This window comes from Rickettsiales endosymbiont of Trichoplax sp. H2, assembly GCF_009690945.1.
GTDB lineage: Bacteria > Pseudomonadota > Alphaproteobacteria > Rickettsiales > Midichloriaceae > Aquirickettsia > Aquirickettsia rohweri.
Genome location: NZ_NPHZ01000003.1, coordinates 185,968 through 243,638 on the forward strand (window position 1 = coordinate 185,968; position 57,671 = coordinate 243,638).

55 protein-coding genes, 2 tRNA genes and 1 pseudogene (2 of these 58 only partly in view) are annotated in these 57,671 nt (G+C 28.4%); 23 read left to right on the forward strand and 35 right to left on the reverse strand.

The features are described from left to right. A protein-coding gene (locus h2es_RS04580; protein ID WP_154511815.1) for a hypothetical protein crosses the window boundary here: on the reverse strand, positions 1 to 127 show its 5' portion. Its footprint begins 857 nt before the window's first position; only the first 127 of its 984 coding nucleotides appear in the window; its start codon is at positions 125 to 127; its stop codon lies beyond the left edge, outside the window. Positions 128 to 781: 654 nt separating this feature from the next. After that, a complete protein-coding gene (locus h2es_RS04585; RefSeq protein WP_154511817.1) occupies positions 782 to 4,054 on the reverse strand; it encodes an FAD-dependent oxidoreductase in 3,273 nt (1,090 codons plus the stop codon). Positions 4,055 to 4,170: 116 nt separating this feature from the next. On the opposite strand from h2es_RS04585, the gene h2es_RS04590 reads away from it, so the two are divergent. From h2es_RS04590 to h2es_RS04630, 9 genes are all read left to right on the forward strand, one after another. Further along, a complete protein-coding gene (locus tag h2es_RS04590; protein WP_154511819.1) occupies positions 4,171 to 5,262 on the forward strand; it encodes a flagellar basal body P-ring protein FlgI in 1,092 nt (363 codons plus the stop codon). Positions 5,263 to 5,273: 11 nt separating this feature from the next. Further along, positions 5,274 to 5,597, forward strand: a complete 324-nt coding sequence (locus h2es_RS04595; RefSeq protein ID WP_126044981.1) for a hypothetical protein — start codon at positions 5,274 to 5,276, stop codon at positions 5,595 to 5,597. Continuing rightward, positions 5,587 to 6,069, forward strand: coding sequence for a hypothetical protein (locus h2es_RS04600; RefSeq protein WP_126044982.1), 483 nt, complete (start codon positions 5,587 to 5,589; stop codon positions 6,067 to 6,069). Before h2es_RS04595 ends, h2es_RS04600 begins: the two co-directional genes overlap by 11 nt. A 4-nt stretch (positions 6,070 to 6,073) precedes the next feature. Continuing rightward, positions 6,074 to 6,460, forward strand: a complete 387-nt coding sequence (locus h2es_RS04605; protein ID WP_154511821.1) for a hypothetical protein — start codon at positions 6,074 to 6,076, stop codon at positions 6,458 to 6,460. Further along, on the forward strand, positions 6,406 to 8,007 hold the full coding sequence (locus tag h2es_RS04610) for a FlgK family flagellar hook-associated protein (RefSeq protein ID WP_410528609.1): 1,602 nt from the start codon (positions 6,406 to 6,408) through the stop codon (positions 8,005 to 8,007). The genes h2es_RS04605 and h2es_RS04610 overlap by 55 nt, the downstream gene beginning before the upstream one ends. A gap of 12 nt (positions 8,008 to 8,019) precedes the next feature. Next, a complete protein-coding gene (locus h2es_RS04615) occupies positions 8,020 to 8,919 on the forward strand; it encodes a hypothetical protein (RefSeq protein WP_154511825.1) in 900 nt (299 codons plus the stop codon). A gap of 7 nt (positions 8,920 to 8,926) precedes the next feature. Then, positions 8,927 to 9,385 (forward strand): flagellar assembly protein FliW, encoded by a 459-nt coding sequence (fliW, locus tag h2es_RS04620; protein ID WP_154511827.1) that lies wholly within the window; start codon positions 8,927 to 8,929, stop codon positions 9,383 to 9,385. 80 nt (positions 9,386 to 9,465) lie between these two features. Then, positions 9,466 to 10,062 (forward strand): BON domain-containing protein, encoded by a 597-nt coding sequence (locus h2es_RS04625; protein WP_126044620.1) that lies wholly within the window; start codon positions 9,466 to 9,468, stop codon positions 10,060 to 10,062. A gap of 289 nt (positions 10,063 to 10,351) precedes the next feature. After that, positions 10,352 to 10,729 carry a DUF2335 domain-containing protein gene (locus h2es_RS04630; protein WP_154511829.1) on the forward strand — a complete coding sequence of 126 codons (378 nt, stop codon included), beginning with the start codon at positions 10,352 to 10,354 and terminating at the stop codon, positions 10,727 to 10,729. Between the two features lie 149 nt (positions 10,730 to 10,878). Here the strand turns inward: h2es_RS04630 and h2es_RS07700 are convergent, their stop codons facing one another. The 19 genes from h2es_RS07700 to h2es_RS04720 form a co-directional block, all read right to left on the reverse strand. Further along, positions 10,879 to 11,043 (reverse strand): hypothetical protein, encoded by a 165-nt coding sequence (locus h2es_RS07700; protein WP_230204261.1) that lies wholly within the window; start codon positions 11,041 to 11,043, stop codon positions 10,879 to 10,881. A 148-nt stretch (positions 11,044 to 11,191) separates the two neighbouring features. Further along, complete coding sequence (locus h2es_RS07925) at positions 11,192 to 11,410, reverse strand: DDE-type integrase/transposase/recombinase (protein WP_369122802.1); 219 nt, start codon at positions 11,408 to 11,410, stop codon at positions 11,192 to 11,194. A gap of 388 nt (positions 11,411 to 11,798) precedes the next feature. Then, a complete protein-coding gene (locus h2es_RS04640) occupies positions 11,799 to 11,990 on the reverse strand; it encodes a hypothetical protein (protein ID WP_154511831.1) in 192 nt (63 codons plus the stop codon). Positions 11,991 to 12,038: 48 nt separating this feature from the next. Beyond that, positions 12,039 to 12,755 (reverse strand): hypothetical protein, encoded by a 717-nt coding sequence (locus h2es_RS04645; protein WP_230204262.1) that lies wholly within the window; start codon positions 12,753 to 12,755, stop codon positions 12,039 to 12,041. Positions 12,756 to 12,837: 82 nt separating this feature from the next. Continuing rightward, a complete protein-coding gene (locus h2es_RS04650; protein WP_230204263.1) occupies positions 12,838 to 14,178 on the reverse strand; it encodes a hypothetical protein in 1,341 nt (446 codons plus the stop codon). Then, a tRNA-Ile gene (locus h2es_RS04655) sits at positions 14,152 to 14,228 on the reverse strand. The genes h2es_RS04650 and h2es_RS04655 overlap by 27 nt, the downstream gene beginning before the upstream one ends. A 10-nt stretch (positions 14,229 to 14,238) precedes the next feature. Continuing rightward, complete coding sequence (gene rpmA / locus h2es_RS04660; protein WP_154511835.1) at positions 14,239 to 14,487, reverse strand: 50S ribosomal protein L27; 249 nt, start codon at positions 14,485 to 14,487, stop codon at positions 14,239 to 14,241. Position 14,488: 1 nt separating this feature from the next. Then, positions 14,489 to 14,812 carry a 50S ribosomal protein L21 gene (gene rplU, locus h2es_RS04665; protein WP_126045010.1) on the reverse strand — a complete coding sequence of 108 codons (324 nt, stop codon included), beginning with the start codon at positions 14,810 to 14,812 and terminating at the stop codon, positions 14,489 to 14,491. A gap of 103 nt (positions 14,813 to 14,915) precedes the next feature. After that, positions 14,916 to 15,296, reverse strand: a complete 381-nt coding sequence (locus h2es_RS04670; RefSeq protein WP_126045011.1) for a hypothetical protein — start codon at positions 15,294 to 15,296, stop codon at positions 14,916 to 14,918. 6 nt (positions 15,297 to 15,302) lie between these two features. After that, the gene (gene atpD, locus h2es_RS04675) at positions 15,303 to 16,721 is read right to left on the reverse strand and encodes a F0F1 ATP synthase subunit beta (protein ID WP_326845010.1); all 1,419 of its coding nucleotides are present in this window, start codon (positions 16,719 to 16,721) and stop codon (positions 15,303 to 15,305) included. A gap of 21 nt (positions 16,722 to 16,742) precedes the next feature. Continuing rightward, a complete protein-coding gene (gene atpG / locus h2es_RS04680; RefSeq protein ID WP_154511837.1) occupies positions 16,743 to 17,624 on the reverse strand; it encodes an ATP synthase F1 subunit gamma in 882 nt (293 codons plus the stop codon). A gap of 2 nt (positions 17,625 to 17,626) precedes the next feature. Beyond that, a complete protein-coding gene (atpA, locus tag h2es_RS04685) occupies positions 17,627 to 19,150 on the reverse strand; it encodes a F0F1 ATP synthase subunit alpha (protein WP_154511839.1) in 1,524 nt (507 codons plus the stop codon). A gap of 21 nt (positions 19,151 to 19,171) precedes the next feature. Next, on the reverse strand, positions 19,172 to 19,720 hold the full coding sequence (gene atpH, locus h2es_RS04690; protein ID WP_154511841.1) for an ATP synthase F1 subunit delta: 549 nt from the start codon (positions 19,718 to 19,720) through the stop codon (positions 19,172 to 19,174). Between the two features lie 391 nt (positions 19,721 to 20,111). Then, on the reverse strand, positions 20,112 to 20,858 hold the full coding sequence (locus h2es_RS04695) for a hypothetical protein (RefSeq protein WP_154511843.1): 747 nt from the start codon (positions 20,856 to 20,858) through the stop codon (positions 20,112 to 20,114). A 16-nt stretch (positions 20,859 to 20,874) separates the two neighbouring features. Beyond that, positions 20,875 to 21,417 (reverse strand): outer membrane lipoprotein, encoded by a 543-nt coding sequence (locus h2es_RS04700; protein WP_154511845.1) that lies wholly within the window; start codon positions 21,415 to 21,417, stop codon positions 20,875 to 20,877. A gap of 50 nt (positions 21,418 to 21,467) precedes the next feature. Next, positions 21,468 to 22,706, reverse strand: a complete 1,239-nt coding sequence (gene tyrS / locus h2es_RS04705) for a tyrosine--tRNA ligase (protein ID WP_154511847.1) — start codon at positions 22,704 to 22,706, stop codon at positions 21,468 to 21,470. Between the two features lie 9 nt (positions 22,707 to 22,715). Further along, on the reverse strand, positions 22,716 to 23,957 hold the full coding sequence (locus h2es_RS04710) for a lipoprotein-releasing ABC transporter permease subunit (RefSeq protein WP_154511849.1): 1,242 nt from the start codon (positions 23,955 to 23,957) through the stop codon (positions 22,716 to 22,718). A 13-nt stretch (positions 23,958 to 23,970) separates the two neighbouring features. Beyond that, positions 23,971 to 25,134, reverse strand: coding sequence for a Na+/H+ antiporter NhaA (gene nhaA / locus h2es_RS04715; protein WP_154511851.1), 1,164 nt, complete (start codon positions 25,132 to 25,134; stop codon positions 23,971 to 23,973). Between the two features lie 20 nt (positions 25,135 to 25,154). Then, the gene (locus h2es_RS04720; protein WP_154511853.1) at positions 25,155 to 26,858 is read right to left on the reverse strand and encodes a cation:proton antiporter domain-containing protein; all 1,704 of its coding nucleotides are present in this window, start codon (positions 26,856 to 26,858) and stop codon (positions 25,155 to 25,157) included. An 83-nt stretch (positions 26,859 to 26,941) separates the two neighbouring features. Here h2es_RS04720 and h2es_RS04725 point away from each other — a divergent pair, with 83 nt between their 5' ends. Continuing rightward, the gene (locus h2es_RS04725) at positions 26,942 to 27,661 is read left to right on the forward strand and encodes an SDR family oxidoreductase (protein WP_154511855.1); all 720 of its coding nucleotides are present in this window, start codon (positions 26,942 to 26,944) and stop codon (positions 27,659 to 27,661) included. 11 nt (positions 27,662 to 27,672) lie between these two features. After that, positions 27,673 to 28,263, forward strand: a complete 591-nt coding sequence (gene recR / locus h2es_RS04730) for a recombination mediator RecR (protein WP_126044581.1) — start codon at positions 27,673 to 27,675, stop codon at positions 28,261 to 28,263. Positions 28,264 to 28,342: 79 nt separating this feature from the next. On the opposite strand, the gene h2es_RS04735 is transcribed toward recR, so the two are convergent. Then, on the reverse strand, positions 28,343 to 28,864 hold the full coding sequence (locus h2es_RS04735) for a DUF3576 domain-containing protein (RefSeq protein WP_154511857.1): 522 nt from the start codon (positions 28,862 to 28,864) through the stop codon (positions 28,343 to 28,345). A 62-nt stretch (positions 28,865 to 28,926) separates the two neighbouring features. Continuing rightward, positions 28,927 to 29,394 (reverse strand): hypothetical protein, encoded by a 468-nt coding sequence (locus h2es_RS04740; RefSeq protein WP_154511859.1) that lies wholly within the window; start codon positions 29,392 to 29,394, stop codon positions 28,927 to 28,929. A 164-nt stretch (positions 29,395 to 29,558) separates the two neighbouring features. Between h2es_RS04740 and secE the strand changes: the two genes are divergently transcribed. From secE to h2es_RS04790, 10 genes are all read left to right on the forward strand, one after another. Further along, the gene (gene secE / locus h2es_RS04745; protein ID WP_195909978.1) at positions 29,559 to 29,756 is read left to right on the forward strand and encodes a preprotein translocase subunit SecE; all 198 of its coding nucleotides are present in this window, start codon (positions 29,559 to 29,561) and stop codon (positions 29,754 to 29,756) included. A gap of 3 nt (positions 29,757 to 29,759) precedes the next feature. Further along, entirely contained in the window at positions 29,760 to 30,293 is a 534-nt protein-coding gene (gene nusG, locus h2es_RS04750) for a transcription termination/antitermination protein NusG (protein WP_154511863.1), read from the forward strand. A gap of 17 nt (positions 30,294 to 30,310) precedes the next feature. Next, positions 30,311 to 30,736 (forward strand): 50S ribosomal protein L11, encoded by a 426-nt coding sequence (gene rplK, locus h2es_RS04755; protein ID WP_326845004.1) that lies wholly within the window; start codon positions 30,311 to 30,313, stop codon positions 30,734 to 30,736. 20 nt (positions 30,737 to 30,756) lie between these two features. Then, positions 30,757 to 31,455 (forward strand): 50S ribosomal protein L1, encoded by a 699-nt coding sequence (gene rplA / locus h2es_RS04760; protein ID WP_154511865.1) that lies wholly within the window; start codon positions 30,757 to 30,759, stop codon positions 31,453 to 31,455. Positions 31,456 to 31,496: 41 nt separating this feature from the next. Next, positions 31,497 to 32,006, forward strand: a complete 510-nt coding sequence (rplJ, locus tag h2es_RS04765; RefSeq protein WP_154511867.1) for a 50S ribosomal protein L10 — start codon at positions 31,497 to 31,499, stop codon at positions 32,004 to 32,006. Positions 32,007 to 32,024: 18 nt separating this feature from the next. Next, entirely contained in the window at positions 32,025 to 32,402 is a 378-nt protein-coding gene (gene rplL, locus h2es_RS04770; protein WP_154511869.1) for a 50S ribosomal protein L7/L12, read from the forward strand. A 53-nt stretch (positions 32,403 to 32,455) separates the two neighbouring features. Continuing rightward, positions 32,456 to 36,601, forward strand: coding sequence for a DNA-directed RNA polymerase subunit beta (gene rpoB / locus h2es_RS04775; RefSeq protein ID WP_326845005.1), 4,146 nt, complete (start codon positions 32,456 to 32,458; stop codon positions 36,599 to 36,601). A gap of 27 nt (positions 36,602 to 36,628) precedes the next feature. Further along, entirely contained in the window at positions 36,629 to 40,741 is a 4,113-nt protein-coding gene (rpoC, locus tag h2es_RS04780; RefSeq protein WP_326845006.1) for a DNA-directed RNA polymerase subunit beta', read from the forward strand. 84 nt (positions 40,742 to 40,825) lie between these two features. Then, positions 40,826 to 40,902 (forward strand) — tRNA-Arg (locus h2es_RS04785). A 15-nt stretch (positions 40,903 to 40,917) separates the two neighbouring features. Then, on the forward strand, positions 40,918 to 42,045 hold the full coding sequence (locus h2es_RS04790; RefSeq protein ID WP_126045260.1) for an LptF/LptG family permease: 1,128 nt from the start codon (positions 40,918 to 40,920) through the stop codon (positions 42,043 to 42,045). Between the two features lie 108 nt (positions 42,046 to 42,153). Here h2es_RS04790 and tolB read toward each other — a convergent pair whose 3' ends face one another. From tolB to h2es_RS04840, 10 genes and pseudogenes are all read right to left on the reverse strand, one after another. After that, entirely contained in the window at positions 42,154 to 43,476 is a 1,323-nt protein-coding gene (gene tolB, locus h2es_RS04795) for a Tol-Pal system beta propeller repeat protein TolB (RefSeq protein WP_154511931.1), read from the reverse strand. A gap of 7 nt (positions 43,477 to 43,483) precedes the next feature. Further along, the gene (gyrA, locus tag h2es_RS04800; protein WP_268258911.1) at positions 43,484 to 46,159 is read right to left on the reverse strand and encodes a DNA gyrase subunit A; all 2,676 of its coding nucleotides are present in this window, start codon (positions 46,157 to 46,159) and stop codon (positions 43,484 to 43,486) included. 98 nt (positions 46,160 to 46,257) lie between these two features. Continuing rightward, complete coding sequence (locus tag h2es_RS04805) at positions 46,258 to 46,974, reverse strand: Bax inhibitor-1/YccA family protein (protein WP_154511871.1); 717 nt, start codon at positions 46,972 to 46,974, stop codon at positions 46,258 to 46,260. 101 nt (positions 46,975 to 47,075) lie between these two features. Next, the gene (locus tag h2es_RS04810; protein ID WP_154511874.1) at positions 47,076 to 48,278 is read right to left on the reverse strand and encodes a cytochrome b; all 1,203 of its coding nucleotides are present in this window, start codon (positions 48,276 to 48,278) and stop codon (positions 47,076 to 47,078) included. A gap of 144 nt (positions 48,279 to 48,422) precedes the next feature. Continuing rightward, complete coding sequence (gene blaOXA / locus h2es_RS04815; protein ID WP_154511876.1) at positions 48,423 to 49,220, reverse strand: class D beta-lactamase; 798 nt, start codon at positions 49,218 to 49,220, stop codon at positions 48,423 to 48,425. Between the two features lie 10 nt (positions 49,221 to 49,230). Then, positions 49,231 to 49,791, reverse strand: coding sequence for a ubiquinol-cytochrome c reductase iron-sulfur subunit (gene petA, locus h2es_RS04820; RefSeq protein WP_154511878.1), 561 nt, complete (start codon positions 49,789 to 49,791; stop codon positions 49,231 to 49,233). Positions 49,792 to 49,794: 3 nt separating this feature from the next. Continuing rightward, positions 49,795 to 50,628 (reverse strand): polyprenyl synthetase family protein, encoded by an 834-nt coding sequence (locus tag h2es_RS04825; protein ID WP_154511880.1) that lies wholly within the window; start codon positions 50,626 to 50,628, stop codon positions 49,795 to 49,797. Next, positions 50,621 to 52,669: an NAD-dependent DNA ligase LigA gene (gene ligA, locus h2es_RS04830; RefSeq protein ID WP_154511882.1), complete on the reverse strand. Its 2,049-nt coding sequence runs from the start codon at positions 52,667 to 52,669 to the stop codon at positions 50,621 to 50,623. Before ligA ends, h2es_RS04825 begins: the two co-directional genes overlap by 8 nt. Positions 52,670 to 52,794: 125 nt before the next feature. Further along, positions 52,795 to 54,303, reverse strand: coding sequence for a CDP-diacylglycerol--serine O-phosphatidyltransferase (gene pssA / locus h2es_RS04835; protein ID WP_154511884.1), 1,509 nt, complete (start codon positions 54,301 to 54,303; stop codon positions 52,795 to 52,797). 153 nt (positions 54,304 to 54,456) lie between these two features. Then, positions 54,457 to 55,134 (reverse strand): annotated as a pseudogene (locus h2es_RS04840) (phosphatidylserine decarboxylase); the annotation flags it as partial. A gap of 139 nt (positions 55,135 to 55,273) precedes the next feature. Between h2es_RS04840 and h2es_RS04845 the strand changes: the two are divergent. After that, positions 55,274 to 56,362, forward strand: a complete 1,089-nt coding sequence (locus h2es_RS04845; RefSeq protein ID WP_154511888.1) for an MFS transporter — start codon at positions 55,274 to 55,276, stop codon at positions 56,360 to 56,362. 192 nt (positions 56,363 to 56,554) lie between these two features. Then, positions 56,555 to 57,259, forward strand: a complete 705-nt coding sequence (locus h2es_RS04850; protein WP_326845007.1) for an IS6 family transposase — start codon at positions 56,555 to 56,557, stop codon at positions 57,257 to 57,259. Between the two features lie 111 nt (positions 57,260 to 57,370). Here h2es_RS04850 and fliQ read toward each other — a convergent pair whose 3' ends face one another. Together fliQ and secB are read right to left on the reverse strand one after the other, a co-directional pair. Further along, entirely contained in the window at positions 57,371 to 57,637 is a 267-nt protein-coding gene (fliQ, locus tag h2es_RS04855; RefSeq protein ID WP_154511892.1) for a flagellar biosynthesis protein FliQ, read from the reverse strand. Positions 57,638 to 57,639: 2 nt separating this feature from the next. Further along, positions 57,640 to 57,671 carry the end of a protein-export chaperone SecB gene (secB, locus tag h2es_RS04860; protein ID WP_154511893.1) on the reverse strand. Its footprint extends 424 nt past the window's final position, so only the last 32 of its 456 coding nucleotides appear in the window; its start codon lies off the right edge, out of view — the gene reads right to left on this strand; it ends in the stop codon at positions 57,640 to 57,642.

Consider the following 57,671-nt stretch of genomic DNA (forward strand, 5'->3'; position numbering starts at 1 on the left):
CTGGCTCTTCTTTTGGAATATAATGTGAAGTGGAAAGCTTATTGGTTATGGTCGAAGATTCTTGTAGAATCTTGTCTATTGCTTTTTGTACTGCCATCGAATTAGGCTCAGTGGCTTTTGATGTCATTGTGTACTCAATATATTATTAGGTAGGAATTATACATTACATTTAACTAAACTGCAAAAAATTTAGATAATTCTTAGGCTAAATCTATGTTTCTTTTATACATTAAAATAAATCCATATTTTTAACTCGAACTGCAGTTAAGAAATAAGAAATTTATAATAAATCTTATCATCATGAAGTGGAGTGTATATCTGGATTGCCACGGATGCCTATCATCATCCTCGCAATGACGTTTTATTTTTGTCATCACGAGGTTGCATAGCAACCGTGGTGATCCAGAATTGTTGCAATTCACACCAGAACTAGTCATCACGAGCCACGTTAGTGGCGTGGTGATCCAGAATTATTACCTTAATTACATTTGTTAATAACTTTCCTGTCCTGGATTGCCGCGAGCATTAAAATGCTCTCTCAATGACTATATTGATAACAAAATTGTATTCAAGTGTTTGCATATAATACTTCTTTTGCCTCTTACAAAGCAATTCTTATCTGCAGCTCAGGTTATTTTTAGCATATTAATCTATTGATATATATTTGTTTTGATGGAAAAAAAGCTAACAAACAATAGCATCTTATGTTAAAATTTTTAGCCAAATATAGACCATGTATTGACAATGTTATTTTCCTTAAGTTACAAAAAAGAAATTGTTATTATTTTACTAAACTTGTAATTTTTTCCAATAAACTATTTTGCTTTAAACGACATGAGAGATGATTAAAATCTACATGTTTTAGATTCTGATCTTGATTAAAACAACTATAAACATAATTAACTTCATTTGTTACAGGATCTGTATGTTTTTGCAAACATTGTGCACAGATTTCCTTCATCATGCATTGCATAGGAGAATTAATAGATGCAAAAGCCTTGATGTTTTGGTTAAACAAATCTTTTAAATCCTTCTTAACAGCAAAGGATACTGCTTTCATCATTGAATCTGATCCTATCACTATCATCCTATCAAATTCTTTTAATTTTAGCTTTTTGCTTAGTTTATTATCATAATTTTTCAACGCCTCAACCATATTTCCATGAAAAGATTTATTATTTGAAAAATCCAATTTAGATTCATCACAACACCATATAACTTCACTTGCAGCTTTCTCAATTTCATTAATTTTAAATAAATCTTCTTGTTTTTTATATCCAGCAAAATATAAAACATAGCACCCTCTTTCTAGTAAGGCTTTTCCAATAGAAAACAAAACTGCATTACCTAAACCACCACCTATTAATATTACATTTTCATCTTTTGGTATATAAGTTGGAGCTCCAGTTGGTCCCATTAAACTTATATTTTCATTTGGTTTTAAATCTTTGCAAAAATCTGAAGAACCACCCATCTCAAGTACTATTAATGAAATTATACCTTTTTCTTTATCTACACTAGCACCAGTAAGAGCAAGAGGCTCAATGACGTTTAGATATCCATTTTTAACTTTTGCAGTTGTTTCATAATTTTGCAATCTATAAAACTGTCCTGGCTTAAACTTACTGACAGCTATAGGAGATTTAACCAAAATTTCTACAACATTCTTAGTTAGTCTATTAACTTTTATAACGCTTGAAGTTAACTGATCATTTAATTTATTAAAAAATACATTATATGGAATATTATTTTTTATATTATGCTTTAATATATAGTTTGTAATTAATGGGTAACTATGCTTAGCACTAGCCATTGCCTTTACTACACTGCCTGAATATTTAGGATGTGAATCGCCTAATACACTAACACTAAAATCTTCACTTGTTTTAGTAAAAAACTCAACATCTTCTTCTGACTTAATTAATGAAAAATATCTTCCACTTAATTTAAAATGCTCATTATCCTCTCTTGCTAAAGTTGTGTTAGGATTTGTACCAGTTGCAATTATTACAGTCTTAGCTTTTAAAGTTTTATTATTACAAACAATCTCTTTGCAATGATTATATTGATCAACATTAATTCTAATAGGATTCGTATTTTCAACAAATTCAATTCCTTCTTCTAATGCCTTTTCAACTTCTTCATGATTTAATTTATAAGCTGGAGATTCTTCAAATTGTTTTCTATATATGATTTTAACTCCACCCCATTCTTTTAATAATCTTAATTTATTATTTGTATTTTTTCTTAGTAGTTTAGCATGAAATATGTACTCTTTAGCTATCTCAATTTGTTCATCACTTAGTTTATTAAAAAATCTATCTCCTAATTTTTCAAACTGTACTAAAAATTTCTCAATCATTATAGGATAGTATGCTAAACTTTCAGTTGCAGCATCTATAGAAGTAAGGCCGCCACCTATTACCACTATTGGTAACCTAATTTGTAAATTGGTTAAGCTATTTTTTCTAGCTGGTCCAAGTGTTTGTAATGCCATTAAAAAATCTGAAGCAGTTTTTATACCCTTACAGAGAATATTTTCAACATCTATAATGTTAGGCTTACCTGCCCCTATAGCTAATGCTACATGACTAAACCCTAAATTTTTTGCAGAATCATAAGTAATAGTGCTTCCAAATCTAATACTTCCAAATAATCTAAAATTTGTTCTTCTTTCAAGAATTAATCTTAAAATAGTCAGATAATTTTTATTCCATCTTACAGTAATTCCATATTCAGAAACCCCACCAAATCCATATGCCTTTCTTTCACTTAATTCTTCCATTATCTCTGAAATATCTTTAATTGGCTTAAAATTAGTTCTATTACCACCTGAATCAATACCAGACATATTACTTGACATAGGCTCAATTTTTAATCCATCAATCCCTACAACTGTAAAACCTTCATTTATCAAATAATGAGCAAGAGTAAAACCTGCAGGTCCCATTCCAACGATAAGAACCTTATTATTATTAATATTATTAGGAAGATATTTTTCAGATTTCAACGGATTCCATTTTGTAAGTAAACTATATATCTCAAACCCGTAATCAAGTTTTAAAACATCATCTAAAATTTTGCTTTCTACTAAAGGTATATCAACTGGTTCTTGATTTTGATAAATACAAGATTTCATACAATCATTACAAATTCGATTGCCAGTTGCAGCTATCATTGGATTATCTATAATTGCAGTTGCCAAAGCGCCAATAACTATACCTTCTTTTTTAAGAAAATTTATTTCTGAAATTTTTTGCTTAAGAGGACAACCTTTTAAAGGTATATCTAAAGGATTAGATTTAACTTCATCTGCAGTTTTATTAATTAAACCTTTTGAACAAGAATCCTTATTTTGTTTGTGGCAATATAAACAATAATTCGCATTTACGATAGCTTTAGGTTGTGTAAGTGTTTTATCACTAAGATTAAATCCATCTCTTGATCTAATTTTTTTATCTTTAAAAAATTTCACTCCATCGTCTGATTCAGAGCAATCAATTAATTTATTAAAATCTAATTTTTTAGGTATTTTAAACAATACCCCATTTTTATATTTATCCCTTCCTTCATTAGAATATAAAACCCATGCAGCATATACTTTAGCTGCTTCCAAAAGCTTTTCATCTCCTTTTTCAAGCCAATTTAAAATATTTGTGGCAATAGATAATTCATCATCAAGATCTACATTATTCTCAGTGATTAAACTTATAGCATCCTTTAATTTTGCTGGATTAAAATCTTCACGTTTAACTTTTCTTTGAATAAATCTCTTCCTAGACTGAAATAAAGAAGAAGTCTTTTTATGATAACTCCTAATTTTATCTTGATCATACGAAATATTAAATAAATCTATAATAAATTCCTCTATATATGGGCTTAATTTAATGATAAATTCAGAAGAAATTTTATTATTCTTTCTATGTGCTATTAACTCACTTAAAATTTCAGTATTTCTTTCACTCAAAAACTCTAAAAATTTTTGATCAATTTTTTCTAACCCACCTACCGAGTACAAATCTTTAAACTTAATACCAAAGCTAAACTCAACCATTTTACAAATTATTAACTAATAAAATTAAACATATATATATATTTTTAAATAAATTTTCTTGATACTTACTTTTACTAATGCTTAAATTATCCAAATTGGATGTGTTCTGAAATTTAATGCAATATAAATTAATTAAATTACTTTCTATAATTTTTTGGATTCTACTACTTTTTCCTATAAAATCAAACTCTGACTCAAGAATTAAAGATATTGTTAATTTTGAAGGCATAAGGGATAATGTTTTGGTAGGATATGGTTTAGTAACAGGATTAGATGGAACAGGAGATAATTTAAAAAATTCAAATTTTACCCACAAGGGGCTAGTAAATTTATTAGAAAAATTAGGAATAAATACAAGAGGCGAAAATTTAAAAACAAAAAATGTTGCTGCAGTTATGGTAACAGCTAATCTTCCTGGATTTTCAAGAACTGGTAACAGAATATCTATAAATCTTAGTACATTAGGAGATGCTAAAAGTTTAAAAGGTGGGACCTTATTAGCTACTCCACTTATGGGAATTGATGGAAAAATTTATGCCGTTGCTCAAGGTCAAGTTGGAATAGGAAAGCTATCCGATAGTAGACAAGATACTTTTAAACCAATTTTAACCTCTGGCTATATTATAAATGGAGCATCTGTTGAAAGAGAAATTGATTTTGATTTAAATTTATTACAGCACGTTAATATTTCATTAAATAATCCAGATCTTACAACAGCTCGTGCCATAGCAAATGCTATCAATTCTTATTTAAGCTCTAATTTAGCAATATCACTAGACCCTGGCACAGTTACTTTACAGATCCCAAATGAATATAAAAGTAATGTAGTTGGTTTATTAGCAGATATAGAAAATATAGTGATATCACCTGATACTACAGCTAAAATAATAATTGATGAAGCAACAGGTACAATAGTAATTGGCAAGCATGTAAAAATTTCTAAAGTGGCTATTGCTCAGAAAAATTTAATTGTTAAGGTATCTCCAATTAAAGAATTTGAATTGGAATCTAATATTTTATCTAATAAAAATGACCCTGAAGAACAATCAGAACCTGGAACTGCTTTAAAGATTCTTAAACCAACTGCAAACTTAGCAGATTTAGTATCTGGATTAAATTCATTAGGAGTAAAAACACAAGATTTAATAACAATATTAAAATCCATTCAAGAAGCAGGAGCATTACAAGGAGAGATATCAATAAAATAGGTTAAAAAAGTATGAGTGGACAAAAAATAGGTATACACATTCAACAACTGCAAGAATCTAAATATAATGTAACTAAAAGTCATGAATCCAATCTACAACAAAAAAAATTCAAGGAATCGTTAGATGAATTAAATGCAACATTATTAACAAAGTTACTAGAACCTATTTATGAAACAATTGAGCCTGACCCACTAACAGGAGGAGGATTTGCTGAAAAAACTTTAAATTATTTTTTAATTAATGAATACTCTAAAAAAATTACTGAAAATGGCAAATATCAAGTTGATCCTAATCTAAATAACCAACTAATGAAAAAATACAATAATGAAAAATGATAAAAAAATAGAGTCAGAAACGAAAAGCAAAAAAATAGATGATAAAAAAGCTCAATTTGATCATGAATTAATTATAAGTGCTTTAACTAGATTAAAAGATTTAATTAAAAGAGAAGAAAATTTAATTGAAAAAAAACAATATTCAGATGCAGAGAAATTAATTCCAGATACATTAGAACTTGTTAATTTTTTTGCAAGAAATAAAGATGATATTCTTAACAGTTATGATCTCACAAAAGAAGAAGATAAACAAAAAAGAGAGGAGATAAAAAATTTGGTACAAAATTTGCTGAATAATTCTAATAAAAATATTAACAAAATTAAGAAAGCACAATATATAGGTTCTAAGGTCATGGAAATAATAAAAGAATCAGTACACAAGAATCAGATGAAAAATAAAAATTACAATATAAGTGGGAAATCAGAAGCTAAGTATAAAAATAAAAATATTATGTTAGATAAGGAGGTATAGTTTTATGAGCCAAGTATTACATACAACTGAATCTGCAATTCATAATCATGAACAGTTAATCAGGTTAGCACAGCAAAATATTGTTAATGCAAATAACCCTAATTATATAAAACAAGAAGCAACTGTAGTTTCTAATCCAAATTTAGGCGCAGTAATTAAGGATATTCGTTTGGCAATTACAGATGGGTTACTAGAAGAACAATATACCAGGAATTCTGAATTTAGCGCAAGTTCAAAAACTTTAGAACTATTAAAAGGAACATTAAAAACACTATATAATTTAAAGCTGGATGGAAAAGACAGTGTGCCAGGAACGTTAGGAAATTTTTTGCAAGCATTAATAAATTACAAGGCTCCAGCAATGATTCAACAGAGATGGATAACACTATAACCTCAATAATAAAATTTGCTGATACTGTCTCTAAGCAGTCTCAAGAATTTGAAAAACAAAGGACCAAAATTGATAAACAAATTGCTGATTCAGTTGAAAAATTAAATGCACACATAATTTCAGCAAGAGAGCTAGGCGCTTCTTTACCTTTATTAAAAAGCAATACTCGGGGAGGCAGCGATATGAAATATAACGATGCAAAAACCAAGCTTGATAATGAATTACGCGAGATATCTAAAATTATTGATATTAATCAACGTTTTGATAAAGAAGGTGCATTAATTGTAGAAACAACAACAGGAATTCCTTTAATAAAAGGAAATATAAAATATAAAGTTGAATTTTCACATACAGATAATTTAAAAGATTATTTAGATAAAAGTTTTAAATTTCCTGCACTTTCAGTGATTGATGAAAATTTACATGATGATTCACCTGCACTTAGAAATGATATAGTTACAAGCGAAGTTACTGATGAAATCACACATCATTTAAGAGGTGGAGAGTTGCGAGCATTTTTTGACTTAAGAGATAAAATTATACCAGATATAATGAATAGATTGGATATTTACACTAATACTCTTGTTAAGCAGGTCAATTCAGCTTATGCAGATGCCTTACCTTCTTCTGGATTTGAATCAGTCACAGGCAATATGAAATTTAGTAGTAATGAATCTATATACGTAAATGGAAAATTTAAAATAGCTTTTTTAAACCCAAATGATGGAACTCAAGCAAAAGATTCTAGCGGATCACTTGGCATGATTGAAATAGATTTAGACTCTATTAGAGATTCTAATTACCAAATTACTATTAACAGATTAATATCCGAAATAAATACAAAAACTTCTGGAAAAGCAATCGTTGAATTAGTTGATAATGATAGCAATGTAATAACTTCTGGCCAAGGATACTTAAGATTAAGATCTGCCGATGGTACTAGTTTTAATATTGCAATCGTAGATGACAATAGTAATCTTTCTACTGATTACGCAAACTTTATCAGCACAAACAGCGATCAAAAGCCTTTTGGAGTTAATAAATTCTTTGGATTTAATCATATATTTAGTTACAGTACAGATAAATATTATACTCCTGGTTCTTTTGATAATAGTGCAATATCACTTAAAGTATCTGATAAGATAACACAAAATAGAAAAATTGATACTGCTAAGGTTCATGTTGATGGCTCAAATTATAGTATTGGAAGAAATAATCAAAATATATTAAGTGAATTATTTGAATTAAAAGAGAAGCAATTTAATTTTCCATCATATAAAGCAATCTCTAGTGCTACTTCTTCACTTGCAGGATATGGAAATGGAATAGTTAGCACTGTAAATGTAAAGCATCATTATGCTGAAAAAAGATTTAATGATGAAAAAATAAAACTAGAAGCAATAAACGAAGAAATATCTTCAAAATCAGGAGTTAATGCAGACCAAGAATTATTAAATATAACACAATATGAAAGACTATACTTAAATTCACTAAAAGTATTTCAAACTTTTAAGGAATATTGGCAACAATTTTTAGCTCAAGTTTAAAAGAGGTATATTATGACAGTAAATTCTATAGGAACAGCTCTTGCTAATCAAAATTTAAGAACTTCCATTGAGAGTAGATTAGCAAAGATGGACGATATTGAAAAACAAGTTCAATCACAAAGAAAACACGAAAAAATTTATCAATTTTCTCCACAACAAGCCAATGAAGTAATTAACATTAGCCAATCTATCTTCGATCAACAGTCAAATCTTGAAGTATTAGAAAAAGGTTTAAGAAAAGCAAACGAAATGTCTAATGAATTAAAAGATCTTAGAATATATTTACAGCAACAATTAAAAAGCTGGCAAGAACAAGATCGCGCTTCAAACAATCCTAGCAAAAATTTTTCAGGTCAACAAAAAGAAAAATTTGCTTCAGATCTACTCAGTGGATTAGAAAATTTTTTAAATAAAAAATCAATGTATGATGGAACATTTTTATTTGCAGGGGAAAGCGTAAATACAAAACCTATTAGCACTACAAGTAGCAGTACAGATGCAGATAATTATTATAATGGAAGCACACAAAATACTGTATTTAATTATAACAGCAAACAAATTGAATTAGAATTTAATGCAGGTGATAAATCAATAAAAGATTTAGTGACTTTATTTGCAGATATAAAAAGAAATGGAGATAGTGCTGGTGGCAGCGTCATAGCAGATTTTGAAAAATGTATATATGATTTAACTGATGCAAAAAAGAGAATAGATTTGACATCAAGAGATTTATTACAATTACGAGATATTGAAAAATCTAACTTAGATGAAAGTCAAAAAAGTTACAGTGACCTAACATTTAAAGCACAATTTGAAGCTATCACTGAGCTAGAACAAGTCAGTCAACAATTAACTGGTATTTATACAAGCATTAGATATTACTCATCAAAGCTATTAGATTTTTTAAGGTAACCTCATAATGTTAAAAGAAAAATTTATTGATCAGCCAAACTTATTCTATATTCAAAATAAATTTGGTTCGGTAGAAATAAATTTAAAATTTAAAGTATTTTTCCCCAAAGGTCTCATAGGTTTTTCTGATTCTAAAAATTTTTGTTTTTCCCGTTCAACAAAAAACAATTATAAACATTTTAAATTATTACAATCATTAGATAACGAACAATTATGCTTTTTAACTTTACCAATATTACTAAAAAATAAATTTATTAAAGACGAAGACTTGAACAATGCAATAAAAAATTTAGAATTAAGCAAAAGTAATATAGCTATAGTACTATTATGTTCTACAAAAGAAATAGATGGCAAATTAAAATTAGTTGTTAATTCAAGAGCACCTGTTTTTATTGATATTGTTACTCAAAGTGCATTTCAATACGTATTACATAATTCAAATTATAGTTTAACACATTTATTATAAATTTCTTAGTTTTACAGTTTTAAACTTTCATTTTTTCAATTATTAAATATAATAGCCTTATATTTATTTTTTTATTTTACATGAATAAAATTACAAACTATATTTTTATCACTATTTTATTATTAACTACAAGTAATTGTGCTATTATTGGAGTTGCAACTACTGCTACAACTGGAGCAATGATTGCTGATGAAAGGTCTGTCGGCAATATAATAGATGATAAAGTGATTGCTACAAAAATTAGACATGAATATATAAAAAATAGTATAAATAATTCTTTAAAAGGTATTTCCCTAGAGGTATATGAAGGACGTGTATTACTTGTTGGCTACGTAATTGATAATGAATATAAAGAAGAAGCTGAAAAATTGGCTTGGCTTGTAAGAGGCGTAAAAGAAGTTATTAATAATATTACCATATCAAATGAAGATCCAGCAAGCTTTACTAGAGATATTTGGATATCAACTAAAGTAAAAACAAAATTCTTAGCAAACAAAGAGTTGCATTCTATAAATTATAAAATTATGGTATATAATCGTGTTATATATCTTTTAGGTATAGCAGAAACTCAAAAAGAATTAGATACTGCATTAAAAGTTTCTAGTGAAGTTTCTGGAGTCTCTTTAGTAAAAAATTATATTTTAGTGAAAAATGATTCTCGAAGAAAAGCTAATTAGTTTCATTTTGGAAAAATTTTTTAAAAATATTGTATAAAAAATTTTTAGTGCTAAAATCAATCTGTTAGTTTTAAAAAGTTATTAAATTATTTTCATGCTTATTAGATGAATAAAACAAACAAAAATTATACTTTAAAAAATTTCCTTAAAGGATTTGTTTCTTTTGGAAATCTTTCTTTTATTAACCATAAAAATAATCAAATAAGTAAATTTAATAATATTGATTATAATTTTAATAATGTAGCATCCATTATTAGTAAAAATTTTAATAAACTGTTAAAAAATAAAAATGAGGAAAAAAAACGTAAATTTCGGAACAAGAAATAGAAAAAGTAGAATAACAAACACTCCCAATAAATTTTTATCATTCCCTTCTCCAGCAATACTGGAAAGTTATGAGGAAATATATCCAGGTTTTACAGAAAAATTACTTGAATTAACTAAAATTGAGCAAAATCAACGAGAAAATTATAATAAAAATTTAATAAAATCTATGAACTTTACTATAAGAATCAGCCAAGTTCTAAGCTTTATATTTAGTATTTTAGTATTATATACATCTGTTAATTTTTTAAAAAATGGCTTAGTATCTTTAGGAGCAGTTTTATTTATAACATGGTTTGTATTTCTTTTAATTTTGAATATAAAATATAAAAAAACAGCATAAAATTATAAGCACTAACTTTAAAAGAAAGATAATTTCTTAATTAAAACCTAATTAAAAACCTTGTGAAATAAATTTAACCTAAGTTATATATGAACAAATAAGGTTATCAGGCACCGTCAAGTTAAGGGATAAAGGGCATAGAGTATCCTCTAATATTGAATTTTGGCAGCAAGCAATTTTTGTAATGCATCGTCCCAAATAGATTTAGCCTTTTTAAATGCAATCCTTTGCATAATAGCGTTATTGATGTATCTTCCTACATCTACAGCAAATATATTTCTAGCTTTCCCCATTAGTGATAACGTTTGCTGCATACCACAGGGTTACTTAAATTTTATCAAACATTTTTCTTTTCTAAGTGTGGGTTAATGTGCATTTTCTACACGGTTATTCAATCCTTTGTGACATCTATGCCCTGTAGAAGTGCACATTTATTTTATTGGTTTTATATAGATTCGTAATTTATCGGTGACAATTACTCTGGGTACAGGATGTGACCTCAGTAACCTTGATAAAAAGCGTATTGCTGATTTTTTTATTGCAACGCTTTTGCATGAGCACATCTAGTTCATATCCTTGGGAATCTACTGCTCTCCATAGTATAAAATATTTACCATTAATTCTTATTGTCATTTCATCTAGATTCCACTTATCTGTTATTTTGCGTTGCTTCTTTTTGATTACATCTTCAAAATGACTAGAAAACTTATAGCACCAATTCCTCTATACAATAGCTGTTCTTTTACATCTCTATAGCTATGGTTAAACCTGTGGTATAACCATACTACATGACTTATAACTGATACTGGAAATCTGTAACCTTTCGGTCCTTTTCTAATACTCATATTTTTTTCATTTTATCATTCATCATATTTCTTACATTACTTTATTCAATATTTTTTTACTTTACCACTACTCTTCATTAACTTGACGATGCATTATCTATATATTCTTTTGCTTCATTATGGTTTTGTTGTTCCTCTAAAGCTAATAAATAAAAGATATAACCTTTTCTTTCCGTAATATCTTCATTCAAATGATCTCTTTCTATACAGCTAATTATTCCATTTTAGCTTAATAAATCTCTTGCGTATTTTTCAACTTTTTCAAAACTATTATTCATCAAATGAAAGTTCAAAAGATGACCATAAATTTCCATACCAGTTCCATCATCAATTAATATATTGAACTTATTATAAATGATTGTTATTTTTTCTATTGCCTCTTCAGCATTATTAATTAAAAAGCATATATTTACCAATGCATTAATTTATTATTTTATCAAAGCTTCTCACGATTTTAAATATATTCATATTCCAAATTTTTGTTTGATAGTTGCTGTTAATTGCTCATACGCCTTATTAATTAAAGGTTCACCATGGGCACTAAAAAGATGGTGAAATGAAAGGAGTTTTAATTTTAAAAAATCCTGAGCTTGTACATTACATGTTTGTTGCCATATTTCTGATATCGTAGCAGAGCCAAAAAACCCAAGATCTTCATATAATTTTGCCGTTTGTTTACTGAAAAACTCATCACTATAAGTCCAATTTTTAATGCTGTCACACGTAATAAGTATACCACCTTCTCGATTTATATGTAATATTCCTTCAGGATGTGCTGACGTTTCAAAAACGAACAATGAACAACCTGGAAATGGCATTTTCCCATTAGGAGTAAGATCTATATCTGTTTTTTTATTATTTTCATCCTGCATTCCTTTTAAAGCCCATAATTTTGCTGAATATCTATTAACATAAAATGCGTCATGTTTACCATGAAATGCACCTATCCTAACTATATTAGTAACTTTTCCTAAATTATCAAGCATAGCAAGACCTTTATCACTTAACCTAATCGTATTTATGAGTGTTAGCTTATTACCACTCTTCACTATCACCATATTACAACTATGTTGTAGCTTTACACCTTCATGAATAGTAACATTTGTTCCCATCACAAAAAATATATCAGAAAAAATTTCTTTAAGTTCACCATGTGCCAATATAGGAGAGTCCTTAATCACTAATATACCTTATAATATTTTAGATACATATAAACTATGATACCATTTTAAAAGTCAAAAAATTATAAATTTAATCAAATAATTAATTTTTTACTTTGTTTGAAGATTTATTACCTTCAAGAGATGATTCATTAATATTGGATAACCCTATAATAAACTCAGCTAAATTTACTTTTCCTACTTTTTGTTTTTCAAAATTAAAGAAATTTAATAAATCTAAATCTACATCAATTAAAATTTGTTTGTCATCATAACTATTGGCAATACTTTTGAAGTATTTAATATATGATACTATCATAGTATCATAAACTAACAGAAAACTATCTATATCAGATTTGTTAAGCTTTTTTTCTCCTTTTTTTATATTTAAACTTTCGACATAACTGTCTTTAAAAGATTCAAGCATTTTAGAATAATCAATAACCTGCAGCTTATTTTTACTACTTTCAGGTAAAACGTTTTTACTATCAATATTAAATCCAAAAGCATCATTTTTATAGTCTAAATTCACATCAACTGTTTCAAAATCATAGTAATCTAAACCGTTAGTCTTGCTTAAATCAACTTCTGATTTAATTTTAAATGTTGTATTAATATAAAATCCTAATTCATTATTAATATACTTCTTTAGAAAAATTTCCTCGTATGGATTTAAATTTTTACCTTTTAGCTTAGTAAAATCTATATCAAATTTAATTTGAAGATTTCCTTTTAGTTTATATTTACCCTCTCCTAAATTTTCATATAAGCATGTAGAATCATCATATCTAGCAGAGAAATATTTTTCAAAATTTGAACTAATATTACTATCTTTAGTAGTATTATTTTTATAATAGCACTGAAAACTATTCCCTACATAATTAATTTTATACTCTTTTCCAAATAAATTATTTAGATCTAAATCTTTTAAATCTGAAAAACCAATGCCTTTTTTCCATTGATACGAAATATAATGCTCTATTTCCTTATCCAATTTACACTTGGCATCAATTTCTTTACTCTTAATTTCCTTTGAATTACTTTTAATATAAAATGTTCTATTAATGATATTACTAGATACTTGCAAGTTAGAGTAATTTGTTTGGTAACCAATCATCCACATCTCCCCAAAATTATCTACAATCTTTGGATTTAAATTATTTAACGGCCCTGCTTTCAAACCATTAATCTTAAAAGATATATCAAAAGGAGTATTTTTAATGATTTCATAATCATCAAAAGTGTATTCAATTGGTAAAACACTAAATATTACAGATTTTTTATCTAAAAAATTCGTAATTAATTTATAGTGGACATACCATACCACACCTATACACATTGCTACTAACAAAATAAATATAGGAATTATAATTTTAAAATATCTACTCATTTTTAATCTTAAAAACATTTGATCTAATGGTGGGTCTGGGTGGATTCGAACCACCGACCTCACGCTTATCAGGCGTGCACTCTAACCAGCTGAGCTACAAACCCATTAATAAATTTAAATAACTGAAATATATGTTCTATTTTTTTTCCCAGATGAAAAATTAACCTTACCATCAATAAGAGCAAAAATAGTGTGGTCTCTACCTATCCCTACATTATTCCCTGGATAAAACTTTGTACCACGTTGGCGAACTATTATATTTCCTGGAATTACTGATTCACCACCAAATTTTTTAACTCCTAGCCTCTTACTATGAGAATCTCTACCATTCTTCGAACTACCACCAGCTTTTTTCGTTGCCATATTATTTTTCCTCTATATTAGTTACTCTTAAGATTGTGATATTTTGTCTATGACCTTTTTTTCTTCTATAGTTTTGACGTCTTTTCTTCTTGAAGACAATAATTTTCTTATCTTTACCTTGTTTTAAAATTTCTGCTTTAACATTTGCAGATTTTACAAATGGTTCTCCAATTTTTATCTCATTTCCTTTATCATTGTTATATAAAGCAACGATATTAGTAAAATTTACTTTATCACCAAGCTTGCCATCTAAGCTATCTACTTTAATGACATCACCAGGCTTAACGTGGTATTGTTTACCACCTGTTTCTATTACAGCTAACATTCATTAATGATCTTAAGTTAAAGTCATATTTTTAACTTCATATAACTTAAAAGTCAATCAAAATTACTGCTTAATCTGCCTTTAATTTTATGAAATATTGATATTATTGCAATAAGTATTGAGAAATAAATTTATAAAAAGACTTCTCATCTTCATATTGAGAGTTTGAGATTATTTCATTTATATGATCGTTCTCTAATTTTTCTACCTCTAAAATATCAATTGCATAATCACTAACAATTTCACAAGCATTTAAACTATTATCAAATCTCAAAAATGATTTTGAAATAATAAAATATGGTATAAAACTTCCATTCTTGTAAATTGATACAACCCCTTCTTTTAGTAAACTAATATAATTTTCATGATCAGGAAGTAACTCAAAATCACCTAATTCAGCATGCAGAGATATTTTAAATTCTTGAGTATCATTTACAATACCTTCAGGTGTTATAATTTTTAAACTTATTTTTTTCTTATTCATAAGCTATTAAATTAAGCTAATTTTTTTTGCTTTTTCCAACGCCTCTTCTATACTTCCCACCATATAGAATGCAGCTTCAGGAATATCATCATATTTTCCATCAACTATATCTTTAAAACCCTTTATAGTATCTTGAAGAGCTACAAATTTACCAGGTGACCCGGTAAAAACTTCTGCAACATGAAACGGTTGAGATAAAAATCTTTGTATTTTTCTAGCTCTAGATACAATTAATCTATCACTTTCAGAAAGCTCATCCATACCTAAAATTGCAATTATATCTTGTAATGATTTATAAGTTTGCAATGTCTTTTGCACTTCTCTTGCAACTTTATAGTGTTTTTCTCCTATAATATCAGCAGATAAAGCCTGCGATGTACTATCTAAAGGATCTATAGCAGGATATATACCTTGCTCAGCAATTTGCCTACTTAGAACAGTTGTAGCATCTAAATGAGCAAATGAAGTAGCTGGAGCAGGGTCTGTTAAATCATCTGCAGGAACATAAATCGCCTGTACTGACGTAATTGAACCAGTTTTTGTTGAAGTAATTCTTTCTTGCAAATTTGCCATCTCTGTTGCAAGTGTAGATTGATACCCTACAGCTGAAGGTATTCTGCCCAACAAAGCAGAAACTTCAGCACCAGCTTGGGTAAATCTAAAAATATTATCTACAAAAAATAATACATCTTGCTGCTCTTGATCTCTAAAGTATTCGGCAATTGTAAGACCTGTAAGAGCAACTCTCGCTCTAGCGCCAGGAGGCTCATTCATTTGTCCATATACTAAACTCACTTTAGAATTTGAAATATTTTTTTCATCTATAACCTTTGAATCTATCATTTCATGATATAAATCATTACCTTCTCTCGTTCTTTCTCCTACTCCTGCAAAAACTGAATAACCTCCATGAGCTTTAGCAATATTATTAATTAATTCCATTATAAGAACTGTTTTTCCAACACCAGCTCCACCAAACAACCCTATTTTACCACCTTTTACATATGGAGCTAATAGATCAATAACCTTTATTCCTGTAACTAAAATTTCTGTTTCTGTTGATAAAGATTCTAACTGAGGAGATTTATTATGAATTGGTGCAAAATTTTCACTCCCAATTTCACCTTTTTCGTCTATCGGATTGCCAATAACATCCATTATCCTACCTAGTGTTTCTCTACCTACAGGTACTGTAATTGGACTTCCAATATCACTAACTTCATCTCCTCTTTTTAACCCATCGGTCAAATCCATTGCAATAGCCCTAACCACACCTTCTCCTATATGCTGTATAACTTCAAAAATTATTTCCCTATTTTTATCTTTATATTTTAAAGCACTTAAAATTTCAGGCATATCATTATCAAATTTAATATCAACTACAGCACCAAAAATTTGTAATATTTTTCCTTTATTCATATTTATTACCATGCAAATTTGTTATATTCATTTCGTTGCCTCTGCTCCAGAAATAATTTCTATTAATTCTTTTGTGATTATCGCTTGTCTACTTCTATTATAAAGTAAATTAAGATCCTTAAGCATTTTTTTTGAATTTTGTGTAGCATTCTCCATTGCAAGCATTCTTGCTGAATGCTCACAAGCTAAACTGTGACAATATATATTAAAAATTACAGCATTTAAATACTTACTCAGCAATTTATCTAATATAGATCCTAAATCTCCATCAAACTCAAAATCTTGATTATATGAATTTGTAATATTTAATTTTTTCTCTATTTCACAAATATTAATAGGCAATAAATTTATTACTTCAATATTCTGATTCATTACTGAGCTAAATCTAGTATAAATAACCTTACATTTACCAAATTTTCTATTATTAAATAATTTTTCAATTTTATTTACAAGATTCGCTGATTGTTTAAGATTAACTTTCTTACTTTTAGTACAAAAAAAAGGAATATAATATTCAACATATTCTTCAAAATGCCCACTCATGTATTGAGAAATTTTATTACCAACACATAATATTTTTATACCTTTATTAATCTCTGATATAACTTTGTTAATTACTCTAGAATTAAATGCACCACATAACCCTTTATCAGAACTAAATGTAACTAATAATGTATCTGTTACTGAGTCATTATTATAATTTTGTATAACATCATTAAATAGTTCTTTATCTTTGTAATAAGCACTAACTAAAATTTTCTCTATTACATGCAAATGCTCTCTTGAATTAATAATATTATCTTCAGCATTTTTTAAACTCGATGCTGAAACAATTTTCATAGCTTGAGTAATTTTTTTTGTAGAAGTTACTCCTTTTATTCTATTTTTTATGTGTTTTAATGATGGCATTTTTAGGAATATAACTCTACAAATTTATTTAAATATTCTGTAAGCTCTTTATTAATATCTTCAGTAAATTTCTTCTCCTTTCTAATTTTATCTAATAATTCACTTTTATCTTCTTTAATTTGAAAGAGTAATTTTTTTTCAAAATCACTTATATTATCTACTTTAATTTCTTTTAAAAATCCTTTAACAGCCGCAAAAATAGAAATAACTTGTTCCTCTACTTGCATAGGAGCATATAATGACTGCTTTAATAACTCTGTTAATTTATCTCCTCTTTCAAGTAAACTTTTTGTTGCAATATCTAGATCAGATGAAAATTGAGAGAAAGCTTGCATCTCTCTATATTGAGCCAAATCAAGCTTCATTGTACCAGCAACTTTTTTCATTGCATTGATCTGCGCAGAGGAACCTATTCGACTTACTGAAAGCCCTACATTGATAGCTGGTTTAATTCCCTTATAAAACAACTCTGTCTCAAGAAAAATTTGACCATCAGTAATTGATATTACATTTGTAGGTATATATGCAGAAACATCTCCTGCTTGCGTTTCTATTATTGGCAATGCTGTTAAAGATCCAGATCCCATGTCATCAGAAAGTTTAGCCGCTCTTTCTAAAAGTCTTGAATGAACATAAAAAATATCACCTGGATATGCTTCTCTACCAGGAGGCCTTCTTAATAAAAGCGACATTTGACGATATGCAATAGCATGTTTACTTAAATCATCATATATAACAAGCGAATGCATGCCATTATCTCTAAAAAACTCTCCCATTGTACATCCCACATATGGAGCATAAAATTGCAATGGGGTTGGGTCTGATGCAGAAGCAACGACAACTATAGAGTATTCTAAAGCTCCAGTTTCTTCTAGTTTTTTAACAATTTTAGCTATAGAAGATTTTTTTTGGCCAACTGCTACATAAATACAATATAATTTTTCACTTTCATTATCAGACTTATTAATTTCTTTTTGGTTTAAAATGGTATCTATAGCTATAGCTGTCTTACCAACTTGCCGATCTCCAATAATAAGCTCACGCTGGCCCCTTCCAATTGGAATTAAGCTATCTATTGCTTTTATACCTGTTTGTACCGGCTCATGAACTGATTTTCTAGCAATAATACCAGGAGCTTTAACATCAACTTTTTTATAAACTACATCTTTTATCTCACCTTTGTTATCTAGTGGATTCCCAAAAGCATCAACTACTCTACCCAGTAAATTTTTTCCTGTTGGAACTCTAAAAAATTCTTTAGTCCTTTTTACTATTTCACCTTCCTTTATATCTTTATCATCTCCAAGTATAACTATACCAACGTTATCGTCTTCAATATTAAAAACTATACCTTGTATATCATTATTAAATTTTACAATCTCATTAAACTCAACATTATCTAATCCAAAAGCAATTGCTATTCCATCAAAAACTTTAACAACTTGTCCAACTTCTTCAAAATCAATTTTTTTATCTAAATTTGAAATCTCATCTTTTAAAACACTAACTATTTCTGAAGCCTTCATATATTATCCTAGCATGTTTGTTTATATTTTTTTTACTATTGATTCTATCTTTTTTAACTTTGCTAAAAGAGATAAATCTAACATTTGTGAGCCTTTTTCAATAAGCATCCCACCTAATATACTTTTATCATAAATAAAATCAAATTTAATTTTCTTATATCCTAAACATTTATATAATTTTTCTTTAATTTTATCAGCACTATCTTGATCTAGTTCGTTTGCTAATTTTATTTTTAATTTGATTATACCATTATGATTATCAATCATGTCTTTTAAGCATTTTTCAATTTTACTTAAAAGATATAATCTTTTCCTTTGTATTAAAATCACTATAAAATTCTTCAATAAATCAGAAACTTTAATTTCATTGAGTATAGTATTAAAAAACACAGATTTAACCTTTTTAGGAACATATTTATTAAATAATAATTTTTGCACCGATTTATTCTGCTTGATCTTAGAATTTAAATTATTAAGTTCTGCAAAAACATTATTTGTAATACTTAACTGCTCTGTACTATTGAATAATGCTAAAGCATACTTTTTAACAATAATTCCATCTGTAATCATAAAATATTTAAGCCTCTAAAATATTACTTTTACATTCTTATTATAAAATATTTTTATACATATATTTAAAAATTGTAAATATAAAATTAAGTTAACAGGCAATTTTTCAAGGTTAAATAAATATTGATAAAAATAATATATCAACACTTAAGTACAGTTTAGGTTAGCAGTATAATCATTGCAAAAAAGGGTTACAACCATAGCACAGCAATCAGAAGTACATTTGTAAAACTTAGGCAATATAATTGGATTTACACTCCACTATTGTGGCTAATGATTATAATATTAAGCATAAATTTCTAATTCCTTATTTAGAATTTGTGTTATTAATAGCAAATACTCATATCAAATTGTATATAAAATATCTATTTAATGAATTAGCAAAATATTATTATTTTTCACATTTATAACAAAATGGCTTAAGTACTTTTTTCAAAAGTGTATTAATATTTTTGTTATCTATCTTGTCTTGCTTAGCCTTATTGCTGCTGCTAGAAGTGAACAATCCATCAGCTTCTAAGGCAGTATTAGACCATAATAATTTACCATTTTTTGCATCAATAATACCAATTAGCATATTTGATGCAGCAGAAGGACCACCTGAATAAACTCCAGTTACCATTCCCGTAACAAAGCTTAAGGCAACAGATCCACTAGTCCTAGCATATCCAGAAAAATCAACTATAGCTATGACATCAGCATCAATGATTTTACCAACATCTGTTGCATATTTTCCTAAATTTATATTGACAGAAGAGGCATCTTTTTCATTAAACTTAGGGTCATGAAGTATTTTCATTTCATCATTATATTTTCTTCTTAATTGCAAAACTTCATTATAAATTCCTTTATCGTGCGCATCTTTCCTACTTAAAAATGAAACATCAAAACCTCTAGATCTCATTTCAGGAATAACATTATTTTTAACTAAAGTTTCTAAATGATACTCATAATCATAAAATCTTTTTTCCTTACCTGAAGCATCTATAGATTTCATTTCTACTTCAACTGGCAACAACACCATTGTTTTATAATTAGCTAATACAGTTTTATAGTTAGGTGCTTGCCTAATTGTAATAGGCGCACATCCAACTAATATAAAAATAAATAAATATATTAACTTATTTTTTAATGACATATGTTATCTTAATGAATTATTGTGCAGGAATTACTCTCGTACGATTATCAGAGAAAACTACAAAAACTTTTTGCCCTTTGTGAAGTGGGTCTTTTTCAGATTGTACAATTGTCAACAATCCATTAATCCTTGCAGCAGCAATAACATTTCTAAGTGCTGCATTTCCTTCATAATATGTATCTTTAATATTAGAAATATCAACTTTAACAGTATATTCTAATCCCTTACTTGTACTAAGTGAATCTTGCATTGCAGCACCAACTAATCCACCTAAAACAGCGCCACCTACAGCACCAGCTACTCTTCCAGAACCACCACCAACATTACTACCAGCAACTCCACCTACTAATGCACCTGTAGCCAATCTAGTTGTGTTACCCTGCAATCTATCTGAATCTCTTATTGTGACAGGACGAACAGAGATAATTTTTCCTTCCAAAGTAAAGTTTGTTGTAGAATCACTTACATACATACTATTTGATAAATCTCTAGCACAACCTGCTAAAAAAGATAAAACAAAAAGACATAAAAAAAATTTTGGAAATAAATTTTTACTCATATAAACAAAGTTATTATTTTTTTCATTAGTAATTTTTTTTTTTTAATAAGTCAAGTTGTTAATTTAATTAGCATATGTTTTTTCTTCCCAACTGATAATTTTAGATTACTATTATTAAAATCCTTAATTTTGATTATATAATTTATATCATTTACCACATTATTATTTACCCTAACACCATTTCCCTGTATGAGTTTCCTTGCAGCACTATTCGATTCAGCTAAACCACTAGATACTAGTAATTTAAAAAGAGACATTCTTGATTCTATTTCAATAGATGAAATTTCATATTTTGGCAAATTATCATCTACATTATTAGCCTCAAATGTTTGTTTAGATGTAGTTTTTGCAGCATTTGCAGCTTTAATTCCATGACATAACTTTGTAGCTTCATCTGCTAAGATGATTTTAGCATCATTTATTTTCTTTCCAGATAATTTTGATAATTCATCAATATATTCTAAAGGTAATTCTGTAAATAATTTCAAAAATTTAACTACATCAGCATCCTCAGTATTTCTCCAAAATTGCCAATATTCATAAGGTGAAAGCAGCTCTTCATTTAGCCAAACAGCACCATTTGCTGTTTTTCCCATTTTAGCACCACTGCTTGTAGTTAAAAGAGGTGAAGTTAATCCAAAAACTTCTTTTCCTAATTTCTTTCTAATTAATTCAACACCATTGACAATATTTCCCCATTGATCAGATCCGCCCATTTGTAAAACACATTTCTCTTTATTATACAAATGATAAAAATCAAAAGCCTGAAGAAGCATGTAGTTAAACTCTAAAAAACTAAGCGACTGTTCTCTGTCCAATCTAAGTTTAACACTTTCAAAATTTATCATTCTGTTAATTGAAAAGTACTTTCCAAAATCTCTTAAGAAATCAATATAATTTATATCTTTTAACCACTCATCATTATCTAAGACGATAGCTTTGTTATCAGAATCAAAATTTAAAAATTTAGCAAAAACCTCTTTTATTGAATTTTTATTTTCTTCTATATCATTAAAATTCAACACCTGTCTTGTTTCATCTTTCCCTGAAGGGTCTCCAATTTTAGTAGTACCACCTCCAAGTAAAATGATTGGTTGATGGCCAAATTTTTGCAACCACCTCAACATCATTATCTGTATTAAACTTCCAACATGAAGTGACTTAGCTGTACAATCAAATCCTATATAAGCTTTGATTTTATTAGATTCAATACTCTTCTTTAGATCAACTAGATTTGTAGATTGATATATAAATTCCCTAGTTTGTAATTCATTAACAAAATTATTCATAGTAAAAACTCATTCATATCTTAAAGCCTCTGATGGCATCATATTTGCAGCTTTCCAAGCAGGATATATAGTTGCAAGCAAAGATATTATCATAGCTGTAAAAACTATACTAATAATTTCATTAAAATCTGGTTCAGATGGCAAAGATGTTAAAAAATAAATCATTGGATCAAATAATGTTACCCCAGTCAAAGACTCTAATATCTCTTTGATATTATCTATATTAACAACAAATAACATACCTAGTATTGCACCAGTTAAAATTCCAATAAATCCTAAAAAAGAACCAACTAAAACAAATATTTTTATTATTGATGTCCTAGATACTCCAATTGCTCTAAGAATAGCAATACTCTTGTATTTTTCTTTAACTAACATTGTAAGGCCAGATATTATATTAAATGCAGCAATCATTACGATAAAAATTAAGATTAAAAACATTGTATTTCTTTCAACTCTAAGTGCAGATATAAGAGATTGATTAGCCGCTCCCCAATCAGTTATTAAAATACTTGGATTTGCTATATTTTTTAAAATGCTTTCTTTTACTTTCTCAATATTTTTTATATTATTCACTATCACCTCTATCTCAGTGATTGAATTTTTAATATCAAACATTAGTTGAGCAGTATTAATAGGCATAAAAACTGTACTGGCATTATATTCATACATTCCAACATCAAATATTCCTGCTACATAAAAAGTTTTAATTTTAGGCATTGTACCCAATATTGTTTCATCAAATTTAGGAACTATTAACCTAACTTTGTCCCCCAAATGTAGTCTTAAATTTTTTGCAAGAGCATTCCCTATATAAATCTCATCTGTATCAAATTTTGTTTGATTATTTTTAAAAATAAATGCATCTTTCATTATAGGTTTTTGCTTCAAGGATTTAAAATCCATACCTCTAACTAACACTCCTGTTGAATTATCTTTTCCTTCAGCTAATGCTTGGCCTGTCACTACGGGAGCAACAAATTTAACATTCTGATTAGCTTTGATTTTATCAATATAATCAATATAATTAGTTATTTTACCATTATACGCACTTATAGAGATGTGGCCATTAATTCCTAAAATCTTTTTTATCAACTCTACCTCATAACCATTCATTACAGACATAACTATTATCAATATCATAACTCCTAAAGCAATGCCTATAGTTGCTAAATAACTTACCAAGGAAATAAAATGATTATTATATCCCACATATCTCTTAGCAATTTTCCATTCAAAACTTTTAATCATTCATTCTAAACAATCATTTAAAAATTTTCATTAATATTATTGCAAAAAACGTAGAAATTAATGATCCAAGTATTATGCCTATTTTTGCAAGTTCTAAATAAGTGGCATTATGTTCAAATGCTATTAATCCTATAAATAAACTCATTGTAAAACCAATACCACAGAGTATTGAAATATAATAATAATGCCTCATCTCCACGTTCTCTGGCAAATTAATTATTTTCAAAGCCTTTAAAATATGTACAGCAAAAGAAATTCCTATTGTTTTACCAATAACCAATCCACAAGTTATTCCAATTACAACTGGATGCAATAAAGAATCAAAGTTAATTGATTTAAAACAAATTCCACTATTTGAAAATGCAAATAATGGCAACACCATATACTCAACATATGGAGCTAGTATTTTCTCTAATCTTTTTAGAGGGAAATTATTTTCAGATAACTTTAATGGAATAAAAATACCTAAAATCACACCTGAAATAGTAGAGTGAATGCCTGATTTCAAGAAAAAATACCACATAAACAAACCAACAATCAAATAAGGTCCTAAAGCAGAAATTTTAGATTTATTTAGCAAGTATAATATCAATAAACAAAGTCCTATTGGTAAAAAATAATTCAAATATAATGTACCACTATAAAATAACGCAATAATAATAACAGCAATCAAGTCATCAATAATAGCAAGAGCTGTTAAAAAAACTCTTAAAGTTAAAGGCAATCTTCTACCAAAAACTGCAAAAACACCAAGAGCAAATGCAATATCTGTTGCAGCAGGAATTGCCCAAGCTTGCATAGCAATATCATCTTGATAATTTAAAGCAATATAGATTAACACAGGGAATATTACACCAAAACAGGCAGCAACTATTGGCAAAATTCTTTGAGATCTGCTTTTTAAATGACCATCTATCATTTCACGCTTTATCTCCATACCAACTACAAGAAAAAAGATTGCCATTAAAAATTCATTAACCCATGCATGCACAGATAATGAAAATGAATTTTGCCCTAATGATATTTCTAAATTTTGCTCAATAAAATGATGATATAAATCATAAAATTGTGAATTAGCAATAACTATAGCTAAAACTGTACTACTAAAAAGAAGAAGCCCTTTGTGAACAGCTTGATGAAATAACAATGCAAAATTTACTAATCTTTGATGTATCACTTAAAGCACCTAATTATAATTTAGCATTTAAATAACTCATTTTCTTCAATTTTTGAATAATTATTTTTTCTAATTTCTTCTTTGATAGAAAGAATATTATGTTTTACAGAATCCAAATTCTCTAAAGCTATACCACCTAACTGCAACCCAACTTCGATTCTCTCAGGAATTGCACTTTCAGCTCCTAATTTTCTTAAATCCTTACTATGTTTATAATCACCTGCTCTCGAAATTATTCTAACATTTTTATAGTTTATAGTAACTCTTTTAGTAGTTTTTCTAAGCGTCACCCTCTCACTCATTGTTAAAATTATTGCCTTAGCTCTTTTTGCACCCAATGCTCGAAGAGTATTATTATCACTTATCTCACCTTGAAAAACTGGAAATCCCTGCTGTCTAGCTTTTTTTACAATTCTAGCATTACTTTCAACTGCAACATAATTCATTTGCTCTTTGCTTAACATATAAGCTACTATCCTCCCTACCCTTCCAAATCCTGCTATTATAACATGTTCATTTAAATCGCTTATACCTTTAAATTCTTGATTACTATCAAGTTCTTCTTTGGAATCTAGTCTATCTTCTATTTTTGACCCAATCATAGAAAGTAATGGAGTGATACCCATAGAAACTGCAACTGCCATTAACATAAATTCTGAAGATTTAGAGTCAATAATACCTTTACTTGCAGCTAAATTAAATAATATAAATGCAAATTCACTACCTTGAGATAAAAGCAAAGCTGAATGTACAGTTGCTCCCCATCTCAATCTAAATATTTTACAAAGAAATAATATTATGCTTGCTTTTATAAAAATCAATGCAAAAGCCGCAAATATTACACCTTTAAATTTTTCCTTTATAAATTCTATATCTATGGTCATCCCAATACTCAAAAAAAATAATCCTAAAAAAAGACCTTGAAACGGATGTATACTATCTTCTATTTTATTCCTATATTCTGTTTCAGCAATTAAAATCCCAGCAATAAACGCACCCATAGCAAAAGATAAACCTAGATAATTTGTTATCCATGCAGCACCAAGGACAATTAATAAAGCTGTAGTAACATAAACCTCATCTGTTTTAACTGATGCAACCAATGAGAAAAATGGCCTCAAAAATAACCTGCCAAATATAGTAATTATTATAATTGCTCCCAATGCAGTTAAACTTTTTATTCCAATAACCTGCATCATATTTTCGGCTTTATCAGCTAACAATGGCGTAACTGCTAAGAGTGGAACAACTGCCAGATCTTGCATTAGCAACATTGAAAGTGACAATCTTCCAACTTGACTAGATTGTCTACCTGATTCTGATATCACCTGAAGAACTATTGCAGTTGAAGATAACGCAAGTGCAGCCCCAACAACAACTGATATTGATGTAGAAAAATTAAAATAATAATAAAGTACAAAAGCAATAACTGAAGAAGTAATTAAAACTTGTAACCCACCAAAACCAAATACATGCAGTCTCATTTTTATCAACCTATCAAATGACAATTCAAGACCAATTATAAACAACAAGAATATTATACCAAATTCAGCTAAAGAATGTGCGTATTCAGGACTTTTTACCAAACCATATGCATTGATTATCGCTCCAGCTATTAAATATCCAAGCACCGGACTTGTTTTTAGCTTGTGCAAAATAATCACAACTAAAATTGACGAAGAAAGCAAAATTAAAATATCAGGTAAAAATTCTAGTTCATTCATTGCAATTAGGATATAATTAAATTTAAAATTTACTGTACGATGTGTACAACTTATAAAATAACATTAACTTAATAATTAAGCAATTGTCTTACGCACTAATTACTGGATCAGCAAAAAGAATTGGAAGAAATATTGCCATTTTTTTAGCTAAAGAAGGTTGGGATATAATTATTCACTATAATAAATCTACAAATGAGGCTCAAAATTTACATAAAATAATATTCGGCTTAAACAAAGAATGCTTGCTGTATCAAGCAGATTTCAGTAAAAACGAAAATCTAGATCCTACTATACAAAAATTACCTATAGGATTAATTGTAAATAATGCTTCAATTTTTAACAATGATTCTTTGAAAAATATAACCAAAGACAATTTAATAAATAACTTAAATACAAATTTTATAACTCCTACATTAATTACTAAGAAAATCTTAGACCACAGCACTTATGAGGGTCAAATCAATATAATCAACATATTAGATAGCATTATTTATAAATTGCCTAAAAATTTCTCTTCATACTATTTTAGCAAAAAGTCATTTGCAAATTATACAAGATTATCTGCCAAACTCTACGCCCCTAATGCGCGCATAAACGGCATATCTCTAGGTCAAATATTAAAAAACGATAATCAATCTGAAAAGAACTTTAAAAAATCATTTTACAACAATCCACTTGGTTACAGTGGCACTATTGATGAAATTTGCAATACAATTGATTTTATATTAAAAAATAGATCTATAACTGGACAGATCATATCTTTAGATGGAGGGTCACATCTAGATAATGTTAATTATCCGTGAAACAACTGATTATGAAAATAACTTCTTTAGAACAATTAATAAAAACATTTTCAAAATTTCCTGGTCTAGGACCAAAATCCGCTAAAAGAATAGCCTTATATTTAATTCAAAATAAAAGCAATTTATCAAAATTATCTCAATTATTCGAAATGGTATATGATGAAATAAAAATTTGCAGTATGTGTTTTAATATTGATATTTCTAACCCTTGTCAAATATGCATAAATGAAAAAAGAGACAAAACCACCTTGTGCATAGTAGAGAACATTGCTGATTTATGGGCTATTGAAAAAAGCAAAACTTATCAAGGCATTTATCATGTATTAGGAGGTGCTCTTTCTGCAATTGATGGTAATACTCCTGACAAATTAAATCTTCATAACTTATTAAGTAGAGTAAAAGACTCACCTATTAAAGAAGTAATAATAGCCACAAATTCAACTCTTGAGGGACAAACTACAGCACATTATATTGCACAATTATTAGAAAAATTGGAGTTAAAAATATCAAGATTAGCTAACGGAATACCAATTGGCACTGAATTAGATTACATTGATCAAGGAACCTTATCATTAGCTTTAAAATTAAGACAAAAATTTTAATGTAATTAACAATAAAGTATATATAACTATTAAGTTATTACTTTATCATCATACATAGAAACAATGTTATTTTGCAATTTTAATTTTTTATCAATCCTGTTACTTTTAATTTTCTAGCCCTATCAATTATTTTATTCTTTATTATTTCAGCCATATTATCATCAGAACGTTGATTATTCCAAATTAAATTTTTTCCTAAATTTTGCTTGTAAACATTCACTTTAATAGAATTTGCTGACAAGTCTTTACCTAAGATATAAATATTAACCTTATATCTTTCCTCTGAACTATCATTTATACTATACCAATCAGTAACAATTACTCCTCCAGCGGAATCAGCTGAGTTCAAAGGCATAAAATCCACCTGATCAAGTGACGCTCTCCATAAATATGCATTAACATTAGCATAACTTGCTAATGAAGAACTATCACTGGCACCTTTTCCAAAAACCAGTCCATCTCCAGTCAACTTCCCAATCCTATCTTCTTCTTTTTGTTGTCGTGTTTTAGGAAATTCTCTTTTTATATCAACTTTTGAACATGCAGACAGTAATGCAATTAAAATTAAATAACTAACTGTTCTAAAATTTTTAATAATCATTAGATTTTTTATATTTTTTTTGTAAGTTAGTTACTTTAACTTAAAATGTCAATTCTTATAGGTTAAAGCATTATATTTTTTCCCTCAAACTTTTTACTTAATAAAGTCATCCCTTGTATAAATTTCTCCTGTTGATTGTAATGATTATTACTTTGATTTTCTCGAAGAAATTTAGGAAATTCATTAAACACACAAATACTTAAAACTATTTTTTGCGCATAAATTTCTTTTAAGTCTCTTAATACATCGTAATATCTTCTTCCTATAAATTGCAAAAATTTTTCATTATAATTTTTTGATCTATAAAACTGTAATGCCATATTTTTAGGCTGTATAGTAGGTGCTCCAAAGATAATAGTATAAAACCATCTTAATTTAATTCCACTACTATGTTGAAAAGCATCAATAATATTTTTATTAAGACACTTATCTAAAACCTCCATATCACATACTTTCTTTTCATGAAAGGTATATGAGTTTTTATTTATATCAATATGCATTTTTTTAGGTCTACCTCTTTTTCTCCACATAATTTTATACAAAACATATTAATCTTTACAATAATTTATATATTAAATACTTAAATACTGGAAGATAAGCTACTAATTAGTACTAAAAATAATACTTTTTGGGCTTGACTTTAAAAGTAACTTAGTTATGATTATCATCCATAATTTATTTTAAACTGAATCAAGTGAAAATTAGTAAGTTAATTAACTTTATTAATGAAATAAGATTTGAAGGCCACAAAGTTTCTTGGCCCAATTTAAAAGATACTGTAACATCTTCATTGTTAGTATTCTTTGCTGTTATAATTTCATCGTTATTTTTCTTGATGATAGATGGAGCTATATATAAAACTATCAATTATGTATTAACATTAGGAGGATAAATATTGACTGCTAAATGGTACATAATTAACGTTTTATCTGGTTACGAAAAAAAGGTTATTTCTTTAATAAAAGAAAACGCTATTAAAAAGCATGTAATTGATGCTTTTAAGGATTTTGTAGTTCCTATAGAAAATACAGTTGAATTAAAAAAAGGAAAAAAGGTTAATGCAGAAAAAAGAATTTTCCCTGGATACATAATGGTCAATATGGACTTAAATGACCTCACATGGAATATAGTAAAAAATACGCAATATGTTGGAAAACTTTTAGGAGGTAGCAACACTCCTTCACCTATACCTGAATTTGAGGTAAATAGAGTTTTAAAACAAGCAGAAGATGGCAAAGTTGTAAAAGAGATGAAAAAGACATTTGAAATAGGTGAAAATGTAAAAATAATCAATGGAGTCTTTGAAACATTTAATGGACTTGTTGAGGAAGTGGAGGATGAAAAACAACGTTTAAAAGTGTTAGTTTCTATCTTTGGAAGAGAGACTCCTGTAGATCTACATTTCGACCAAGTGGAAAAAAATTCATAAAATTTAAGGTAAAAAAAGTGAAAAAAGTTATTGGTGAAATTAAATTACAAATATTAGCTGGAAAAGCTAATCCAGCTCCACCCATTGGACCAGCTTTAGGTCAAAAAGGTTTAAATATCGCTGATTTCTGTAAGCAATTCAATGATAGGACAAAAAAAGAAGATCCTAACATGAAATTACCAGTAATTATTACTGCATATGCAGATAGGAGCTTCACTTTTGTAGTTAAAGCCCCCCCTGTTTCAAACTTAATAAAAAAATATGCAAATTTACAAAAAGGATCTTCTACTCCTGGACGTGAAAGTGCAGGCAATTTAAAAAAAGATGATGTATTAAAAATTGCTGAAATAAAATTTAAAGACATGGGATTAGATGAGTTAGGATCAGCAGCAAAAATTGTTGAAGGTACAGCTCGCTCCATGGGAATCAATATTATCGATTAAAATTTAAGTAAACAATTAATATGGGAAAAAGAATTGAAAATGCTAAAAAAGCTATAGACAAAAACAAATTATATAACCTAGATGATGCAATATCGTTTTTTATAAATGAATATTCCAGTAAATACAGCGTTAAATTTGATGAAACTATAGAATTTATATTAAAATTAGGTATAGACGCCAAGCAATCTGACCAAATGGTAAGAGGCGCTGTTGCTATGCCAAATGGTCTAGGTAAGGAAAAAAAAGTAGCTTTAATAATCGAAGACTCTAGAATTGACGAAGGTAAAGATTCTGGTGCAGAAGAAGTAGGTGGTGATAATTTAATTGAAAAAATCAAGGGTGGTTTTTTAGATTTTGAAGCATGTGTTGCAACTCCAGCAATGATGCCTAAAATAAGTAAAATAGGAAAATTACTTGGACCAAAAGGACTTATGCCCAATCCTAAATTAGGCACAGTATCAGACGATGTAGTATCAGCTGTAAAAAATATTAAAAAAGGACAAATCGAGTTTAGGATCGATAAAAATGGAATAATACATTCAGGTGTTGCAAAACTTGGATTTGATAAAAAAAAGACAAAAGAAAATATAATAAAGTTATATAATGCAATCTTGGCAGCTAAACCCCCAAAATCAAAAGGTATATTTATGAAAGAAATATTTTTATCTTGCACACATGGGCCATCATTAAAGCTTGACTTAAAATCTTTTGTAGTTTAGCATGACCTGCCATGTAAGTAATAACATTTTAAATATATAAAGTGGATAAAGCTAGTAAAGAAAAATTGGTTACAAATTATTCTAAGTTATTTAACAACTATGAAGCAATTTTTTTAATTAAAAATTCAGGATTATCTGTATTAGATTCAAAATCTATAAGATCTCAATTTAAAAAAATTGATTCTAAGTTTATGGTTGCAAAAAATAGCTTAGCTAAAATTGCCTTGAAAGATACAAAATTTTCAAGTATTCATGAGCATTTTACTGGGCCAATAGCTGTTGCTTATTCGGATGATCCAGTATCTGCATCTAAACTACTTATAAAGTTTTGCGAACAAAATGATAAGATAGATGTAGTAAGTGGGGCAATATTAGATAAAACCCTCAATAAAGAAGAGGTTATAGCATTATCTAAGATGCTTACTCAAGAAGAAATTAGGGCTAAGATTATAGGTTTAGTTAATGCTGCAGCAAGTAAAGTTGTAAGGGTTCTTAATGAACCTGGTGCAAAATTAGCTAGAGTTATAAAAGCTTATGCTGAAAAACAATAAATTATATAGGAGATTAAAATGGCTGAACTTGATAAAATAGTTGATCAATTATCTAAATTATCTGTAATGGAGGCAGCAGACCTTGCTAAAAAACTTGAAGAAACTTGGGGGGTAACTGCATCAGCAGCTGCCACAGTAGTTGCTGCACCACAAGGAGCAGATGCAGCTAGTGGAGCTGAAGAAAAATCAGAATATGATATAGTGTTAGAAGCTGCTGGTGATAAAAAAATAAATGTTATTAAAGAAGTAAAATCTATAACAGGACTTGGTTTAAAAGAAGCAAAAGAGCTTGTTGAATCCGCTCCTAAGCCAGTTAAAAATGCCGTCCCAAAAAGCGAAGCTGAAGAAATTAAGACTAAATTAGAAGCTGCTGGAGCTAAAGTAAGTTTAAAGTGAATAATATATTTTAGCTAATTTATAATTAATATTCACATTTAAAGGGTAAAAGAGTGTCTTCATATCTTTCTAAAAGGCGTATTAGATATAGTTTCGGAAAAATCTCTAGTAATGTACGCATACCAAATTTAATAAAAGTTCAAAAAAAATCTTACGAAGATTTTTTGCAGTTAAATGTTCCTATCGATAATCGTAAAAAGCAAGGATTAGAAGAGGTCTTACGATCAGTTTTTCAAGTTAATGATTCTGAAGATAAAGCTAGATTAGAATATATTAATTACAGCCTTGGAGAACCAAAATATACACCAGATGAGTGCATTCAACGGGGTGTTAATTACGCATCCCCATTAAAGGTAAATTTACGTTTAATATTATGGGATACTGAGATAGAATCTGAAGTTAAGGAAATAAAAGGTATTAAAGAGCAAGAAGTTTACTTAGGTGATATACCATTAATGACTAACAAAGGAACTTTTATTATTAATGGAGCTCAAAGAGTTATTGTATCACAATTGCATCGCTCTCCAGGTGTGTTTTATACCCATGATGAAGGCAAGAATTCTAGTTCTGGCAAATATATTTATTCTGCAAGAATTATTCCATATAGAGGGTCTTGGATTGATTTTGAATTTGATACCAAAGATATATTATACTTTAGGATAGATAGAAAAAGAAAAATTCATGTTTCTACATTACTTAGAGCAATTGGATATAATACAAATCAAATACTTGAAAAATTTTATAAATTTATAAAATTTGAATGGAAAAATAGTAATCTTATCACTAAATTTGACCCTATTAAATTTAGAGGGATGAAAATAGAAAAAGATATTGTAGATGCTAATACAAAAGAAGTAATATTTAAAAAAGGTATTAGGGTTACACCAAGAATATTAAAAGATTTTGAAAAAAATAATATAGATAGATATTATATAACAACTGAAGATGATATAAAAAGAAAATTTTTAGCTAAAGATATTGTAAATTTAACTACAGGAGAAGTTTTATATGAATCTACTCAAGAAGTTACACAAGAAGTTATAGATTCTGTTAAGGCATTAAATATTAATGAAATAATAATTATTGATGTAAATAATGTAGACTCAGGAAGTTTTATAAGAGATACAATTGTTTTAGATAAAAATAAAGATGAAGAGCAAGCTTTAGCTGATATATATAAAGTTTTAAGACCAGGTGAGCCATCTACTCCTGAAGTTGCTAAACAACTTTTTGAAAGTATGTTTTTTGATAATGAAAAATATGATCTTTCAGCTGTTGGCAGAATGAAAATTAATAAAAAACATGATTTAGATGTACCACATACTAAGACAGCTCTTACCAAAGATGATATTATAGTAGTTATTAAGCATCTGTTAAACTTAAAATGTGGCATTGGGACAGTTGATGACATTGATAGTCTTGCTAATAGAAGAGTTAGATCTGTTGGGGAATTGGTTGAAAATCAATTTCGTATGGGCCTTGTAAGAATGCAGAAATCAATTATAGATAGAATGTCTTCTGTAGAAATTGACAATGTTATGCCTCATGACTTAGTAAATTCAAAAACATTAATGAGTTATTTAAGAGAATTTTTTGGTATTTCTCAACTTTCACAATTTATGGATCAGACAAATCCATTAGCTGAAATTACACATAAAAGAAGGCTATCAGCATTAGGTCCTGGTGGATTAACAAGAGAAAGAGCAGGCTTTGAGGTAAGAGATGTTCACACAACTCATTATAGTAGAATATGCCCTATTGAAACTCCAGAAGGACAAAACATCGGTTTAATTAGTTCATTAGCAACTTATGCTGATATAGATAAATATGGGTTTATAGAAAGCCCTTATAGGAGAGTGAAAAATGGATATATTACAGAAGAAATTGTACAATTAACTGCAATTGAAGAAGAAAAATACTACATTGCTAAGGCAAGTATTGCCATAGATGAAGAAGGTAAAATTATTGATGATGTTGTCGCTTGTCATAAAAAAGGTGAAGTTGTTAATGTATCGAGAGAACAAATAGATTTAATTGATGTTTCTCCACAACAATTAGTATCTGTTGCAGCCTCATTAATTCCATTTTTAGAAAACGATGATGCAAATAGAGCTTTAATGGGTTCAAATATGCAGAGACAAGGTGTTCCTCTTATTAAAAATGAAGCTCCTTTCGTAGGTACAGGAATGGAAAAAGTAGTTGCTTCAGATTCTGGAACTGTAATTCTAGCAAAAAGAGCTGGTATCATAGATCAAGTTGATTCTAAGCGTATAGTTGTAAAAGTAAGGAGTAATACTTCTAAATCGCCTAATAATAAAGGTGTTGATACTTCATTAAGAGGTGATATTTCAGGTGTTGATATATACACATTAATTAAGTATGATAAATCAAATCAGGGCACTTGTATAAACCAAAGACCTATAGTAAAAGTTGGACAATATGTTGAAGCAGGAGATATTCTTGCAGATGGAGCATCAACAGATATGGGAGAACTTGCTCTTGGAAAAAATATCTTAGTAGCATTTATGCCATGGAATGGGTATAATTTTGAAGATTCTATTTTGCTTTCAGAACGTTTGGTAAAAGATGATATATATACATCTGTACACATTAATGAATATGAAATAGTTGCAAGAGACACAAGATTAGGGCCTGAAGAAATTACAAGGGATATTCCTAATGTAAATGAAGAAAATTTAACCCACCTTGATGAAACTGGAATTGTTAACATTGGTGCTCAGGTTAAGCCTGGGGATATATTGGTTGGTAAAGTTACACCAAAAACTGAATCACCACTTACTCCTGAAGAAAAATTATTAAGAGCAATATTTGGTGAAAAAGCTGCAGATGTCAGAAATTCTTCTCTAAGGGTGCCTCCTGGTGAAAAGGGTGTTATAGTAGATGTTAAAATATTTACAAAACGTGGGGTACAAAAAGATGAAAGAGCTATATCTATTGAGAGAAATGAAATAGAAAAATTTTCAAAAGATATGGAAGATGAGAAAAGAATTATTGAAGATTATGTATTTAATAAAGTAAAAGTTATTTTATTTGGCAAAAAAGTAAAAGATAAAGCAAATAAATCCATTATAATTGATCAAAATTTTCTTGATGATTTAGATAATAGGCAAGTTTGGTCGTTAGAATTAGATGATAAAAAATCAAAAGAGGATATTCAAAAATTAGAAGAATTTTATGATAATTATCTAAAAAAACTTGAAAAAGATTATAAACATAAAGTTGAAAAACTGCAAAGTGGTGATGATTTGCCTCAAGGTGTATTGAAAATTATCAAAATATACGTGGCTAATAAATTAAAAATTCAACCTGGAGATAAGATGGCAGGTAGACATGGTAATAAAGGAGTAGTATCAAAAATTGTTCCTGTTGAAGAAATGCCATATTTAGATGATGGGCAACCTGTAGATATTGTCTTAAATCCATTAGGAGTACCTTCAAGGATGAATATAGGACAAATTTTAGAAACACACTTAGGATGGGCATCTGTTGCACTTGGCAAAAAGGTTGCTGGAGTTTTAGAAAAAAGTCTTAAAAATTATCAAAAATCTCATGAACTAGAACTAAAGCAAAAAATTAAAGAAGTATTTGATATACAAAATAAAAATAGTAAAGAAATTTTTAATTATATAGATACCTTAGATAAAGATGATTTATTAGATTTAAGCCATGATATTGCAAAAGGAGTAAAATTTGCTACCCCTGTTTTCGATGGTGCAAAAGAAAATCATATAAATAAAGTTTTAGAAAAATCTGGTTTAGATAAATCAGGACAAGTTAAATTGAGAGACGGTAGAACAGGTGAATATTTTGATAGAAAAGTTACTGTTGGTTATATATATATGCTTAAGCTAGATCATCTCGTAGATAATAAGATACATGCAAGGTCTATAGGTCCATATAGCTTAGTTACTCAACAACCTCTTGGTGGAAAATCACATTTTGGTGGGCAAAGATTCGGAGAAATGGAATGTTGGGCTTTACAAGCTTATGGTGCTGCATATACTTTACAAGAAATATTAACTGTAAAATCTGATGATGTAGCTGGAAGAGTTAAAGCTTACGAAGCAATTATTAGAGGTGAAAATTCATTTGAAATTGGTTTACCTGAGTCATTTAAAGTAATGATTAAAGAAATTAGATCTCTAGGTCTAAATATGGAAATAATAGAAAAAGAATAAACTTAATATAATTTGAGGTAATAATCTGTGTTTAATTACTTAAACCCACAAGTTAATAAAGATTTTGATGCTATAAAAATATCTATTGCAAGTCCTGACCAAATAAGATCATGGTCATATGGGGAAGTTAAAAGACCAGATACAGTTAATTATAGGACTATAAAACCTGAAAATGGAGGATTATTTTGTTCTAGAATTTTTGGTCCAGTCAAAGATTATGAATGTCTTTGTGGTAAATACAAAAGAATGAAATATAGAGGCACAGTTTGTGAAAAATGTGGTGTTGAAGTTACAACTTCTAAAGTAAGAAGGGAAAGAATGGGACATATTGAACTTGCTACCCCAATTGTCCACATTTGGTTCTTAAGATCACTTCCATCAAGAATATGTACTTTATTGGATATAAGTTTAAAAAAAATTGAAAAGGTCCTATACTATGATGCTTATATTGTAAATGACCCTGGTATAACTAGCTTTGAATATGGCCAATTACTTTCTGAAGAAGATTATTATAAAGCTATTGAACATTACGGAGAAGACAGTTTCCAAGCAGGAATTGGTGCTGAAGTTATCAAAAGCATGTTAAAAAATATTAATCTCAAAGAAGATAAAATTAAATTAAGAGAAGACTTACTAAAAACAAACTCTGAAACAAATAGAAAAAAAATAGTTAAAAGGCTTAAATTAATTGAAGATTTTATAGAATCTGGAAATAAGCTTGAATGGATGGTGTTGGATGTTTTACCAGTTATACCTCCTGATTTAAGACCATTAGTTATGTTAGATGGAGGAAGATTTGCAACTTCTGATCTAAATGAACTTTATAGAAGAGTTCTAAACAGAAATAATAGACTAAATCGTTTAATTGAGCTTAAAGCTCCTGACATAATTATTCGTAATGAAAAAAGAATGCTTCAAGAAGCTGTAGATGCATTGTTTGATAATAGTAGAAAAAGCAAAGTAATTAAAGCTTCAAACAAAAGGCCTCTAAAATCTTTAGCAGATATGTTAAAAGGTAAGCATGGTAGATTTAGACAAAATTTACTTGGTAAAAGGGTAGATTATTCTGGCAGATCAGTAATTGTTGTAGGTGCAGAATTAAAACTTCATCAATGTGGATTACCTAAAAGAATGGCGCTTGAGTTAATGAAGCCATTTATATATTCAAAATTAGAGTTGTATGGTATATCCAATACCATTAAAGCTGCTAAAAAAATTGTTGAAGAGGAAAGGCCAGAAGTGTGGGATATTTTGGATGAAGTTATAAAAGAACATCCAGTATTCTTAAATAGAGCTCCAACTCTTCATAGATTAGGTATACAGGCTTTTGAACCAATATTAATTGAAGGAAAAGCTATTCAATTGCATCCATTAGTTTGTGCTGCATTTAATGCTGATTTTGATGGAGATCAGATGGCTGTTCATGTACCACTTTCAATTGAAGCACAGCTAGAATCAAGAGTTTTAATGATGTCAACTAATAACATTTTAGGTTCAGCTAGTGGTGAGCCTATAATAGTACCCACTCAAGACATTGTTTTAGGAATATATTATTTATCATTAGTTTTCGAAAAACAGAAGGGTGAAGGTATGTTTTTTGGTTCTTTAAGTGAAATTCAACATGCTATAGATTCTGGAAAATTATCTATACATACAAAAATAAAATATAGAGCAAAAATATGTGATTCAGGTGGAAAAATTAAAAATAAAATGATTGATATAACCCCAGGAAGGTTATTTATTGCTGAACTTTTACCAAAAGAGTCTGAAGTAATTGACTATGATCATATTAATAAGGTTATGACTAAAAAGGAAATTTCCAATTTAATTGATGTAGTATATAGAAATTACGGCCAAAAGAAAACAGTTATTTTTGCTGATCATTTAATGGGATTAGGATTTCATTATGCATGTAAATCTGGTATTTCTATTGGCAAAGACGACATTGTTGTTCCTGAAACAAAGGACTCACATATTAACTCTACATTAAAAAAGATAAGAGAGTATGAAGAGCAATATTCAGATGGATTAATTACAGCTGGAGAAAGATATAATAAGGCTATTGACGAGTGGACTAGATGTACTGATACTATTGCATCAGATATGATGAAAAAATTAGTAGATTCTAATGATTATAAAAATTCAAATATAAACTTTAAATCCCTTAATAGTATACATATTATGTCAGATTCTGGAGCAAGAGGTTCCCCAGCTCAGATGAGACAACTTGCAGGAATGAGAGGTTTAATGACAAAGCCTTCAGGTGAAATTATAGAGACTCCTATTACTTCTAACTTTAAAGAAGGGCTAAATGAGTTAGAATATTTTATTTCCACTCATGGAGCAAGAAAAGGATTAGCAGATACAGCATTAAAAACAGCTAATTCAGGTTATTTAACTAGAAAATTAGTCGATGTATCTCAAGATTGCATTGTAAATGAGGAAGATTGTGGTACAAACAACTCTATTTTAGTTAGAGAAAAAGTTGAAAATGGAGAAGTTGTTATACCTTTAAGAGAATTAGCTTTAGGTAGAGTTTTAGCAGATGATATATATATACCAGAAAGAACTACACCTTTAATAAAAAAAGGAAAACTAATTGATGAAAGCTTAATGTTATTAATTGAAAACAATAACATTGAGACAGTTAAAATTAGATCAGTATTAGTTTGTGAAAGTAAAAAAGGCATTTGTAGCAAATGCTATGGCAGAGACCTTGCAACCGGTCAGATGGTAAATTTAGGTGAAGCCATTGGTGTTATTGCAGCTCAGTCTATTGGTGAACCAGGAACTCAGTTAACTATGAGAACATTCCATATTGGTGGTGCAGCTCAAAAAATAGCTACAAAATCTGATATCATTTCTTCTCATTCTGGAACAATTAATTTTGAAAATTCATCCATTATAATAAACAGTAATGGAGTGAAAATTAATATGAGTAGAAATTGTGAATTGGTTATAGTAGACGGTAGAAATAACGAAAAATTTAGAAGCAAAGTTCCTTATGGTGCTAAAATTTTATTCGAAGCTAAATCAAAAGTAAGATCTGGCGATAAAATAGCTGAATGGGATCCATTTACATTACCTATAATGACTGAAGTAGAAGGATATGTTTCTTTTGTTGATCTAAAAGATTCCATATCAGTAAAAGAAGTACAAGATGATATAACTGGAATAATTAATAAAGTTGTTATTGATGGAAAACAAAGTAATAAAAAATCTAATTTAAGACCTAGAATATTAATTAAAGATAAAGATGGAAATCCTATAAAATTAAACAACGGCTTAGAAGCTAAATACTTTTTACCAGTCAATGCTATTATCAATGTATCAGATAATCAAAAAGTAGAAATAGGAGATGTTATATCAAGAATGCCAAAAGAATCTTCAAAAAGTAGGGATATAACAGGTGGATTACCAAGAGTTGTTGAATTATTTGAAGCACGTCAACCTAAAGAAACAGCTATATTAAGTGAAGTTGATGGATATATTGAATATGGCCAAGATTATAAATTTAAAAGAAGATTAATAGTAAAATCAAAGGATGGTAAAGATACAGCAGAATATTTGATACCAAGGGGTAAACATATATCTGTAAATGAAGGTGATTATGTTATGAAAGGTGAGATGCTACTTGATGGTGATCCTTCGCCACATGATATTTTACGCATACTTGGAAAAGAAGAATTTGCTAATTACATGATTAATGAGGTTCAGCAAGTTTACAAATTACAAGGAGTAAAAATTAATAACAAACATATTGAAGTAATTTTAAGACAAATGCTGAAAAAAGTAGAAATCACTGAACCTGGAGAAACAACTTTTATCACAGGTGAACAAGTAGATATTACATATTTTGAAAAAGTTAATAAAAAAGCTATAAAAGAGAAATATAAACCTGCACAAGCAATAGGGGTTTTACAAGGTATAACGAAAGCATCTCTTCAAACAAATTCATTTTTATCTGCAGCTTCGTTCCAAGAAACAATAAAAGTACTAACTGAGGCTGCGGTTTCAGGTAAATCAGATCATCTTGAAGGTTTGAAAGAAAATGTCATTGTTGGAAGATTAATTCCAGCTGGAACAGGTTTTTATATGGATAAGTTAAAGGAACGCTATAGTGAAGCTAAGTCTAGCTAAATTTATAAGAAAAATTATATTCATTATAAAGATATAGTTGTTAGTTATTGACTTTTTCCATATTATAATTACTTTACAATTAATGTGTCCTTAGCTCAGCTGGACAGAGCAACAGCCTTCTAAGCTGTGGGTCGGGGGTTCGAATCCTCCAGGACACACCATTTTAACATATTATTATGTTTCTTTACGAAAAAAATATACTTAAGAATTTATTTTTTCCTTTTATCATTATAACTTTTACAATTGTTGGGATTGCTTGGATTGTTCAATCCATTAGGTATTTAGAACTAATTTTAAGTCAGGGAGCTAGAATTTTAGATTTTTTAAATTTAACCTTATGCTTATTACCATTATTAATCTTTATAATAATACCTATATCATTAACATTAACAGTTTATTATGTTTATAATAAACTATTGCTAGATAGAGAAATTATTATATTGTATTCATTAGGAGTTACTAGAATAAATATTATTAAGCCATTTATATATTTTTCTATTATTGTTACTATAATTCATTTATTAATTTCTTATTATTTAATACCAATTAGTTCTCAAAAATTTAAAAATTTAAAATTTGATATTAATCAAAACTCAATTTCAAACTTAATTCAATTTAATACTTTTATATCAAAAGTTAATAATTTAACTATATATATAGAAAAAAAAGAAGGTAATAATTTATTAAAAAATATTTTGATTAATGATTCAAAAAACCCAAACAAAGAAATCACTTATATTGCTAATTCAGGTCGATTTTATTCAAATAATAATATTTATAAAATGATCCTTTATAACGGAATTAAAATAGAATTTCAAAATATTAAAGATACTTATATAATGGTAAAATTTTCAGAATTTATTATAGATTTAAATCAACATGAAAAACCTAATAATAAATTAATTGACGATAGTTATGAATTAAATTTTATTGAGTTATTAAAATCAGATACTATACCAAAAAATAAAATTCAAAAATTTAGAACACAGGGTCATTTCAGAATAATTTGGCCTGTAACATCTTTGTCCATTATTATTATTCTTTATTTTATAACACTAAAAGAGGAAAGTAGAATACAAAATTATAAGATAAATTTTTATGCATTCTTTTCCTTTTTAATTATTATAGGTTTTAACTTATCATTTTATATATTTAGTCAAATTAGCTATAAATACTATCCTTTAGTATATTTATTTAATCTTTTATTACCTCTTATTTTTCTTTATAGGTTATATAAATCAGCTCCATCAAAAAATATATTAAATATATTTAAATACCCCAATGAAAAACACGACATTAAATAATTACGAGAATAAACAATAAAAAAGCAGTATTGATATGCTATTTTCGTGGCTCGTGATGAATAAATTTGGTATAAATTTCTAATTTTTATATGTCACTGTCAGTTCGAGTTAATTTAAATGTGCTGACCATGAAGGTTGAGATCCATCAGTAGGTGTATAAATTACTCTTTCATTATTACCATCAATGTCAATAGCATAAATTTTATTACTTCCATCTCTTTTTTGTCTACCAAATATAATAGTTCTACTATTAGGAGCCCAAGAAGGACCCTCTTCAAGCCAACTACTTGTTAATAGTCTTTCATCACTACCATCTGGCTTCATAATCCCAATATAAAAATTACCTAATAATATTTTAGTAAATGCTATCCATTTGCCATCAGGAGACCAAATAGGAGTTCTATAGCTACCTTCGCCACTACTTATTTTTTTGATATTTTCACCATCTCTATCCATTACATAGATTTGAGTTTTTCTTCCTCCTCTATCAGAATTAAATAATATTTTTTTACCATCTGGCGAATATGATGGAGAAGTATCTATACAACCATGAACATTTGTTAATTCTTTTTTTATTTTTGTATTTAAATCTATTTCATAAATATTAGTTGTACCCTTTTTTGCTAAAGACATCACAACATAATTATTATCAGGAGAGAAGCTAGGGGCAAAAGTCATGCCAGCCATGTCACCTATTAAATCTTGCTCCCCAGTTTCTAAATCAAGTACATAGACCTTTGGAGGATTTTTTCTACTCTTATAGCTCATAAAAGTTACTCTTTGAGACTTCATATCAAACCTAGGAGATAAAATAAATTCGTTGCCACTGGTTAAAAATTTAAAATTAGCACCATCCTGTTCCATTATTGCTAATCTTTTTATCTTATTCTTTTCATCACCTTTCTCAGATACAAAGATAATACGTGAATCAAAATAGCCTTCAACACCTATAAATTTTTTATATATACTATTAGCTATTTTATGTGCAATCCTCCTCCATCCAGCTATAGGAATTTTATATTGTCCCTTTTCTACCTCCTTCTCCTTAAAAGAATCATATAATATATAACTAACTTCTACAAAGTCTTTTTCTCTATCTAAATTCACCTTAGCAACTAATATCATACTAGAATTTATAGTACGCCAATTTGTAAAAACTGGAATTTTATTTATTGTTGGAATTTCTAAAAAAGCCTCATTTTCTATAACACGGAATATTCCTGAATTATTTAAATCATTAACTAAAACATCTCTTATCTTTATTCCAAATTCAATTGAATCTAAATTCTCACCTTCAAATTCTGCAACTGCAACCGGTAAAGCTTCATATATTCCATCACTAATATTTATTTCAATTTTTGAATGAGATATTATAATACCGTATATAAAGATTAAACAGAAAATAACAAAGTATCTCCAAACTGTAACCATACCCCTATTATTCTCGCTCATCAATAGATATAGATATTTTAGAGATAGAAACAACTTTTTCTCCCTTATTTAAATCAATAATCTTGACGCCCTTAGCATTTCTACTAGTTACCCTAATCTTATTAACTTCAGTTCTAATAATAGTACCAAGATTTGTCATTAACATTATCTGGTCGTCTTCTTCAACAGGAAAAGATGAGACAACGTAACCATTTCTATTACCTGTATCTATGTTTAATACTCCTTGGCTATTACGATTTGTAACTCTATATTCATATGCTGAAGTTCTTTTACCATAACCATTTTCTGTAATTGTTAAAATAAATTGCTCCTCTTTTGCAATTTTATTTATATCAATTCCATCTATATTTAGTTGCTTTTGAGGTTTATTATGTATATCTAATGCTAATTTTAATCTAGTTTTTAAAGGAACTTTTAAATACTCATCTCTTTTTAATATATCTAATTCACCAGAATTTAAAATAGACATTGATACAACAGTATCTTTACCTCCTGATAACTTTGCAGCTTTTACACCATCTGATGCTCTACTTTTAAATACCCTTAAAGACTCAACAGAAAATCTTACAGCTTTTCCCTTTCTTGTTGCAAGCAAGATATGAGACTGATCTTCACATACAGAAACCGCAACTAATTTATCATCACTACTTAATTTTATCGCAATTTTCCCATTTGCTTGAATATTTGTAAAATCACTAAGTTTATTTCTTCTAGCGTTTCCTTTTTGAGTAGAAAATATAATATTTAACTTATCTAAATCATCTATATTTTCTGGCATCGGCATAATACTGGCAATGCTATCATTTTGCTCTAAAGGTAATAAGTTAACTACAGCCCTGCCCTTTGATTGAGGACTGGAAATTGGCAATTTATAAACTTTTAATTTGTAAACTTTTCCCATAGATGAAAAAAATAATAACGGAACATGAGTATTAGTAACTAATAATTCATTAATAATATCGTCCTCATACATTGTCATAGCAGACCTTCCTTTTCCACCACGTCTTTGTGCTCTATAAACTGCTAATGGAACCCTTTTTATAAACCCAGTCTTAGTCAATGTAACCACCATATCTTCTTTTTGAATTAAATCTTCATCAGAAACATTAAGTCCTTCATTTTTAATAACAGTCTTTCTAGGAGTCGCAATAGTAGACTTAACACTTAATAATTCTTCTTTTATTAAAGAAACTAATTTTTCATCAGAGAAAAGTAAATCAAGATATTCTTTTATAATCTTAGCAAGATCCTTGAGTTCATTATCAATTTTACCTTTTTCTAAAGCTGTTAAACGATGTAATTTCATTTCTAAAATTGCTTTTGCCTGCTCTTCGGTGAAAAAGCATTTACCATCTTTTATCTCATTTCTATGATCAGCTACCAAATCAAGCAAAGGTATTATTTGTTCAGATTTCCATTCTCTGCTCATTAAATTAATTTTAGCAGCCTGTGTATCTGCAGAAGATTTAATAAGAGCAATTATCTCATCAATATTTGCTACAGCTATAGCAAGCCCTATCAATAAGTGAGCCCTTGTTCTTGCTTTATTAAGTAAAAAAGTAGTTCTTCTTTTTATTACTTCTTTTCGAAAATTAATAAATGCACTAAGTATAGCTCTTACTCCCATAACTTCTGGCTTACCATCGTTAAGAGCTAATATATTAATACTAAAACTATTTTGAAGCTGAGTGTTTTGATATAGTTGATTTAATATAACATCAGGATTTGCCTCACGCTTAAGATCAATAACAACTCTAATTCCTAATTTATTTGTCTCATCTCTTATTTCAGAAATACCTTCAATTACTTTCTCTCTAACGAGATTCTCAATTGCTTTTAACATTTCAGCTTTATTAACCTGATAAGGTATCTCAGAAATTATTATAGATTCTTTACCATTTTTCTCTTCTACAGCTGTTTTTCCTCTGATTACTACACTTCCTCTACCCTTTAAAAGCGCAGATTTAACACTGTCTCCATTGATAATTTCACCACCTGTTGGAAAATCTGGAGCAGGAACAAATTCAATAAGTTCTTGATCTGAAATTTCAGAATTATCAATTAAAGCGCAGCATCCATCAATAACTTCACCTAAGTTATGAGTAGGTATACTAGTAGCCATACCAACTGCTATTCCACTTGCACCATTTACTAATAAGTTGGGAAATCTAGATGGCAGTACTTTTGGTTCTCTTTCAGAGCCATCATAGTTATCTTGAAAATCAATAGTATCTTTATCTATATCTGTTAAAAGAAAACTTGCAGATTTTGCAAGCCTAACCTCAGTGTATCTCATTTGAGCTGGTGAATCACCATCTATTGAGCCGAAATTACCTTGACCATCAATAAGAGGTAATCTTAAAGAAAAATCTTGCGCCATTCTAACAAGAGCAGAATATATAGCACTATCACCATGAGGATGATACTTACCCATTACTTCACCAATTACTCTAGCAGATTTTCTGTATGGTTTATCATGAAAGTTACCAGTTTCATTCATAGCAAATAGTATTCTTCTATGAACTGGCTTTAGTCCATCTCTACAATCTGGCAATGCACGACTTACTATAACACTCATTGCATAATCTAAGTATGCACTTTGCATTTCATTTTCAATTGAAACAGAAACTGTTCCGGATAATTTAGATTTATCTTCGTTCAACTTAACTACTTAATAAAGTTAATAATTAAAATTTAACGTTAGTGTAAAGTCAAAATTGACAATACACCAGTTAATTTTACTTTGTTTATATTTATAATTTAATCCCTCCTAACTCCAAAAATTCTTAGTAAGAATATAAACAAATTAATAAAGTCCATATAAAGATTAAGAGCACCGTATATTGCAGTTTTTTGAGCTACTTCATTAGAAGTATTACCCATTTGGTAATAAACTGATTTAAGCATTTGAACATCATATGCAGTAAGCAATGTAAACACTATAACACCAACATAAGATAATACATTACTTAAAGCAGAACTTTGAAAAAACATATTCGCAAAACTTGCAATAAAAATACCTATAACTCCCATCATTAAAAAAGAACCCATTCCAGTTAGATCCTTTTTCGTTGTATGGCCATATAATGCCATAGCCCCAAATAACGAAGCTGTAATAAAAAATGTTTTTGCAATACTTTCACTTGTGTACACATAAAATATTGATGACAAAGAAAGCCCCATTAATCCTGAGAAAACCCACAATGAAGTTCTAGCACCTGATACAGACATAGACATAATTTTAGCACTCATAAAAAACACCATACCTAAAGGAGCTAACATAACAACCCATTGTAATGGAGTAGAAAATATAGCATTCATCAAACCTGGAGATGATGCTGTAAACATAGCAACAAGAGCTGTAATAACAAGAGCTATTCCCATATTTTGAAACACAGATAACATATAAACTCTCAGACCTTCATTATATCCAGGTCTTTGAACATTAGATTGTGCATAATTTGTATAGTCTACCATATCTATTAAATATATAAGTTTAAAATCTAGTAATAATATATATTATTTAATGATAATTTTCAATGAGAATAAGACTGTAAATTTAAATATTATCTTTAAATTTAAGATTCACTAATAGAATTTGGCAATTTCTTAACTTTTTCAAATTTAGCTAATAAGGGCAAAATAACCAATAAATGAACAAAATACCAAATTGTTGAAATTTGACTAAAAGTAATATATGGCTCCTCTGCTACTTCTCCACCTAAATATCCAAGAATCAAAAAATTTATAAAAAACAGATAAGTAAAGATTCTAAACAAAGGCCTATAATTAGCACTTTTCACTTTACAACTATCAAGCCAAGGCAAAGCAAAAAGTATCAATATGGCTCCAAACATAGCAATTACACCACCTAATTTATCAGGTATAGACCTTAGTATTGCATAAAAGGGTAGAAAGTACCATTCAGGAACTATGTGTGCAGGTGTAACCAATGGATTTGCTTCAATATAATTATCTGGGTGTCCCAAAACATTAGGCTTAAAAAAGACAAAATAAAAATAAATCATAAAAAATATTCCAAATCCAAAAAAATCCTTCACAGTATAATAAGGATGAAATGGAATAGAATCTTTTTTTGATTTAATTTCTACACCTGTTGGATTGTTAGATCCATGCACATGTAAAGCTACAATATGAATAATAACCAATCCCACTATAACAAACGGTAATAAAAAATGCAGTGCAAAAAATCTATTAAGCGTTGGATTATCTACAGAAAAACCTCCCCATAACCAAACAACAATCTCATCTCCAATAAAAGGAACTGCTGAAAACAGATTAGTTATAACATTTGCTCCCCAATAGCTCATTTGTCCCCATGGCAGAACATACCCCATAAAAGCGGTCGCCATTGTTGCTACAAAAATAAAAATTCCAAAAAACCAAACCATTTCTCTTGGAGATTTATACGAACCATAATATAATCCCCTGCCAATATGAATATAAATACTTGCAAAAAACATTGATGCTCCTACTGCATGAGTATAACGAAGCAACCACCCATAATTAACATTTCTCATTATATTTTCAACACTATCAAACGCCATTTTAACATGAGGAGTATATTGCATTGCAAGAAACAACCCTGTAACAATTTGCAATAATAACGCAATACCAGCCAGTGATCCGAAATTCCAAGCATAATTTAAATTCTTAGGAACTCTATAGTCTGCAGAATGCTTAATAAAACTGAATATTGGTAATCTATATTCTATCCAATTAACTATTGAATCCGTTAAACTTTTATTATTTTTTTTCATTAATATTCACAAATAACAAAATATAAATTTCACATTATTAATTATCTTATCTCAGCACACTCATCAATCTTTTTTTTAATTTAAATCTGCAGTTAATAATCTTATAGATGTTTTTACATTAAAAATTTCAGACCTTTTAAAAATTTAATAATAATTATATTTTTTAAGCAATTTTTTTAATTTATCCCTAGCTCTAAAACTTGCATAAGTTTTTTGTTTTTTTTCATCAACAATTAAGTAATTAAAAATTATTGATATACCATTTTTTTCTATCCAACCTATGAACCAACCCACTTGTATATCTAACTTATTATTACCATCACTTCGCAATAGCCCATTACCTGTTTTCCCATAAAGTTTCCAATCTCCTAATCTTTCAATATACAATATTTTTTTTGTCATTTCTTGAGCTTGTTTACTAACTGGCAAGTTATTTGATATAAGCTTTTGTAAGAATTTTAATTGCTCTATAGGAGAAATTTTTAAAGAACTTGAAAGCCATGCATTTGTAAGCCCATTTGATTTTCCTTTATCACCAGATACATTGCCATTACCATAATTCAGCTTATTAACATAATTTTGAAACTTATTAAAACCTAATTTTTTAGTAATAAATTGTGAATACCAAACACAACTATTTTTAATCCATAAACTTGGGTAATAAGTCTGTTTCCAATTATCTAACCAATCAACATATCCTTTCTTAAATTTAACTTTAGGGTTATTTTCATCAATAAGTATCTCTTCATTATAACCCATCAAACTAATAGCAATTTTAAAAGTGGAAGCAGGAGTATATCTAGTTTTACAGTCCCCTTCATTAGTAATAATTTTTTTTCTATCAGCTAATATAAAACAATCTGCATAAGCACTTTTTATTACATAGGTAGTTAAGATTATAAAAATTGATACAATACAAATTATTGATTTTGTTTTTTTCATTTTAATAGGTTCAACCTATCATTATCTTAGAATCGCTAATAAATTCATATGGTGGTATTGCCAAATTTTTAGGAGCAGGGCCTTTTCTAATTCTTCCAGAACTATCATAATGAGAACCATGGCATGGACAGAACCACCCCCCAAATTCACCTTTATTACCAATAGGAACACAACCAAGGTGTGTGCAAATTCCCACTGTTATCAACCATTGCGACTTCCCAGCTTTAACTCTATCTTTATCAGGTTCTGGATCTCTTAAATCTGCTAAATTAACATCCTCAGCTTCTTTAATTTCTTCTTCAGTTCTATGAGTAACAAATATAGGCTTCCCTCTCCACATTACCGTATGAGTCTCACCTTTTTTAATATTTGAAATATCAACTTCCGTACTACCTGCAGCTAAAACACCTTTATCAGGTTTAAGCGAAGTAACGATTGGAATTGCAGCAGCAACAGCTCCAACACCTGCAACAGCACTTGCACTCATAACAAAAAAATCTCTTCTAGAAGACTTTTTATCTCTAGATTTTATATCGCTATTCTTAAGTTTTTTATCTTTTTTATCGACCATAAGTTATTTAATATATGACATAAATAAATATTCTGTGAAATTTCTAAGCAATAATGCTTTAGTATCAAAAAAATCTAAACATTTCAATGCTTCATTTATAATATCTATTAACGAATTATTACCCTTAAATTTTTCATTATCATCAATATCATCTTTAATTTGATATGCCAAACCTAATTTTTCCGCAAAAGAACACAATATTTCAATCTCTTTCTCATTTGCATTATTTAAAATAGCACTGCACTTACAAGAAGCAATAAACAAGTTTGCTGTTTTCAATTTACGCAATCTTTCTAAACTTATTTCATCATAAGTATCTTTTTTCATATTCAAGTCCAATATTTGACCCAATATCAACCCCTTATAACCAATTAACTTACTTAATTCATTAATAATAATTAGTTGCAACTTAGGATTTAAGTTATTATCTAAATTCGAAATCAACTCAAAAGCAAAAGTTAGCAATGAATCACCTGTTAAAATTGCTGTAGATTCTTGAAATTTCTTATGACACGATAACTGCCCTCTTCTAAAATCATCATTATCCATTGCAGGTAAATCATCATGAATTAAAGTATAAGTATGAATCATCTCTGTAGCGGCAGCTAAATTAACAATATAATTAGGTATATTTTTAGAAAAAATTGAATTAGTAGCAAATACTAGAAAAGGCCTAATCATCTTGCCATTACTCAGCAGCATATACCGCATTGCATCAACAATAATATTTTCTTTGTTATAATCTAACAATTCTGATATTTTTGATTGAGTGATATCAGAACAAATTTTTATATTTTGCTCTATACTCAAATCATCATTAAATTTTTTTTTAATCATTATCTCCAATAATTTTTAAAAATTCTACTTCAGATATAGTACTTATATTCATTTTATTAGCTTTATTTAATTTTGATCCAGGATTTTCACCATAAACTACATAATCCACTTTCTTAGATATAGTTGCAGCAATCTTAGCTCCAATCTTCTTTACAATGTCAATAGCTTCATCTCTAGAATATTTCTTTAATGTACCAGTAAAAATCAAATTCTTTCCAGTAAACTTTCCTTTCTCTTTAGGCTTTATATAATTTACTTTTTGAATTTTAATATATTTTAAAATATCTTTTATAACTGCAATATTATATTGATCATTAAAATACTCAATAAAACTTTTTGCAATAACTTCACCTATTCCATTTATTTCTTCTAAAACTTCCAACTTTTTTATATTTGACGCAAAGATCAATAAATTATCAATACCTTCAAAATAATTGGCTATTAACTCTGCAGTCACTTCACCAACATGTCTAATGCCAAGTGCATAAATAAATCTGTTAAAAGGTATTATTTTAGACTTATCAATTGAATTAAATAAGTTCTGAGCTGATTGATTGCCCCAGCCTTCCCAATCTTCTATTTGGCTTTCTAATTTTTCATTAATATCTTTTAATCTAAAAATATCTGCAGGTGATTTTATTAATCCTCTTTGAGAAAATAATATTATTGATTGTTTTGATAGTCCCTCAATATTAAAAGCTCCTTTTGATACAAAATGGCATAATCTTTCAACAAATTGCGCCTCACATTTTATACCTCCAGTGCATCGCTTAACTACATCATCGCCAAATTTTTCAATTGCACTATCACATATTGGACACTTTTTAGGAAAAACAAAATCCCTAACAAAAGAGGAATTTCTTTCGCTAAATTTTACTTCTACAATTTGAGGAATAACTTCACCTGCTCTTTTAATTTTAACAATATCTCCTATCTTAATATCTTTTCTAATTATCTCTTCTTCATTATGTAAGGAAGCTTTTGTTACTAAAACCCCACCAATATTAACAGGTTTTAATTTTGCCACAGGAGTTATTGAGCCAGTTCTACCAACTTGCACAAAAATATCTTCCACTAATGTTTCTGCATAATCTGCAGGAAATTTATGAGCTATTGCCCACCTAGGAGACCTACTTATGTTACCAATTATTTCCTGAAAATCTAATTCATTGATTTTATATACCAAACCATCAATATCATAATCTAATTCAGCTCTCTTAAGATACATACTTTCATAATAATCTATAATACCTTTTGTGTTGTTAAGCAAAATTGTGTTCTCATTTACATTAAATCCTAAAGATTTAAACTTATCCATAACCTCTTTTTGTGTTTTTGCACTACCAATTTTACCTCCCCATACAAAATAACTTAACTTTCTTTGACTGGTAACTTTATAATCAAGTTGGCGCAATGAACCTGAAGCAGCATTTCTAGGATTTGCAAAAACTGCTTTATTACTTTTTTGATTTTCTTCATTAAGCAATAAAAAATCGCTTTTTTTCATATACACCTCTCCCCTTACCTCAAATTCTTGATCAAAATCAACATTAATAGGAAAATTTTCTATTACCTTCAAGTTATCAGTTATTTCTTCTCCTATTTTACCATCGCCTCTTGTAGCCCCAGAAACCATTTCACCATTTTTATAATGAGCAGAAAAAGACACACCGTCAATTTTTGGTTCACAATGAAAATATATTGTATTGTTTAATTCTTGATTTAAATATTTATATACCCTAGACAAAAAATCAGATATATCTTCACTACTGAACGCATTAGCAAGCGAAAGCATAGGGTATGAATGTATTACTTTTTTAAACCCTTTTGCAACTCTCGCACCAACTTTTTGAGTAATACTATCTACATCCCTTAGATTTGGATAAAGCTCTTCAAGCTTATTCAACTCTAACCTAAGATCATCATATTCTTTGTCTGAAATCTTAGGCAAACTTTTTATATAGTATAACTCATCATGCTTTTTAATTTCTTTCCTAAGTTTCTCAACTCTATTTTTTGCTTCTGATAAAGTTAAATTCATATAATATAAACAAGATTAAATATATTAGATAACATATTAATAATAACCTACATAAATTTAAGCTATTACAAGATTTAATCGATTTAATCTTATAATAAATCTACTTAGCTAATTCGATAAAATATTCATCCTAACTCCTTAGGAATTTTTATAATATCATCATATTTATTAGAATTATTATAGACCATAATACCTATTGATTTTTTAGAAATTAATCTAGAATTTGTATTTGAATTAGATATTACTTTCGAATTTAAATTAAATGATTTATTAATTACACTCTTTTTACTAGTATTTAAAGCCATTAATAAACTTCCACTGGTTTTAGCTGTTTGTTTAATCTTTTTAATGTATTTACTACCATGATAAGGATTTTTTGAATGATACATTGCAACAGCTTCTTGCCAATTATTTGTTTTCAAGTAGTTACTCGCTAAATAATACGCAGAATACCCAACATTATAATATGGAGAAGCCATTTGCTCAATGCTTGAAAAATTATGCTTATGAAATTTATAATTTATTTGGTTACACCCAATATCAAAGTTTTCTTTACCACTTGCTACATATTTTTTTAAAGCACTAACTAACTCTGTCTTACTTTTAAAGTATTCTGACCTACCATTTATATTAACTGACCATGGCCATGGTTGAGCAGTTTTAGAAATATTATTATATCTACCAGATTCAACCAATGAAATTAGATATAAAAAATTCTTAGGTATATTATACTTTTTTTCAAAAATTTTAATTGCATTTAAACAGTGTATTGAATCTGAATGGTTATATTCAGATGCTTTTACATTGCTTTGAGTCATTAATACAAAAGCTATCACTAAAATAACTGAAATTTTTGTGGTTCTAATATCTTTGTTTTTGATTATTTTACAATAATAATAAATACTACCTATAGGAATGAGAATTATATACAATAAACCTATAATTGGCAGTAAGAACCATGGTTCAAATATAATACCTGTAAAAACAATTCCAGAAAGTATTAAAAATAAGTTAACTCTTTCCTTAGGAACACTTATTTTTTTTCCTGAATATATTGGAATCTTACTTATCATTAACAAGCCAATAAAAATCATGTAAAAAGCTATGAACCAATATGAATTTATTAATAAATTACTCTTAAATATCTCAAAAGAACACATTAATGGTATTAATAATAAACCAGCTGCAACCGGCATAGGAACACCAATAAAAAAATTATTCTTAACCTCTTTATTTTTACTTTCATGATCAAAAATTTGGGTATTAAACCTAGCAAGCCTTAGTGCTGAACAAGCAATATAAACTAAAACAATACCCCAACCAACACCTTTATATGGTATTTCCTTTAGAGACCATAAATAAACAGCAATAGCAGGTGCAACTCCAAAACTACATAAATCTGCTAATGAATCTAGTTGCGCTCCAAATTCACTTGTAGAATTTAATAATCTAGCAATTCTACCATCAATCCCATCAAGAAAAGCAGCTATAATTATCAGAGCAACAGCTATATTAAATTTTCCGTCCAAAGAATACCTAATAGATGTAATACCTAAACATAGCGCCATAATTGTAATCATGGAAGGTATAAGCTTGGATAATGGTATGTTTATTTTTTTTGAAGTAAATGTCATTGATTACAATTATTTTTTATCACTAACTTTAGTATTTACTTTATTTTTACTAACTTTTACCTTTGATGCATTGGACTTAGTAGATTTATTTATATTTTTTTTATCAGTAGATATAGTTATAGATTTTGTAGAAGCTGATTTAGAAGATACAGACTTAGACTTTTTACTCTCTCTTAGTTCAGCAATAACAGACTCACCTCCTATCATTCTTTGGCCTTCTAATACTTTTATCTCAAAATGATTAGGCAAATAAACATCCACCCTACTTCCAAATCTAATTATACCAAGTCTTTCACCTGTTGATACTTTTTGATCTTCTTTTAAATCACAAACTATCCTACGCGCAATAAGGCCAGCAATTTGAATAACACCAACTTCTTGTTTATCATTTAATTCTAAAAGAATAGACTGTCTTTCATTATGCTCACTAGCTTTATCAAGTGAAGCATTGAAGAATTTACCATGATGATAACTAAGTTTTTTTACTTTAGCAGATATAGGTATTCTATTAACGTGGACATCAAATACATTTAAAAATATACTAATTTTATTCATCTCTTTATCATTACTTGAAATCTCTTTAGGCATTTTTGCTTTTTCAATTTTTTGTATAATACCATCGGCTGGACTAACTAAAACATTGTTTTGATTTGGAATAACCCTGTTAGGATCCCTAAAAAAGAAAATACACCATAAAGTTAATATAAAACCTATCCAACCTAACTGTTGAGACCACATAAAAAGTATTAAGGTAATAATTGCAAAAACACTTATAAAAAAATAGCCTTCTTTATGAATACTTGGAATGAACTCTTTGATAGAATCTAGCATATAATAATAAATATAAATTTTATTATCTTATAGCACATATACAACCCAACTCAAATTGAAAAATTTATATTATCTTCTATATTTTTACTTTACTTTTTACTTTTTTAAAGTACAAGCAAGATAAATTGTAATATTTTTAATGAACTTCTTTTTTTTTATTATCACCATTTGCTTTGTAATTGCTCATACACAAAATGATCTCATATCTCCTACTTTCCCTGATATGATTAAATTTTTTAACACTAACTCTAGGATATTTCATTTAATGAGTAGTAGTTATTCCTTAGGTGTTGCTATAGGTAGCCTTTTTTTAGGTTCTATTTCAGATTATTCAGGTAGAAAAAAAACTTTATTAGTAGGATTACTTTTTTTAGTGTTTGGTTGCTTTTGTAGTATGCTGACTTCCAACATATATTATTTGATATTTTTTCGATTTTTACACGGTATAGGCACTTCTGCTCCAATGGTTGTGTGTATTGCAATAATTTTTGATGTTTGCAACAAAGAAAAAGCTAGAACTTTTATTGGCTTGAAGAATGGAATATTGACTTTTGGTAAAGCAATCGCACCAGTAGTTGGTGGATATTTAGGCTTGTTAATTAGTTGGCAGTTTAATTTTTTATTGATTACAATCTTTACAAGTTTATCAATACTACTAGTATCAATATTTATCAATGAAACTGGTAAATTTAATAAAAATAATTCTAATCAACTAATGACTAACTTAAGTCAAATTTGTAAAAATTATATATTTTTACTCTCAGATAAACTGATGTTAGCATATCTTTTTGCACTTGGCTTTATGGCATGCAGCATAATCACTTTTACTTTAGGTGCTTCAATTATATATATTAATCATCTAAATGTTAGCAAAAGTATATATGGATATCATCAAGGAGGTGTATGGGCTGTATTTGTTATATTTTGCTTTTTAACACATTATATTATCAAATTTACAAATATTTCCGCAGCAAAAAAAATAGGATTTACTATAATGATTATTGGTTGCACATCACTTAATTACACTGCTTATATATATACAACTCCTCACTTAATTACACTTAGTATGATGATTTGCAGTGCAAGCTTTGCAATTTTAATAACAATTTTATTTACTGATGCAATGTCTCTTCATCCCAATATTAAAGGTGCAAGCTCATCAATAATCGCATCTACAAGAACTATCTTAGTAACAATCAGCATTGCATTAGCTGGTTATTTTTTTTAATGGCACTATAATACCTCTTACAGCAATAATTACCATTTTACTAAGTTTAACTATCATTATATATATTCATAATCCACCCTAAAAGGGGGTCTGTTGCAAACGGCAGCGTCAAGTTAAAGAAAGTATGGTAATGAGATTGAATAAAAGTTAGGAAAAATATAGAATCTGAAAAAATAGAAAGTTCAGGAAAATGTGTTAGCAAGACCAAGTAGGCACAGATATCCAATGATGGTAATAGGTCAAGCAGTATGGCAGTATCACAGGTTTAATCTGAGTTTTAGAGATATCAGAGAGCAATTACTGTACAGAGGAATAGATGTAAGCCATGAAACTATACGAAGTTGGTGCTATAAATTTGGCAAAGAATTTGAAAACGTAATCAAAAAGAAACAAAGGAAAACATCAGATAAATTGCATTTAGATGAGATGACAATAAAAGTGAAAGGTGAACATTATGTATTATGGAGAGCAGTGGACTCAGGGGGATATGAACTAGATGTATTTTTGCAAAAACGTCGTAATAAAAAATCGGCAGTAAGGTTCTTATCAAGATTGTTACAAACATATCTCGTACCTAGAGTGATAGTTACAGATAAGTTAAAAAGCTATGTAAAACCGATAAAGCAAATGTGCTTAAAAACAGATCATAGGAAGCACAAGGGACTGAACAATCGTGTAGAGAATGCGCATCAACCCACACGTAGAAAGGAAAAATGTTTGATAAAATTCAAATCACCCAGAGGAATACAGCAAACTCTGTCATTAATGGGTAAAGTACGAAACATATTTGCTGTAAATGTAGGTAGATACACTAATACCGCTAGAGACCAAAGGGATAATTTCCAAAATGCTAAATCTATTTGGAATGAAGCTATGCAAATGATATCTGCTGCATAAAATTTAAGAAGTAGGATTGTATTATACTCTTATTTCCATTAACTTGACGCTGCCTTTATATTATGTAAAATAGCCCTATTAAAATATTAAATTGATGTAATTGATGATCTCCTACTGTAAATTAATTATATGCGAGACAATCTTTTCCATATAACTTGATAATATACTTCCCATATAATTTAATGATAAAAAAATTGAAAAAAAAACCGCAATTATTTTAGGAACAAATGAAATAGTAGGCTCTTGAATTTGAGTCAAAGCCTGAACCAAGGAAATTAACACACCAACAAACAAAGCAACTAATAGTAATGGCAAAGATAATTTTAACAATACTATTACACTATCTTGCGCTATATTGATGATATTTTCAGCATCCATAATTAATTAAATTGTTCATTAGAATTTTTATTTT

Bases quoted from the DNA above. Each gene is read 5' to 3' on its own strand.
- fliW (WP_154511827.1), top strand. From the start codon at position 8,927: ATGTTAAAAGAAAAATTTATTGATCAGCCAAACTTATTCTATATTCAA.
- h2es_RS04615 (WP_154511825.1), top strand. From the start codon at position 8,020: ATGACAGTAAATTCTATAGGAACAGCTCTTGCTAATCAAAATTTAAGA.
- atpG (WP_154511837.1), bottom strand. From the start codon at position 17,624: ATGCCATCATTAAAACACATAAAAAATAGAATAAAAGGAGTAACTTCT.
- rplL (WP_154511869.1), top strand. From the start codon at position 32,025: ATGGCTGAACTTGATAAAATAGTTGATCAATTATCTAAATTATCTGTA.
- tyrS (WP_154511847.1), bottom strand. From the start codon at position 22,706: ATGAATAATTTTGTTAATGAATTACAAACTAGGGAATTTATATATCAA.
- petA (WP_154511878.1), bottom strand. From the start codon at position 49,791: ATGGTCGATAAAAAAGATAAAAAACTTAAGAATAGCGATATAAAATCT.
- h2es_RS04720 (WP_154511853.1), bottom strand. From the start codon at position 26,858: ATGAATGAACTAGAATTTTTACCTGATATTTTAATTTTGCTTTCTTCG.
- h2es_RS04585 (WP_154511817.1), bottom strand. From the start codon at position 4,054: ATGGTTGAGTTTAGCTTTGGTATTAAGTTTAAAGATTTGTACTCGGTA.
- h2es_RS04710 (WP_154511849.1), bottom strand. From the start codon at position 23,957: ATGATTAAAAGTTTTGAATGGAAAATTGCTAAGAGATATGTGGGATAT.
- h2es_RS07700 (WP_230204261.1), bottom strand. From the start codon at position 11,043: ATGCAGCAAACGTTATCACTAATGGGGAAAGCTAGAAATATATTTGCT.
- h2es_RS04740 (WP_154511859.1), bottom strand. From the start codon at position 29,394: ATGTGGAGAAAAAGAGGTAGACCTAAAAAAATGCATATTGATATAAAT.
- rplA (WP_154511865.1), top strand. From the start codon at position 30,757: ATGGGAAAAAGAATTGAAAATGCTAAAAAAGCTATAGACAAAAACAAA.
- pssA (WP_154511884.1), bottom strand. From the start codon at position 54,303: ATGACATTTACTTCAAAAAAAATAAACATACCATTATCCAAGCTTATA.
- h2es_RS04700 (WP_154511845.1), bottom strand. From the start codon at position 21,417: ATGAGTAAAAATTTATTTCCAAAATTTTTTTTATGTCTTTTTGTTTTA.
- h2es_RS04845 (WP_154511888.1), top strand. From the start codon at position 55,274: ATGAACTTCTTTTTTTTTATTATCACCATTTGCTTTGTAATTGCTCAT.
- h2es_RS04695 (WP_154511843.1), bottom strand. From the start codon at position 20,858: ATGTCATTAAAAAATAAGTTAATATATTTATTTATTTTTATATTAGTT.
- atpA (WP_154511839.1), bottom strand. From the start codon at position 19,150: ATGAAGGCTTCAGAAATAGTTAGTGTTTTAAAAGATGAGATTTCAAAT.
- h2es_RS04625 (WP_126044620.1), top strand. From the start codon at position 9,466: ATGAATAAAATTACAAACTATATTTTTATCACTATTTTATTATTAACT.
- rplU (WP_126045010.1), bottom strand. From the start codon at position 14,812: ATGTTAGCTGTAATAGAAACAGGTGGTAAACAATACCACGTTAAGCCT.
- h2es_RS04595 (WP_126044981.1), top strand. From the start codon at position 5,274: ATGAGTGGACAAAAAATAGGTATACACATTCAACAACTGCAAGAATCT.
- h2es_RS04810 (WP_154511874.1), bottom strand. From the start codon at position 48,278: ATGAAAAAAAATAATAAAAGTTTAACGGATTCAATAGTTAATTGGATA.
- blaOXA (WP_154511876.1), bottom strand. From the start codon at position 49,220: ATGAAAAAAACAAAATCAATAATTTGTATTGTATCAATTTTTATAATC.
- h2es_RS04790 (WP_126045260.1), top strand. From the start codon at position 40,918: ATGTTTCTTTACGAAAAAAATATACTTAAGAATTTATTTTTTCCTTTT.
- h2es_RS04605 (WP_154511821.1), top strand. From the start codon at position 6,074: ATGAGCCAAGTATTACATACAACTGAATCTGCAATTCATAATCATGAA.
- ligA (WP_154511882.1), bottom strand. From the start codon at position 52,669: ATGAATTTAACTTTATCAGAAGCAAAAAATAGAGTTGAGAAACTTAGG.
- atpH (WP_154511841.1), bottom strand. From the start codon at position 19,720: ATGATTACAGATGGAATTATTGTTAAAAAGTATGCTTTAGCATTATTC.
- h2es_RS04590 (WP_154511819.1), top strand. From the start codon at position 4,171: ATGCAATATAAATTAATTAAATTACTTTCTATAATTTTTTGGATTCTA.
- h2es_RS04825 (WP_154511880.1), bottom strand. From the start codon at position 50,628: ATGATTAAAAAAAAATTTAATGATGATTTGAGTATAGAGCAAAATATA.
- h2es_RS04600 (WP_126044982.1), top strand. From the start codon at position 5,587: ATGAAAAATGATAAAAAAATAGAGTCAGAAACGAAAAGCAAAAAAATA.
- h2es_RS04630 (WP_154511829.1), top strand. From the start codon at position 10,352: ATGAGGAAAAAAAACGTAAATTTCGGAACAAGAAATAGAAAAAGTAGA.
- tolB (WP_154511931.1), bottom strand. From the start codon at position 43,476: ATGGTTACAGTTTGGAGATACTTTGTTATTTTCTGTTTAATCTTTATA.
- h2es_RS04670 (WP_126045011.1), bottom strand. From the start codon at position 15,296: ATGAATAAGAAAAAAATAAGTTTAAAAATTATAACACCTGAAGGTATT.
- rpmA (WP_154511835.1), bottom strand. From the start codon at position 14,487: ATGGCAACGAAAAAAGCTGGTGGTAGTTCGAAGAATGGTAGAGATTCT.
- fliQ (WP_154511892.1), bottom strand. From the start codon at position 57,637: ATGGATGCTGAAAATATCATCAATATAGCGCAAGATAGTGTAATAGTA.
- recR (WP_126044581.1), top strand. From the start codon at position 27,673: ATGAAAATAACTTCTTTAGAACAATTAATAAAAACATTTTCAAAATTT.
- h2es_RS04805 (WP_154511871.1), bottom strand. From the start codon at position 46,974: ATGGTAGACTATACAAATTATGCACAATCTAATGTTCAAAGACCTGGA.
- h2es_RS04735 (WP_154511857.1), bottom strand. From the start codon at position 28,864: ATGATTATTAAAAATTTTAGAACAGTTAGTTATTTAATTTTAATTGCA.